This is a genomic window from Pseudomonas sp. B12(2026), from assembly GCF_057767015.1.
In genome coordinates this window covers 1-55,177 of the sequence record NZ_CM173430.1, presented here as the reverse complement: position 1 = coordinate 55,177, position 55,177 = coordinate 1, and the positions used below count along the sequence as shown (strand labels likewise).

At 67.6% G+C, this 55,177-nt stretch carries 49 protein-coding genes and 1 pseudogene (1 of these 50 cut by a window edge); 22 read left to right on the top strand and 28 right to left on the bottom strand.

The window, feature by feature from the left end; all coding sequences use genetic code 11:
* Positions 1–1,067 carry the 3' portion of a tryptophan synthase subunit beta gene (trpB, locus tag AC3B6A_RS00250; protein WP_488400323.1) on the top strand. It extends 142 nt beyond the left edge of the window, so the window shows 1,067 of its 1,209 coding nt (coding positions 143–1,209); the start codon falls outside the window, past its left edge; the stop codon is at positions 1,065–1,067.
* Positions 1,064–1,870, top strand: a complete 807-nt coding sequence (gene trpA, locus AC3B6A_RS00245; protein ID WP_488400321.1) for a tryptophan synthase subunit alpha — start codon at positions 1,064–1,066, stop codon at positions 1,868–1,870. The genes trpB and trpA overlap by 4 nt, the downstream gene beginning before the upstream one ends.
* A 160-nt stretch (positions 1,871–2,030) precedes the next feature.
* On the opposite strand, the gene AC3B6A_RS00240 is transcribed toward trpA, so the two are convergent.
* Complete coding sequence (locus AC3B6A_RS00240; protein WP_488400320.1) at positions 2,031–3,548, bottom strand: YdgA family protein; 1,518 nt, start codon at positions 3,546–3,548, stop codon at positions 2,031–2,033.
* Between the two features lie 190 nt (positions 3,549–3,738).
* Between AC3B6A_RS00240 and gloA2 the strand changes: the two genes are divergently transcribed.
* The gene (gloA2, locus tag AC3B6A_RS00235) at positions 3,739–4,125 is read left to right on the top strand and encodes an SMU1112c/YaeR family gloxylase I-like metalloprotein (RefSeq protein WP_488400319.1); all 387 of its coding nucleotides are present in this window, start codon (positions 3,739–3,741) and stop codon (positions 4,123–4,125) included.
* Between the two features lie 240 nt (positions 4,126–4,365).
* Here the strand turns inward: gloA2 and AC3B6A_RS00230 are convergent, their stop codons facing one another.
* Complete coding sequence (locus AC3B6A_RS00230; protein ID WP_488400318.1) at positions 4,366–5,298, bottom strand: AraC family transcriptional regulator; 933 nt, start codon at positions 5,296–5,298, stop codon at positions 4,366–4,368.
* Between the two features lie 301 nt (positions 5,299–5,599).
* On the opposite strand from AC3B6A_RS00230, the gene AC3B6A_RS00225 reads away from it, so the two are divergent.
* A complete protein-coding gene (locus AC3B6A_RS00225; RefSeq protein WP_488400317.1) occupies positions 5,600–5,917 on the top strand; it encodes an antibiotic biosynthesis monooxygenase family protein in 318 nt (105 codons plus the stop codon).
* A gap of 29 nt (positions 5,918–5,946) precedes the next feature.
* On the opposite strand, the gene AC3B6A_RS00220 is transcribed toward AC3B6A_RS00225, so the two are convergent.
* From AC3B6A_RS00220 to AC3B6A_RS00200, 5 genes are all read right to left on the bottom strand, one after another.
* A complete protein-coding gene (locus AC3B6A_RS00220; protein ID WP_488400316.1) occupies positions 5,947–8,331 on the bottom strand; it encodes a TonB-dependent receptor in 2,385 nt (794 codons plus the stop codon).
* A gap of 252 nt (positions 8,332–8,583) precedes the next feature.
* A complete protein-coding gene (locus AC3B6A_RS00215; RefSeq protein ID WP_488400315.1) occupies positions 8,584–9,522 on the bottom strand; it encodes a FecR family protein in 939 nt (312 codons plus the stop codon).
* Complete coding sequence (locus AC3B6A_RS00210; protein ID WP_488400314.1) at positions 9,519–10,040, bottom strand: RNA polymerase sigma factor; 522 nt, start codon at positions 10,038–10,040, stop codon at positions 9,519–9,521. The genes AC3B6A_RS00215 and AC3B6A_RS00210 overlap by 4 nt, the downstream gene beginning before the upstream one ends.
* 103 nt (positions 10,041–10,143) lie before the next feature.
* A complete protein-coding gene (locus AC3B6A_RS00205) occupies positions 10,144–10,482 on the bottom strand; it encodes a DOPA 4,5-dioxygenase family protein (protein ID WP_488400313.1) in 339 nt (112 codons plus the stop codon).
* On the bottom strand, positions 10,479–11,375 hold the full coding sequence (locus AC3B6A_RS00200; protein WP_488400312.1) for a choline sulfate utilization transcriptional regulator: 897 nt from the start codon (positions 11,373–11,375) through the stop codon (positions 10,479–10,481). Before AC3B6A_RS00200 ends, AC3B6A_RS00205 begins: the two co-directional genes overlap by 4 nt.
* Before the next feature lie 128 nt (positions 11,376–11,503).
* Here AC3B6A_RS00200 and betC point away from each other — a divergent pair, with 128 nt between their 5' ends.
* From betC to AC3B6A_RS00185, 3 genes are read left to right on the top strand one after another with little or no spacing between them, the layout of a single operon-like run.
* Positions 11,504–13,012, top strand: a complete 1,509-nt coding sequence (gene betC, locus AC3B6A_RS00195) for a choline-sulfatase (protein ID WP_488400311.1) — start codon at positions 11,504–11,506, stop codon at positions 13,010–13,012.
* 33 nt (positions 13,013–13,045) lie between these two features.
* The gene (locus tag AC3B6A_RS00190; protein WP_488400310.1) at positions 13,046–13,987 is read left to right on the top strand and encodes a choline ABC transporter substrate-binding protein; all 942 of its coding nucleotides are present in this window, start codon (positions 13,046–13,048) and stop codon (positions 13,985–13,987) included.
* A 7-nt stretch (positions 13,988–13,994) separates the two neighbouring features.
* A complete protein-coding gene (locus AC3B6A_RS00185; protein WP_488400309.1) occupies positions 13,995–15,554 on the top strand; it encodes a SulP family inorganic anion transporter in 1,560 nt (519 codons plus the stop codon).
* 203 nt (positions 15,555–15,757) lie between these two features.
* Here AC3B6A_RS00185 and aroE read toward each other — a convergent pair whose 3' ends face one another.
* Positions 15,758–16,579 (bottom strand): shikimate dehydrogenase, encoded by an 822-nt coding sequence (gene aroE / locus AC3B6A_RS00180; RefSeq protein ID WP_488400308.1) that lies wholly within the window; start codon positions 16,577–16,579, stop codon positions 15,758–15,760.
* Positions 16,580–16,964: 385 nt separating this feature from the next.
* Complete coding sequence (gene hemF, locus AC3B6A_RS00175) at positions 16,965–17,879, bottom strand: oxygen-dependent coproporphyrinogen oxidase (RefSeq protein ID WP_488400307.1); 915 nt, start codon at positions 17,877–17,879, stop codon at positions 16,965–16,967.
* Positions 17,880–18,050: 171 nt separating this feature from the next.
* Between hemF and AC3B6A_RS00170 the strand changes: the two genes are divergently transcribed.
* Positions 18,051–19,028 carry an NADPH:quinone reductase gene (locus tag AC3B6A_RS00170; RefSeq protein ID WP_488400306.1) on the top strand — a complete coding sequence of 326 codons (978 nt, stop codon included), beginning with the start codon at positions 18,051–18,053 and terminating at the stop codon, positions 19,026–19,028.
* Positions 19,029–19,166: 138 nt separating this feature from the next.
* Here the strand turns inward: AC3B6A_RS00170 and tsaC are convergent, their stop codons facing one another.
* The 3 genes from tsaC to AC3B6A_RS00155 all read right to left on the bottom strand — a co-directional run bounded on the left by tsaC (position 19,167) and on the right by AC3B6A_RS00155 (position 22,028).
* Positions 19,167–19,724, bottom strand: a complete 558-nt coding sequence (tsaC, locus tag AC3B6A_RS00165; protein WP_488400305.1) for an L-threonylcarbamoyladenylate synthase type 1 TsaC — start codon at positions 19,722–19,724, stop codon at positions 19,167–19,169.
* A gap of 42 nt (positions 19,725–19,766) precedes the next feature.
* Entirely contained in the window at positions 19,767–20,864 is a 1,098-nt protein-coding gene (dprA, locus tag AC3B6A_RS00160; RefSeq protein WP_488400304.1) for a DNA-processing protein DprA, read from the bottom strand.
* Between the two features lie 138 nt (positions 20,865–21,002).
* Positions 21,003–22,028, bottom strand: coding sequence for a LysM peptidoglycan-binding domain-containing protein (locus AC3B6A_RS00155; protein ID WP_488400303.1), 1,026 nt, complete (start codon positions 22,026–22,028; stop codon positions 21,003–21,005).
* Positions 22,029–22,165: 137 nt separating this feature from the next.
* On the opposite strand from AC3B6A_RS00155, the gene def reads away from it, so the two are divergent.
* The 5 genes from def to AC3B6A_RS00130 all read left to right on the top strand — a co-directional run bounded on the left by def (position 22,166) and on the right by AC3B6A_RS00130 (position 26,745).
* Entirely contained in the window at positions 22,166–22,672 is a 507-nt protein-coding gene (gene def, locus AC3B6A_RS00150; protein ID WP_488400302.1) for a peptide deformylase, read from the top strand.
* A 71-nt stretch (positions 22,673–22,743) separates the two neighbouring features.
* Positions 22,744–23,688 carry a methionyl-tRNA formyltransferase gene (gene fmt, locus AC3B6A_RS00145; protein ID WP_488400301.1) on the top strand — a complete coding sequence of 315 codons (945 nt, stop codon included), beginning with the start codon at positions 22,744–22,746 and terminating at the stop codon, positions 23,686–23,688.
* Complete coding sequence (gene rsmB, locus AC3B6A_RS00140) at positions 23,685–24,995, top strand: 16S rRNA (cytosine(967)-C(5))-methyltransferase RsmB (protein ID WP_488400300.1); 1,311 nt, start codon at positions 23,685–23,687, stop codon at positions 24,993–24,995. The genes fmt and rsmB overlap by 4 nt, the downstream gene beginning before the upstream one ends.
* A gap of 42 nt (positions 24,996–25,037) precedes the next feature.
* Entirely contained in the window at positions 25,038–26,411 is a 1,374-nt protein-coding gene (gene trkA / locus AC3B6A_RS00135) for a Trk system potassium transporter TrkA (RefSeq protein ID WP_488400299.1), read from the top strand.
* Positions 26,412–26,424: 13 nt separating this feature from the next.
* Positions 26,425–26,745, top strand: coding sequence for a tetratricopeptide repeat protein (locus AC3B6A_RS00130; RefSeq protein ID WP_488400298.1), 321 nt, complete (start codon positions 26,425–26,427; stop codon positions 26,743–26,745).
* 359 nt (positions 26,746–27,104) lie between these two features.
* Here AC3B6A_RS00130 and AC3B6A_RS00125 read toward each other — a convergent pair whose 3' ends face one another.
* The 3 genes from AC3B6A_RS00125 to AC3B6A_RS00115 form a co-directional block, all read right to left on the bottom strand.
* Positions 27,105–28,484 (bottom strand): aspartate aminotransferase family protein, encoded by a 1,380-nt coding sequence (locus tag AC3B6A_RS00125; protein WP_488400297.1) that lies wholly within the window; start codon positions 28,482–28,484, stop codon positions 27,105–27,107.
* 18 nt (positions 28,485–28,502) lie between these two features.
* Positions 28,503–29,960, bottom strand: a complete 1,458-nt coding sequence (locus AC3B6A_RS00120) for an NAD-dependent succinate-semialdehyde dehydrogenase (RefSeq protein ID WP_488400296.1) — start codon at positions 29,958–29,960, stop codon at positions 28,503–28,505.
* Between the two features lie 133 nt (positions 29,961–30,093).
* Positions 30,094–30,744 (bottom strand): 7-cyano-7-deazaguanine/7-aminomethyl-7-deazaguanine transporter, encoded by a 651-nt coding sequence (locus tag AC3B6A_RS00115; RefSeq protein ID WP_488400295.1) that lies wholly within the window; start codon positions 30,742–30,744, stop codon positions 30,094–30,096.
* Between the two features lie 532 nt (positions 30,745–31,276).
* Here AC3B6A_RS00115 and AC3B6A_RS00110 point away from each other — a divergent pair.
* Complete coding sequence (locus tag AC3B6A_RS00110; protein ID WP_488400294.1) at positions 31,277–32,221, top strand: IS110 family transposase; 945 nt, start codon at positions 31,277–31,279, stop codon at positions 32,219–32,221.
* Positions 32,222–32,233: 12 nt separating this feature from the next.
* On the opposite strand, the gene AC3B6A_RS00105 is transcribed toward AC3B6A_RS00110, so the two are convergent.
* From AC3B6A_RS00105 to ehuR, 6 genes are all read right to left on the bottom strand, one after another.
* Positions 32,234–32,722: an Lrp/AsnC family transcriptional regulator gene (locus AC3B6A_RS00105; RefSeq protein WP_488400293.1), complete on the bottom strand. Its 489-nt coding sequence runs from the start codon at positions 32,720–32,722 to the stop codon at positions 32,234–32,236.
* A gap of 27 nt (positions 32,723–32,749) precedes the next feature.
* The gene (gene doeB / locus AC3B6A_RS00100; RefSeq protein ID WP_488400292.1) at positions 32,750–33,766 is read right to left on the bottom strand and encodes a N(2)-acetyl-L-2,4-diaminobutanoate deacetylase DoeB; all 1,017 of its coding nucleotides are present in this window, start codon (positions 33,764–33,766) and stop codon (positions 32,750–32,752) included.
* A 4-nt stretch (positions 33,767–33,770) separates the two neighbouring features.
* Positions 33,771–34,961 (bottom strand): ectoine hydrolase DoeA, encoded by a 1,191-nt coding sequence (gene doeA / locus AC3B6A_RS00095; protein ID WP_488400291.1) that lies wholly within the window; start codon positions 34,959–34,961, stop codon positions 33,771–33,773.
* Between the two features lie 187 nt (positions 34,962–35,148).
* Positions 35,149–36,141 (bottom strand): cyclodeaminase, encoded by a 993-nt coding sequence (locus AC3B6A_RS00090; protein WP_488400290.1) that lies wholly within the window; start codon positions 36,139–36,141, stop codon positions 35,149–35,151.
* Positions 36,134–37,108 carry a hydroxyectoine utilization dehydratase EutB gene (eutB, locus tag AC3B6A_RS00085; protein ID WP_488400289.1) on the bottom strand — a complete coding sequence of 325 codons (975 nt, stop codon included), beginning with the start codon at positions 37,106–37,108 and terminating at the stop codon, positions 36,134–36,136. Before eutB ends, AC3B6A_RS00090 begins: the two co-directional genes overlap by 8 nt.
* A gap of 266 nt (positions 37,109–37,374) precedes the next feature.
* Entirely contained in the window at positions 37,375–38,769 is a 1,395-nt protein-coding gene (gene ehuR / locus AC3B6A_RS00080) for a MocR-like ectoine utilization transcription factor EhuR (RefSeq protein WP_488400288.1), read from the bottom strand.
* 388 nt (positions 38,770–39,157) lie between these two features.
* On the opposite strand from ehuR, the gene ehuB reads away from it, so the two are divergent.
* From ehuB to ehuA, 4 genes are all read left to right on the top strand, one after another.
* Positions 39,158–40,012, top strand: a complete 855-nt coding sequence (gene ehuB / locus AC3B6A_RS00075; RefSeq protein WP_488400287.1) for an ectoine/hydroxyectoine ABC transporter substrate-binding protein EhuB — start codon at positions 39,158–39,160, stop codon at positions 40,010–40,012.
* A gap of 77 nt (positions 40,013–40,089) precedes the next feature.
* Complete coding sequence (gene ehuC / locus AC3B6A_RS00070) at positions 40,090–40,746, top strand: ectoine/hydroxyectoine ABC transporter permease subunit EhuC (RefSeq protein ID WP_207884864.1); 657 nt, start codon at positions 40,090–40,092, stop codon at positions 40,744–40,746.
* Positions 40,746–41,402 carry an ectoine/hydroxyectoine ABC transporter permease subunit EhuD gene (ehuD, locus tag AC3B6A_RS00065; protein ID WP_275609462.1) on the top strand — a complete coding sequence of 219 codons (657 nt, stop codon included), beginning with the start codon at positions 40,746–40,748 and terminating at the stop codon, positions 41,400–41,402. The genes ehuC and ehuD overlap by 1 nt, the downstream gene beginning before the upstream one ends.
* A 56-nt stretch (positions 41,403–41,458) precedes the next feature.
* A complete protein-coding gene (gene ehuA, locus AC3B6A_RS00060; protein WP_488403737.1) occupies positions 41,459–42,283 on the top strand; it encodes an ectoine/hydroxyectoine ABC transporter ATP-binding protein EhuA in 825 nt (274 codons plus the stop codon).
* Positions 42,284–42,370: 87 nt separating this feature from the next.
* Here ehuA and AC3B6A_RS00055 read toward each other — a convergent pair whose 3' ends face one another.
* The 3 genes from AC3B6A_RS00055 to AC3B6A_RS00045 form a co-directional block, all read right to left on the bottom strand.
* Complete coding sequence (locus tag AC3B6A_RS00055; protein WP_488400286.1) at positions 42,371–42,637, bottom strand: PilZ domain-containing protein; 267 nt, start codon at positions 42,635–42,637, stop codon at positions 42,371–42,373.
* Positions 42,638–42,743: 106 nt separating this feature from the next.
* A complete protein-coding gene (locus tag AC3B6A_RS00050) occupies positions 42,744–43,631 on the bottom strand; it encodes a lysophospholipid acyltransferase (protein WP_488400285.1) in 888 nt (295 codons plus the stop codon).
* A gap of 111 nt (positions 43,632–43,742) precedes the next feature.
* Positions 43,743–44,297 carry a DNA-3-methyladenine glycosylase I gene (locus tag AC3B6A_RS00045; protein ID WP_488400284.1) on the bottom strand — a complete coding sequence of 185 codons (555 nt, stop codon included), beginning with the start codon at positions 44,295–44,297 and terminating at the stop codon, positions 43,743–43,745.
* Between the two features lie 190 nt (positions 44,298–44,487).
* On the opposite strand from AC3B6A_RS00045, the gene glyQ reads away from it, so the two are divergent.
* The 4 genes from glyQ (at position 44,488) to AC3B6A_RS00025 (ending at position 48,882) form a co-directional block, all read left to right on the top strand.
* Positions 44,488–45,435, top strand: coding sequence for a glycine--tRNA ligase subunit alpha (glyQ, locus tag AC3B6A_RS00040; RefSeq protein WP_276228588.1), 948 nt, complete (start codon positions 44,488–44,490; stop codon positions 45,433–45,435).
* Positions 45,435–47,489, top strand: coding sequence for a glycine--tRNA ligase subunit beta (gene glyS / locus AC3B6A_RS00035; RefSeq protein WP_488400283.1), 2,055 nt, complete (start codon positions 45,435–45,437; stop codon positions 47,487–47,489). The genes glyQ and glyS overlap by 1 nt, the downstream gene beginning before the upstream one ends.
* Positions 47,490–47,571: 82 nt before the next feature.
* Positions 47,572–48,102 carry a D-glycero-beta-D-manno-heptose 1,7-bisphosphate 7-phosphatase gene (gene gmhB, locus AC3B6A_RS00030; RefSeq protein ID WP_488400282.1) on the top strand — a complete coding sequence of 177 codons (531 nt, stop codon included), beginning with the start codon at positions 47,572–47,574 and terminating at the stop codon, positions 48,100–48,102.
* 6 nt (positions 48,103–48,108) lie between these two features.
* Positions 48,109–48,882: a lysophospholipid acyltransferase family protein gene (locus AC3B6A_RS00025; RefSeq protein WP_488403736.1), complete on the top strand. Its 774-nt coding sequence runs from the start codon at positions 48,109–48,111 to the stop codon at positions 48,880–48,882.
* A gap of 74 nt (positions 48,883–48,956) precedes the next feature.
* Here the strand turns inward: AC3B6A_RS00025 and gyrB are convergent, their stop codons facing one another.
* The 4 genes and pseudogenes from gyrB to dnaA form a co-directional block, all read right to left on the bottom strand.
* On the bottom strand, positions 48,957–51,374 hold the full coding sequence (gene gyrB / locus AC3B6A_RS00020) for a DNA topoisomerase (ATP-hydrolyzing) subunit B (protein ID WP_488400281.1): 2,418 nt from the start codon (positions 51,372–51,374) through the stop codon (positions 48,957–48,959).
* Between the two features lie 3 nt (positions 51,375–51,377).
* A pseudogene (recF, locus tag AC3B6A_RS00015) lies at positions 51,378–52,480 on the bottom strand (DNA replication/repair protein RecF).
* A 9-nt stretch (positions 52,481–52,489) separates the two neighbouring features.
* Complete coding sequence (gene dnaN / locus AC3B6A_RS00010) at positions 52,490–53,596, bottom strand: DNA polymerase III subunit beta (RefSeq protein ID WP_488400280.1); 1,107 nt, start codon at positions 53,594–53,596, stop codon at positions 52,490–52,492.
* 30 nt (positions 53,597–53,626) lie between these two features.
* On the bottom strand, positions 53,627–55,177 hold the full coding sequence (gene dnaA / locus AC3B6A_RS00005; RefSeq protein WP_488400279.1) for a chromosomal replication initiator protein DnaA: 1,551 nt from the start codon (positions 55,175–55,177) through the stop codon (positions 53,627–53,629).

Below are 55,177 nucleotides of genomic sequence, written 5' to 3'. Positions count from 1 at the left end.
AGGAACTGGCCTACTTCCAGCGCGACTACGTCGGCCGCCCGAGCCCGCTGTACTTCGCCGAGCGCCTGACCGAGCACTGCGGCGGCGCGAAGATCTACTTGAAGCGCGAAGAGCTGAACCACACCGGCGCGCACAAGATCAACAACTGCATCGGCCAGATCCTCCTGGCCCGGCGCATGGGCAAGCAACGCATCATCGCCGAGACCGGCGCCGGCATGCACGGCGTGGCCACCGCCACCGTGGCTGCGCGCTTCGGCCTGCAGTGCGTGATCTACATGGGCACCACCGACATCGATCGCCAGCAGGCCAACGTGTTCCGCATGAAGCTGCTCGGCGCCGAGGTGATCCCGGTCACCGCCGGCACCGGCACCCTGAAGGATGCGATGAACGAAGCCCTGCGCGACTGGGTGACCAACGTCGACAGCACCTTCTACCTGATCGGCACCGTGGCCGGCCCGCACCCGTACCCGGCGATGGTCCGCGACTTCCAGGCCGTCATCGGCAAGGAAACCCGCGAGCAGCTGGCCGAGAAGGAAGGGCGCCTGCCCGACTCGCTGGTCGCCTGCATCGGCGGCGGCTCCAACGCCATGGGCCTGTTCCACCCGTTCCTCGATGACGCCAGCGTCAAGATCGTCGGCGTCGAAGCCGCCGGCCACGGCATCGAGACCGGCAAGCACGCGGCCAGCCTGAACGGCGGCGTGCCGGGCGTGCTGCACGGCAACCGCACCTTCCTGCTGCAGGACGAGGACGGCCAGATCATCGACGCGCACTCCATCTCCGCCGGCCTGGACTACCCCGGCATCGGCCCGGAACACGCATGGCTGCACGATATCGGCCGCGTCGAATACACCTCGATCACCGACCACGAGGCGCTGCAGGCCTTCCACACCTGCTGCCGCCTGGAAGGCATCATCCCCGCGCTGGAGTCCTCCCACGCGCTGGCCGAAGTCTTCAAGCGCGCGCCGAACCTGCCCAAGGATCACATCATGGTGGTGAACCTGTCCGGTCGTGGCGACAAGGACATGCAGACCGTCATGCACCACATGCAACAGGAGCCGCAAGCATGAGCCGCCTGCAGACCCGCTTCGCCGAACTCAAGCAGCAGAACCGCGCCGCCCTGGTGACCTTCATCACCGCCGGCGACCCGGGCTACTCGACCTCGCTGGACATCCTCAAGGGCCTGCCGGCGGCCGGCGCCGACGTGATCGAGCTGGGCATGCCGTTCACCGACCCGATGGCCGACGGCCCGGCGATCCAGCTGGCCAACATCCGCGCCCTGGGCAACGGCCAGAACCTGGTGAAGACGCTGAAGATGGTCCGCGAATTCCGCCAGGGCGACAGCACCACGCCGCTGGTGCTGATGGGCTACTTCAACCCGATCCACTACTACGGCGTGGCGAAGTTCATCGCCGACGCCAAGGAGGCCGGCGTCGACGGCCTGATCGTCGTCGACCTGCCGCCGGAGCACAACGAAGACCTCTGCGACCCGGCCCAGGCCGCCGGCCTGGACTTCATCCGCCTGACCACCCCGACCACCGACGACCAGCGCCTGCCGACCGTGCTCGATGGCAGCTCGGGCTTCGTCTACTACGTCTCGGTGGCCGGCGTGACCGGCGCGGGAGCTGCGACCCTGGAACACGTCGAACAGGCCGTGGCGCGCCTGCGCCGCCACACCGACCTGCCAGTGGCCATCGGCTTCGGCATCCGCACCCCGGAACACGCGGCGAGCATCGCCCGCCTGGCCGACGGCGTGGTGGTGGGCTCGGCGCTGGTGGACAAGATCGCCAACGCGGAAAGCTCCGCCGACGCGGTGCAGGGCGTGCTCGGCCTGTGCCGCGAACTGGCCGAAGGCGTGCGCAACGCCCGCTGAGGACCGCTTTTCGCGCTTTTCGTAGGAGCGAGCTTGCTCGCGAACAGCGTTATCCGGCTGCTCCGATGCCGGGCAGGTTCGCGAGCAAGCTCGCTCCTACAAAGTCCGCACCCACGAAAAAGCCCGGCATTCGCCGGGCTTTTTTCGTTTCAGGCGAGGCTTATTCCAGCGCTTCCTCCTGCGCGTCTTCCGCTTCGCCTTCCACCGCGGCGTCGCCGCCAGCCAGGCCCAGGCCTTGTGCGGAGCCCATGGCGAAGGCCATGAATTCCGGCACGCTCATGTCCTTGCCGTTGAACTTCACCTGGTCGTTGGCGTAGGCCAGCGAGCTGGTCAGGGTGTTGCCGTCGAGCACGGCCCATTCCGATTGCAGGGCCATGCCGCTGAACAGGTCGACCATGGCGTCGGACTGCTGCTTGAGCGCCACCGGATCGACGCTGCCCGCCGCTTCGCCACCCAGCGAGCCCTGCAGGGCGACGATGTCGCCGATCACCGCCTTGTCCACCTTCAGGTCGGCCTTGAGCGCGGCCAGGACGCTGCGGGCCAGCTCGTCAGGCGTGGCCGCGGCGGCATCGGGCTTGCGCAGGTCGACCGACAGGGAAGCCCTGGCCACGCCATGGCTGGTCTGCAGCGACAGCTCGTCCAGCGACAGCACCGGCGAGCCTTCCAGCAGGGCCAGGCCGAGGCGCTTGAGCTCCTCTTCCTGCTGCGGGGTCAGCTCGGTGCTTTCCAGGCTGTCCAGGGCCATCCTGTTGTAGGACTCCTTGAAGGTCTTGAGCACGCCTTCGTCGAGGTTGCGCAGGCTCAGGTCCAGCTTCACGCCGCCGATTTCCTGGCCCTGCACCACGACCTTGCCGACGCGGTAGGAGAGGCTCTGGTCCAGGCCCTTGCCGCCCTGCTTGAGGACCTCCTCGACCACGGCGTCGCGCAGCTCGACTTGCGGCGCGCCCGGCGACGCGATGTTCAGGCTCTTGATGGTGGCGGAGCTGGGGCCCAGGGCGAAGCCGTTGGCGTTTTCCTTCTTCTCGCCCTGCATGCCCAGGTCGCGCAGCTGCACGCGCGCCGGCTGGCCGCTGGCCTCGTCGGTGAAGTCCAGGTCGACCTCGGCGAGGTTGCCCACGGCGCTCACCTCCTTCCTGTCGCCGGAGACGCTGAAGGTCATCCTGACCGGGGACATGCGCAGCTTGTCGCTGTCCTGGGCGAACTGCAGGGGCGCGGTTTCGACGCTGCCTTCCTGCTTCTGGTCGTAGTGGATGGTCAGCTCGCCGGACAGCGGCGCCTTGCCGCCGGCGGCGGTGAACAGCGCGGCGGTGAGCTCGTTCTGTTCCAGGGTGAAATGGCTCTGCGCCAGGACCGGCGCCAGCTTGCCCGCGGCCAGGCGCGAGGCCGGGAAGGGGCCGTGCTCCAGGCGGTCGGTGAAGACCAGGGTCTGCGGCGGCTCGCCTTCCTTGCCGGCGAAGGTCAGGTTGTAGCGCGCGGTGCTGGAGAACAGGCCACGGCGCATGTCCACCAGGGTCAGGTAGGCGCCCAGGCCGGGGGCTTCCTGCTTGAACAGTTCGTTGGCTTCGGTGATGCCGCGGTTCACTTCCTGCTCGACGCGGGTGCCGGTGTACCAGGCGCCGGCCAGGGCGGCGCCGACGATGGCAAGGGGAATGGCGATGGCCAGGGCGGTCTTTTTCATGCTGAGTCCTTTCAAGTGCGGCCGTACGGAGGACGTCCTGTCGACCGCTTATGGGAGTGGGCGGCGGATGCTAGCAGGCGCGCCGCCATCACTCCAGCCCGTCAGCTGCAACCGTCCCACTGCGCCAGCATTGACCCTCCGCGCGCGGCTGTCAGGATAGAGCGCTCCTCCTTCCCGGGAAGCCCACGCCATGGCCCTGCTGCACAGCCTCCATCACGTCGCCCTGATCTGCTCGGACTACCCGCGCTCGAAGCATTTCTACACGCAGGTGCTGGGCCTGAAGGTGATCGCCGAGACCTACCGCACCGCGCGCGACTCGTGGAAGCTCGACCTGGCGCTGGGCGACACGCAACTGGAGCTGTTCTCCTTCCCCGGCGCACCGCCGCGGCCGTCCTATCCCGAGGCCCAGGGGCTGCGCCATCTGGCGTTCGCGGTGGACGACCTGGAGGCCGCCGTGGCGCACCTGGAGCGGCATGGTGTGACCTGCGAGCCGATCCGCGAGGACGAACTGACCGGCAAGCGCTTCACCTTCTTCGCCGACCCGGACGACCTGCCGCTGGAGCTCTACGAACGCTGAGTCCCGGCTGACGCCTTTGTAGGATGGCGTGGAGCGCAGCGATACCCATCGATTCGGTGCGCCCACAGCATGGGTATCGCTGCGCTCCACCCATCCTACGGGTTAGCGGCCGGCTGAAGCCCCGTAGGAGCGGACCTTGTCCGCGAATCGCTCTCCAACCCCGGCGATAACCGGCAAACGCCATCGCGGACAAGGGCCAGGCGCCCCCGTCTCTCCTACAAAAGCCGCCTCGGCGCCGGATCAGGCCGGCACCGCCGCATCCCCCAGCGCCCCGCGCAGGCTCGCCAGGTCCCGCAGCGGCGGCGCGCCGAACAGGCGGCTGTATTCGCGGCTGAACTGCGACGGGCTCTCGTAGCCCACGCGATGCCCGGCCACCGCCACCTCCAGCCCTTCGGAGAGCATCAGCCGCCGCGCTTCCTGCAGGCGCAGCTGCTTCTGGTACTGCAGCGGGCTCAGCGCGGTCACCTCCTTGAAGCGGTGGTGCAGGGTGGACACGCTCAGGTTCACCTCGCGCGCCAGTTCCTCGATGCGCAAGGACTTGTCGAAGTTGCAGTTGAGCCACTCGATGGCGCGGGTGACGCGGTGGGTCTGGCTGTCGGTCATCGCCAGGTCGTGCAGCAGGTGCCCCTGCGGGCCACGCAGCAGGCGGTAGAGGATTTCGCGGACGAACAGCGGCGCCAGCATCGGGATGTCGCGCGGGGTATCGAGCAGGCGCATCAGCCGCAGCAGGGCGTCGAGCACGCTGCAGTCCACGCGCTGCAGGTAGATGCCCCGGCTGGCCGGGCGCGGCGTGCTGCCGGCGAGGCCCGCCTCGGCGATCAGCCGGGTGAGCTCGCCCGGATCGATGTCCAGGCGGATCGACAGGTAGGGCTTCTCCCGCGAGGCCTCGATCACCTGCCCGGACACCGGCAGGGTCACCGAGACCACCAGCAGGTTGAGCTCGTCGTAACGGTACAGCTCGGTGCCCAGGCGCACGTCCTTGCTGCCCTGGGCGATGACGCACAGGGCAGGGCGGTAGAGGGTCGGCATCCGCCCCGCGGTGGGGCTGTCGCTGCGCGCCACCAGCAGGGAATCGATGGCGGTTTCGAAGACGCCTTCGCCCTGGCAGTGGCGCTGGATGATATCGGCCAGCTCCTGGCGGCCGGCGACGACGGGATCGTAGGACTGGGACATGCGGGACCTCCGGTGGCGGCGCACGCAGCTTACGCCCGCGGCGCGTGCGCGAGTGTGACAGTAAGGCAGCCGCCGGAGGATCAGGCAAGCAATCGGCAGGAATGGACAAGCTGCGCCCGGTTCGACACGCGCACCATCACAGTGCAGGGCAAAAACGCGCGGTTTTCCGGCGATCGACAGGGCCGCGCAGGATCAGGCAAGAAGCCGGCAGCATCCGGATAACGCCGCGCGCGGGCCGGCCCGTAGGCTTCCTGTCAGTGGTCCGAAGGGCCACTTTCTCCTTTAACGCGGAGGACAGGACATGCCCTGGCAAACACCCATCGAACATGAATTGCAGATCCACCCCCGGGCGGGGCACGAGGCGGAACTCGGCGCCTTGATCGACAACCTGGTCGACGGCGCCCGCCGCGCGCCGGGATGCCTGCGCATCCAGCTGCTCGCCCGGGACGACGGCCAGCCGTGGCGGCTGCAGGGCAGCTGGAAGGACGAGGAGGCGCTGCTGGACTTCTTCGCCACGCCCTCGTCGCAGCTGCTCGGCGAAGTGCTCTTGTGCCACTGCCGAAGCCTCGGCGGCGGCATAGTGGAAACCCTCGATCAGGCCACCGGAAAGGTGGCCTGAGCTTTTCAGGTGCCGGGCTTTTCAGGCCCTCAATATTCCAGGCTCCAGCCCAGGCTGAAGGTGCGGCCGCGGCCCTGGTAGTCGTAGAGGTAGGCCGGCCCGTAGGTCGGCGAATAGAACAGCGCCGCGCGCTGGCCCCAGACGGTGCTGTACTGCTTGTCCAGCAGGTTCTGGATACCGGCGCTGAAGGTGCCGAAGCCGGTCTTCTGCTCGCCCATCAGGTCAAAGGTGGTGTAGCCGTCGATCTCGTGGCCGGCGTCGTCCTCCAGGTCGAACGCGTGCTGGGCCTGCAGGCGGGCGCTGCGCTCACCATCGCTCCAGCCGACGAAGGCGGTGGACTTGGACAGCGACACGTAGCGCGCATCACGCTTGATCCAGTCGCCGTCGGCATCCTCTTCCTCCGAGCGCACCAGGTGCAGCGTGGTGCCGCCCTGCCAGCCGTTCTCGAAGTAGCGGGTGACCGCGCCCTCGAAGCCGAAGTCGCGGCTCTTCTGGTCCTGCACGTCGATGGTCAGGGTCGCCTGGTCGGTGGTGATGATCTTGTCCGACCAGATGTAATAGACCGCCGCCTGCGCCTGCCACTGCAGGTCGTTGTAGCGCCAGCCGGTCTCGACCTGGCGGCTCTTGATGCCGGCCAGCGGGTTGTCGTCCACCGACAGGCCGGCCTTGCCGTAGTACTTGGCCGGGTCGGGCAGGTCGAAGCCTTCGCTGTAGTTGCTCCACAGCTGGTGGCCGTTCCTGAAGTCGTAGATCGCACCGAGGTTGAACAGGTTGACCTGGTAGTCGTTGCTGCCGCCGGGCACGCCTTTGAAGTCGTCCACCTCGACGTCCATCTTCTGGTGGCGCGCGCCGCCGGAGAGGGTCAGGTTGTCGCTGGCCTTCCAGTCCAGCTGGCCGTACACCGACAGGCCGTCGACGATGTAGCTGGGGTAGCGCGGCGCGCTGCTGGCGGTTTCCAGGTCCAGGCCGCCGCTCCCGGAGGAGACGCGCTGGTCGAAGACCTTCTGCTCGGCGTTGAAGCGCTCGTGGTCGAAGTCCACGCCGTAGGTGAACTTGAGCGAATCCCACTGCTTGCTGAACAGGCCCTTGAGGCCGCTGACCTCGAAGTTCTGCTGCGAGGCGGCGAAGTACACGCCCCTGGAGCCGGCGGGCTTGCCGCTGTTGTAGTAGGGGAAGGGGTAGAAGTTGTCGTCTTCCTTGCGGTAGTACGCCTGCAGGTAGAAGTCCTGTTCCAGCAGGTTGGCGTGGTGGTAGTTGGCGTTGAGCAGCACGCGGCGGGTGCGCGGCTCGAGGTCGGTGTCCAGGCCGCTGCGGATCTGCGCGTCTTCCAGGTCCGACGGCGCCTGGTACTTCAGGTTGGGAAAATAGATGCCGGTGCTGCCGTCGTTGCCCGAGTCGTAGTACTGCGCCAGCAGGTCGAGGCTCTGCTCGTCGGTGAACTGCGCGGTGAGGTTGCCCAGCACGTCGACGGTGCGGTTGTACTGCAGGTCGGTCTGGGTGTTGTCGATGAAGATCTGGTTGCCGGCGCCGTCATAGAAGGCTTCGTTCTTCTCCGCCGAAACGCCCAGGCGGCCGACCAGGCTGTCGTTGCCGCCGCTGATCGACTGCGCGGCGCGGGTCGACAGGTCGTCGCTGTTGTTGAAGCCGCTGCTGGCGCCCAGTTGCGTCTCGAAGCGCGCATCGCCGGCGGCGCCCTTCCTGGTGATGATGTTGATGATGCCGCCGGTGGCGCCGCCGCCGTAGATGGCGTTGGCGCCGGAGAGCACTTCGATGCGTTCGACGTTGAACGGCGAGATGCTGTCGAACTGGCGCGACAGGCCGCGCGAGCTGTTCTGGCTGACGCCGTCGATCATCACCAGCACGTTGCGCCCGCGCATGTTCTGGCCGTAGTTGGTGCGGCCTTCCGGCGCCAGGTCGAGGCCGGGGACCAGCTTGCCCACGGCTTCCTTGAGGCTGACGCCGGTGTCCAGCTGTTCGCGCAGCTGGGTCTGGTCGACGACCCAGACGGTGCCGGGAATCGAGCTGATCTCGGTGGGCGTGCGCGCCGCCACGCTGATCTGCATCGGCGCCAGGCTGAGGGCGGCGGAATCGTCCGTCTCGCGCTTGAGCAGCACGGTGCGCGCGTCGGTGAAGCGCCAGCTCACGCCGCTGCCGGAGAGCAGCCGGTTGAGCGCTTCTTCGGCACTGTAGGTGCCATCCAGCCCTTCGCTCTGCAGGCCCTGGATGTCCTCGGAGTTGAACAGCAGGTGCAGCCCGGCCCGGTCGGCGAACTGGGTCAGCGCGCTGTCCAGGCTGCGCGGGGCGATGTGCAGCTCGACGGCGGCGGAGCCGGCCGCGTGGGCCAGGGGAGCGCCGGCGCCGAGCAGGGAAGCCAGCAACAGCGCGCGGTGCAGCGGGGCAGGACGGTAATGCATGCGGGAGAAATCCGTTCTTGTGTGGGCAGGGTCGCGTATTGAGAATTTTTCGCGTTCCTGCCTACGACGAAACGGCCGGGCAAACCTTGCAGTGGCAAATGCAAAAAATTTTCATTTTCCTGCCTCGCCGCGCCGAAGTCCTTGCCGCCAGTGAGGTCGTAGGATGGCGTGGAGCGCAGCGATACCCATCGATGCCGGCGCGTACACAGCATGGGTATCGCAAGCTCCACCCATCCTACGAAGAGTCTCCGGTCAGGCTTTGGGCGCGGGGCGGATCAGCACCAGCCAGGGCAGGTGCGTCACCGTTACCGGCTGCAGGCGCTCCAGGGTCTTGAGCAGGGCGCCGGGGTCCTGCAGGTCGAACACCCCGCTGACCTTGTGCTGGCGCAACGCGCTGTCGGTCAGCACGATGCGGCCGGGCAGGTAGCGCTCCAGCTCGTCGAGCACCTCGCCCAGCGGGCGCTGGTTGAAGATCAGCTTGCCGCGCTGCCAGGCGCTGGCGCTGGACAGGTCCAGCGGCTGCACCGGCCCGGGCGCGGCGCTGTCGCGGTAGCGCAGGCGCTCGCCGGCGGACAGCCGCACCGGCGCGCTGCCGGCGCTGTTCACCTGGACCACGCCTTCGCTCACGTCCACGCGCACCTGCGGCCCGCGGCTGTCCACGTCGAAGCGCGTGCCCACGGCGCGCACCTCGCCGCTCCCGGCTTCGACGATGAAGGGCCGCGCCGCATCCTTGGCCACCTCGAACAACGCCTCGCCACCGTGCAGGCGCAGGCGCCGCTGCTGCGGACCGAAGTCCACGGACAACGCGCTGTCGCTGTTCAGCCAGACACGGCTGCCGTCGGCCAGTTCCAGCATCCGCCGCTCGCCGGTACGGGTGGCGTAGTCGGCATACAGCCCGGCCAGCGGCTCGGGCAGGGCAATGGCCACCGCGATGGCGGCAACGCACGCCGCGGCGGCCAGCGCCAGCCACCGACGGGGGCGGCGCACGCGCTGGCGATGGCGTTCGGCGACCTGCGTTTCCGGCAGTGCGCCCCACAACACCTCGGCCTCGCGGGCGGCGCGTTCGTGCGCCGGGCTCTGTCCGCGCCAGCGCAGGAACGCCATGCGCTCGACGGCCCCGGCGCTGCCCGAATGCAGCTGCACCAGGCGCTCGATGGCCTCGTCGGAAAGGTACCTGTCCACGCGGCTCATGGCGCATCCCCCTGGCGCTGCAGGCAATCGCGGCAGTGGCGCATGGCCTGGACGATGTACTTGCCCACCATGCTCTCGGACACGCCCAGGCGCCGGGCGATCTGCGCGTGGGTGAGGCCGTCGAGGCGGTTCAGCAGCAGCGCCGCGCGCGCGTTGGGCGGCAACTGGTCGAGGGCGGCATCGAGGCGTTCCAGCGCCTCATGGGCGAGCAGGCGGTGCTCCAGCCCGGACGCGGGGTCGCTCAGGTCGTCGGCCACCGTTTCGTCGACGTGCAGCTCGGCCAGCCGGCCCTCGCGGCGCAGGTTGTCGATGGCGATGTTGCCGGCGACGCGGAACAGGTAGGCGCGCGGGTCCTGCACCTCGGCCTCGGCGGGGTGGTCCGCCAGGCGCAGCCAGGTGTCCTGGGCGACGTCGGCGGCGCGCTGGTGGTCCCCCAGCCTGCGGGCGAGGAAGCGCATCAGGTCCGCGTAGTGCGCCTGGAAGCTCTGCAGCAGGGAGGAGGAGGCGAAGCGCCGCATGATGGCCGAAATACCCCGGAAAACCGGCCAACGTCTGTCAGGCCGGTGCGAAGGGTCGGCAGCATACACCGAATCGAGAATTATTATCGAATGCAAAAATGTGTCAGCTGGTGAACTGCGACAGGTCCAGCGGCCGCACCTCGCCCAGCCACAGGCCGTAGTCGCGGTGGTCGCGCAGGTCGTCGCCGGTGTTGGGGTGGACGAAGATCACCAGCCCGTCGCGGTTCAGCGCCAGCCAGGGCACCAGGGTGCCGAAGGTGTCGGCGGCGAAGGCCAGCTGGCAGCTCCAGTCCGGGTGCGGGCCGACCGGGCGCTCGTGCACGCGGCCCATCTTCGCGCCGAAGCGGCGCGCCGCCTCCTCGCACAGCGCGCGGGCGCGCGCGAGGCTGCCGGCGTCGAAATAGACGTGGGCGTGGAAGTCCTTGATCGGGGTGTCGTTCATCGGTCCTGCTCCAGTTCCGCCTGCAGCCAGTCGACGAAGCGCTGCACCAGGCGCATGCGCCGCTTGCGCTCGGGCAGCACGGCGTAATAGCCGAAGCGCGATTGCAGCGATCCGGCGATGGGCCGGCACAGTAACCCCTGCTCCAGCAGCTCGTCGACCAGATGCCGCCAGCCGATGGCCACGCCCTGCCCGGCGATGGCCGCCTGCACCAGCAGGGTGTAGTTGTCGAAGCGTAGCCCGGCGGGGGCCGGCGCACCGTCGATGCCCAGCGCGCGGTAGACGCCGGCCCAGTCGAACCAGCGGCTGTGCGCCTCGGGCTTGAGGTGCAGCAGCGGCAGTTCGGTGAGCGCCTGGGGCGGCAGCGGCAGCTCGCGGCCTTCCAGCAGCCGCGGGCTGCACACCGGGAAGACTTCCTCGCTGAACAGGCGCAGCGCCTCGCCGTGCTTGAAGCGCCCGTCGCCGAAGGCGATGGCGACGTCGATATCGCTGCGCAAGGCGATGGGACTGCGGTCGCTGCTGATCAGGCCGACGTCCAGCTCCGGGTGCGCCTGGCGGAAGCGCGGCAGGCGCGGCATCAGCCAGTAGGCAGCGAAGGCGAAGTCGGTGGCGACCTGCAGCACTTCGTGGGGATTCTTCGCGGTGACCGCGGCGATACCGGCGTCGATGCTCTCCAAACCAGCCTGAACGTGCTGCTGCAGGACCTGTCCACTCTCGGTGAGGGCGATGCCGCGGTGGATGCGGTCGAACAGGCGCACCGCGAGGAGCTTCTCCAGGCGCTTGATCTGCTGGCTGACCGCCGGCTGGGTGGTGCCCAGCTCGCCGGCGGCGGCGGTGAAGCTGAGCAGCCGGGCGGCGGATTCGAACACGCGCAGCAGCTCCAGCGGCACGTTCATGCCCGGCCCTCACATAAGCATTGGTTATCCGAAGCATGTTCCGGCATGCGCTTTACCCCATATTCCGCAGGAAACAGACTCAGTCCGACAGCATCCCATAACAGCGCCAACAGGATAAGCCCAACGCCATGAAGCGCCCGAATATCCTCTTCATCATGGCCGACCAGATGGCCGCGCCGCTCCTGCCCTTCTACGACGAAAAGTCGCCGATCAAGCTGCCCAACCTCTCGCGCCTCGCCGGCGAAGGCGTGGTGTTCGACTCGGCCTACTGCAACAGCCCGCTCTGCGCGCCCTCGCGCTTCACCCTGGTCAGCGGCCAGCTGCCGACGAAAATCGGCGCCTGGGACAACGCCGCCGATTTCGCCGCCGACGTCCCCACCTACGCGCACTACCTGCGCCGCCTGGGCTACCGCACCGCGCTGTCGGGCAAGATGCACTTCTGCGGCCCGGACCAGCTGCACGGCTACGAGGAACGCCTGACCAGCGACATCTACCCCGCCGACTACGGCTGGGCGGTGAACTGGGACGCGCCGGACGTGCGCCCGAGCTGGTACCACAACATGTCCTCGGTGCTGCAGGCCGGCCCCTGCGTGCGCACCAACCAGCTCGACTTCGACGAGGAGGTGGTGTTCAAGGCGCGCCAGTACCTCTACGACCACGTGCGCGAACACGCCGGGCAGCCGTTCTGCCTGACCGTATCGATGACCCACCCGCACGATCCCTACACCATCCCGCGCGAATACTGGGACCTGTACCGCGACGAGGACATCCCGCTGCCCTCGGTGCGGATCGCCCAGGACGAGCAGGACCCGCACTCCCGGCGCCTGCTCAAGGTGATCGACCTGTGGGACCAGGAGATGCCCGAGGAGAAGGTGCGCGCCGCCCGCCGCGCCTACTTCGGCGCGTGCAGCTACGTCGACGCGCAGATCGGCGCGCTGCTGCGCACCCTGGAGGATTGCGGCCTGAGCGAAGACACCCTGATCGTGTTCTCCGGCGACCACGGCGACATGCTTGGCGAGCGCGGCCTCTGGTACAAGATGCACTGGTTCGAGATGGCCGCCCGCGTGCCGCTGCTGGTGCATGCGCCCAGGCGCTTCGCCGCGCGCCGGGTCGGCCAGGCGGTGTCCACCGTGGACCTGCTGCCCACGCTCGTGGAGCTGGCTGGCGGGCAGGTCGAACCCGGCGTCGACCTCGACGGCCGCTCGCTGCTGCCGCACCTGCAGGGCGACGGCGGGCACGACGAAGTGATCGGCGAATACACCGCCGAAGGCACCGTCAGCCCGCTGATGATGATCCGTCGCGGCGACTTCAAGTTCATCTACTCCGAGCAGGACCCGTGCCTGCTCTTCGACCTGGCCAACGATCCGCGCGAGCTGGAAAACCTCGCAGGCTCCCCGGCCCACGCCGAGCGGCTTCGCGCACTGCTCGGCGAGGCCCGGGCGCGCTGGGATATCCCCGCCATCACCGAGCGGGTGCTGGCCAGCCAGCGCCGCCGCCGGCTGGTGGCCGACGCGCTGACCCGCGGCACGCTGAAAAGCTGGGACCACCAACCGCTGGTCGACGCCAGCCAGCAGTACATGCGCAACCACATCGACCTCGACGATCTGGAGCGCCGCGCCCGCTATCCGCAACCGTAACGACAACCACAACAAGCCGAAGGGGATGGGAGCATGAAAAAGCTATTCACCGTACGAAGAGCACCCGCGTTATTGCTGGCCGGCGCGCTGGCGCTGGGCGGCCCGCTGGCATGGGCCGAAGATGAAGCCTGCGGTACGGTGAAGCTGGCCGATCCGGGCTGGACCGACATCGCCGTGACCAACGGCGTGGCCGCCTTCCTCCTCGAAGGCCTGGGCTACACCGTGAAGATCGACACGCTCTCGGTGCCGATCACCTACGGTGGCCTGCGCGACGGCCAGGTGGACGCCTTCCTCGGCAACTGGATGCCGGCACAGCAGGGCTTCCATGACCAATTCATCGCCAGCAAGCAGGTCACCCAGCTGGCGAAGAACCTGCAGGGCACCGAGTTCACCCTGGCCGTGCCGACCTATGTGTGGGACGCCGGGGTGAAGACCTTCGCCGACCTCGACAAGCACGCCGAGCAGTTCAACGCGAAGGTCTACGGCATCGGCTCCGGCGCGCCGGCCAACCAGTCGATCCAGAAGATGATCGACGGCGACGAATTCGGCCTGGGCGACTGGAAGCTGGTGGAATCCAGCGAACAGGCGATGCTCGCCGAGGTCGGCCGCGCGGTGAAGCGCGGGCGCTGGGTGGTGTTCCTCGGCTGGACGCCGCACCCGATGAACGTCAAGTACGACATGAAGTACCTCAGCGGCGGCGAGAAGTATTTCGGCAGCACCGGCAGCGTGTTCACCGTGACCCGCAACGGCTACGCCGAGCAGTGCCCGAACAGCGGCAGGCTGCTGGCCAACCTGTCCTTCGACCTGAAGATGGAAAACGCCATCATGGCCGAGGTGCTGGAGAAGAACGCGAAGAACCCCGACGCGGTGAAGGCCTGGATCAAGGCCAATCCGCAGCGCCTCGACACCTGGCTGCAAGGCGTGAAGACCCGCGACGGCGGCGATGCCCTGGCCGCCGTGAAGGCGAAACTGTAGGCCGTCGATGGAGCGTCTGATCCGCCTGCTGCCGTTCCTCGCCTGGCTGCCCCGGGTCAGCGGGCGCGACCTGCGCCGCGACCTGGGCGTGGGCCTTTCCGGCGCGGTGCTGGCGCTGCCGCAGTCCATGGCCTACGCGCTGATCGCCGGGCTGCCGGCGGAATACGGGCTGTACGCGGCGATGCTGCCGGTGCTGGTCGCCTGCCTGTGGGGTTCGTCGAAGCACATGGTCGGCGGGCCGACGGCGGCGATCTCGGTGGTGCTGTTCACCGCCATCGCGCCGCTGGCGCCGCCGGGCAGCGCGCCGTTCATCCAGTACGCGCTGCTGCTGACCTTCCTCGCCGGGCTGTTCCAGTGGCTGCTGGGCATGCTGCGCTTCGGCGTGCTGGTGAACTTCGTCTCGCACTCGGTGCTGCTCGGCTTCACCTGCGGCGCCGCGCTGGTGATCGTGATCGGCCAGCTGCCCTACCTGCTCGGCATCGCCGCGGGCGGGCAGGGCACGGCGCTGACCAGCGCCGCCGCGCTGTGGGGAAAGCTGCCGCAGTGCCATTGGCCTTCGTTGCTGGTCGGCTTGTTCAGCCTCGCGCTGAGCCTGATGGTGAAGCGCCTGTGGCGGCGCGGGCCGACGTTGCTGGCCGGGTTGCTCGGCGCCAGCGCGCTGGTCTGGGCGATGCCGGCGACGTTCGCCGGGGTCGCCAGGGTCGCGGCTTTTCGCAGCGCGCTGCCGCCGCTCAGCCCGTTGTCGTTCGATCTCTCCGCCATCGCCCAGCTTCTTCCGGCCGCCGTCGCCTGCGGCATGCTGGGGCTGGTCACCAGCCTGTCCATCGCCCGCGCGCTCGCCGCGCGTTCGCACCAGCCGCTGGACGCCAACCAGGAAGTGCGCGCCCAGGGGCTGTCCAACCTGATCGGGCCGTGGCTGTCCGGCACGCTGTCCGCCGGCTCCTTCACCCGTTCCGGGCTGAACCAGGACGCCGGCGCGCGCACGCCGCTGGCCGGGGTGTTCTCGGCGCTGTGGGTGGCGCTGCTGGCGCTGGCCGGCGCCGGGCTGATCGCCCACATTCCACTGCCGGCGATGGCCGCCGGCATCCTGCTGATCTGCTGGAACCTGGTCGACCGCCCGGCCCTGCGCGCGCTGTGGCAGGGCAGCCGCGCGGAATCCGTCGTCATGCTCCTGACCCTCGCCGCCACGCTGCTGCTGCCGCTGCAGAACGCCATCTACGCCGGCGTGCTGGCCTCGCTGTTCTTCTACCTCAAGCGCACATCGCAGCCGCGCGTGCAGCAGTGGCAGAAGGAGGGCGAGGACGTGCTGCGCATCGAAGGCTCGATCTTCTTCGGCGCCTGCGACTACCTGCAGAAGCTGATGCAGCGCAGCCGTGGCGAACGCCTGGTGCTGGATGCGCACCACGTCAACTTCATCGACTTCGCCGGCGCGCAGATGCTCCAGCAGGAAGCCCGCCGCCTCGCCGGCGAAGGCCGCAGCCTGGTGCTGCGCAACGCGCGGCCACGGGTGCGCGCGGAGCTGGAGAAACAGATGGGGAAGGGTGGGGTGTTGCTGGTGGAGGAGTAGGTGCGGACCATCGCTTAGCTCCATCAGGACCGGCGTATGCCATTGTAGGAGCGGACCTTGTCCGCGAAGTGGTCCGCTTTCCGCCGGGTCGGTCGGGGCGCGCCGGTCGGGATTTCGCGGACAAGGTCCGCTCCTACAGTCAGCGCTCCGGGGAAACCCCGTGCCCTTCCACAATGGTCGCCAGCACGCACCGCGCCCAAAAATCAGCCCTTCAGCTGCCGCCGCAACTCATCCAGCACCGGCGCCGAATCCGGGCGGACGCCGCGCCACAGCAGGAAGGCTTCCGCCGCCTGCTCCACCAGCATGCCCAGCCCGTCGATGCAGCGCGCCGCGCCGTGCTCGGCGGCCCAGCGGTTGAAGGCGGTGACGTCCTTGCCGTACATCATGTCGTAGCAGACGGTGTGCCCCGGCTTGATCAGCGCCGGGTCGACGGGCGGCAGCTCGCCGGCCAGGGAGGCCGAGGTGCCATTGACGATCAGGTCGAAGGGCTCGCCGCGCAGGTCGAAGCCGCCGCCGCTCACCGGGCCCAGGTCCTTGAATTCTTCCGCCAGCTGTTCGGCCTTCGCCGCCGTGCGGTTGGCGATGACGATGCAAGCCGGCTGCTGCCCGAGGAAGGGTTCGAGGATGCCGCGCACCGCGCCGCCGGCGCCCAGCACCAGGATGCGCGCGCCGCGCAGGGCGACGCCGTGGTTCACCGTCAGGTCGCGGGTCAGCCCGGCGCCGTCGGTGTTGTCGCCCAGCAGGCCGCCGCCGGCGAGCTTCTTCAGGGTGTTCACCGCACCGGCCCGGCGCGCGCGCTCGCTCAGCTCGGCGGCCAGGCGATAGGCGTCTTCCTTGAACGGCACGGTGACGTTGGCGCCCAGGCCATCGGCGAAGAACTCGCGGGCGCTGCCGGCGAAATCCTCCAGCGGCGCCAGCCGCGCCTCATAGGTCAGCGCCTGGCCGGTCTGCTCGGCGAACAGGCGGTGGATCAGCGGCGACTTGCTGTGGCCGATGGGGTTGCCGAAGACGCAGTAGCGGTCCATGGGGAATCCTGGGCGTGAAGAACGGGAAGGCGGAGAGAGTGCAGGTTTTTCCGCCGGTGTGCCAAGCCTGCTGGAACAGGTCGGCACGCGCGGGATTGCTTTTCGTAGGAGCGGAGCTTCTCCGCGATCACCGCGACAGCGGTGCCATGCCCGGCCACCGGCCTGCCGGCCGGATCGCGGATAAGATCCGCTCCTACAGGTCCGGAACGCCGTCAGGCTTGCGCCAGCCAGTCCCGGTCCCTGCAGGAGCAGGGAGGCACATGCGCAACTGCTTTTCGTAGGAGCGGAGCTTCTCCGCGATCACCGCGATAGCGGTGCAATCTTCAACCACCGGCCTGCCGGCCGGATCGCGGATAAGATCCGCTCCTACAGGTCCGGAACGCCGTCAGGCCTGCGCCAGCCAGTCCCGGTCCTTGAGGAAATACTCGGTCAGCCGCGCCTCTTCGCTGCCCGGCTCGGGTTTCCAGTCATAACCCCAGCGCACCTGCGGCGGCAGCGACATGAGGATCGACTCGGTGCGCCCACCCGACTGCAGGCCGAACAGCGTGCCGCGGTCGTAGACCAGGTTGAACTCGACGTAGCGGCCGCGGCGGAACGCCTGGAACTCGCGCTGCTGCTCGGTGTACGGGGTGGCCTTGCGCTTGCGCACGATGGGCAGGTAGGCGTCGATATAGGCATCGCCGATGGCGCGCAGGAAGGCGAAGCTGGTGTCGAAGTCCCACTGGTTCAGGTCGTCGAAGAACAGGCCGCCGATGCCGCGCGGTTCGTTGCGGTGCTTGATGTGGAAGTAGCGGTCGCACCATTCCTTGTAGCGCGGGTAGACGTCCGCGCCGAAGGGCGCGCAGGCGTCGCGGGCGACCTGGTGCCAGAACACGCAGTCTTCCTCGACGGCGTAGTAGGGGGTCAGGTCGAAGCCGCCGCCGAACCACCAGACCGGCTCCTCGCCTTCCTTCTCGGCGATGAAGAAGCGCACGTTGGCGTGGGAGGTCGGCACGTGGGGGTTGGTCGGGTGGATCACCAGCGACACGCCCAGCGCCTGGAAGCCACGTCCGGCCAGCTCCGGGCGGTGCGCGCTGGCGCTCGGCGGCAGGCCGGCGCCGAAGACGTGGGAGAAGTTCACGCCGCCCTTCTCGATCACCGCGCCGTCGCCGATCACCCGGGTGCGACCGCCGCCGCCGGCCGGACGCTCCCAGGCGTCCTCGATGAAGCGAGCGCTGCCGTCCTCGGCTTCGAGTGCGGCGCAGATGCGGTCTTGCAGGTCGAGCAGGTAGGCCTTCACGGCCTCGATGCGGTCGGTCACGGGAATCACCTTGGAGCGGGAAAGCCACGCGTGGCGCGGGCTGGAGCGGGATGTGGGGCGCAAGCATACCACCCCGGTCGGCAAAGCTGGTCTTGACGGCCGTCAAGCGGCCGGCTTGGATGGAAGTCTTTTCCCAGCGAGGCGCGGCCTCGCGCATTGCAGGAGAGCGACATGGCCAAGCGTGTTCAATTCGCCAAGACCGGCGGCCCGGAAGTCCTGGAGTTCGTCGATTACACCCCCGCCGAACCCGGCCCCAACGAAGTGCGCGTGCGCAACCGCGCCATCGGCCTGAACTTCATCGACACCTACTTCCGCAGCGGCCTGTACCCCGCGCCGGCGATGCCGTCCGGCCTCGGCACCGAGGGCGCCGGCGAGGTGGAGGCGGTGGGCAGCGCGGTGACCGGCGTGAAGGTCGGCGACCGCGTCGGCTACGCCACCGGCCCGCTGGGCGCCTACAGCGAGCTGCACGTGCTGCCGGCGGCCAACGTGGTGAAGCTGCCGGACTCGATCAGCTTCGAACAGGCCGCCGCGGTGATGCTCAAGGGCCTCACCGTGCAGTACCTGCTGCGCCAGACCTACAACGTGCAGCCCGGCCAGACCATCCTCTGGCACGCGGCGGCCGGCGGCGTCGGGCTGATCGCCTGCCAGTGGGCCAAGGCCATCGGCGCGCACCTGATCGGCACCGTCGGTTCCGCCGCCAAGGCCGAGCTGGCGAAGGCCCACGGCGCCTGGGCGACCATCGACTACAGCCAGGAGAACGTGGTGGAGCGCGTGCTGGCGCTGACCGAGGGACATAAGTGCCCGGTGGTCTACGACTCGGTGGGCAAGGACACCTGGCTGACCTCACTGGACTGCACCGCCCAGCGCGGCCTGGTGGTGAGCTTCGGCAACGCCTCCGGCGCGGTGGACGGGGTGAACCTGGGCATCCTGGCGCAGAAGGGCTCGCTCTACGTCACCCGCCCGACCCTGTTCGGCTACGCCAATACGCCGGAGCGCCTGCAGGCCATGGCCGACGACCTGTTCGGCATGATCACCAGCGGCAAGGTCAAGGTGGAGATCAACCAGCGCTTCGCCCTGGCCGACGCGGCCAAGGCGCAGACCGAGCTGGCCGCGCGGCGCACCACCGGCTCGACGATTTTGCTGCCGTAAGAAGCGTTCCAAGGGCGTGGGCGCGCGCCCGATCGCTTTCGTAGGAGCGGAGCTTCTCCGCGATCACCGCGATAGCGGTGTCGTCATCCAGCGCCGGCCTGCCGGCCGGTTTCGCGGATAGGATCCGCTCCTACGGGGTCACGAAGGTCTGACGATCTCGCCGCTGCGCAGATCGCGGATCAGGCTCGGATTGCGGCGCCCGCCCAGAGCGCCGCCGAGCACGCCATCCAGCTCGTCATGGAAATACTGCTCGACGCGCAGGCGGCTGCGCGCGGCCGGGCGCCCGGCGGGATTGGCGGAGGTGGAGATCAGCGGGCCGGTGAGGCTGCACAGTTCGCGCACCAGCGGATGGTCGGTGACGCGCAGGGCGACGCTGTCGAACTCGCCGGTCACCCATTCGGGCAGGCGATCCTGGTGCGGCACCAGCCAGGTGTTCGGCCCCGGCCAGCTGGCGGCCAGCTTGTTCTGCCAGGTCTGCGGCAGGTCGGCGAGGAGGAAGTCGAACTGGTGGATATCGTCGGCCACCAGGATCAGGCCCTTTTCCACCGGCCGCGCCTTGATCGCCAGCAGGCGGTACACCGCATCGGCGTTCCACGGGTCGCAGCCCAGGCCCCAGACGGCTTCGGTCGGGTAGGCGATCACGCCGCCATCGCGCACGACCTGGGCCATGCGCCGGGTACGCCAGTTGCTGTACATCGGGAACTCCTCGGACACTCGAATGCGCGGCAGTTTACGTGCTCAGGGGACGCGATGCATCCAGACGCCGGCCTCGCAGGCCACCCGTCCGTCCAGCTCCAGTTCGGTCAGCGCCACCAGCACCGCGGGCAGGTCCATGCCGCTGCCCAGCGCCAGTTGCTCGCTGCTCTGCGGCGCGGCGCGCAGCAGGTCGAGGAGGGGATGCGCGGCTTCCCGCTCCGGCGGGGTTGCCGGCGGGGCGATCGGCCGGGTCCAGCCACGCAGTCCGTCGAGGATGTGCTCGATGCTTTCCACCAGCGTGGCGCCCTGGCGGATCAGCTCGTGGCAGCCGCGCGCGCCGGGGTGGTGGATCGAACCGGGAATCGCGTAGACCTCGCGGCCCTGCTCCGCGGCGAGGCGGGCGGTGATCAGCGAGCCGCTGGAAGGGCTCGCCTCCACCACCAGCACGCCCAGCGACAGGCCGCTGATGATGCGGTTGCGCCGGGGAAAGTTGGCCGCCTGCGGCGGGCAGTGCAGCGGCAGCTCCGAGACCAGGGCGCCGCCCTGGTCGACGATGCGTTGCGCCAGCCCCAGGTGGCGGCGGGGGTAGAGGTGCTCAAGGCCGGTGCCGAGCACCGCCACGGTAGCGCCGGCCGCCTCCAGCGCGCCTTCGTGGGCGGCGCCGTCGATGCCCAGCGCCAGCCCGCTGGTAATCACGAAGCCGCCGCCCGCCAGGCTGCGGGCGAAGGCCCGTGCGGTGTCCAGCCCCGGCTTGCTGGCCCGGCGGCTGCCGACGATGGCCAGCTGCGGCCGCTCCAGCAACGCCACGTCGCCCGCCACGAACAGCAGTGGCGGCGCATCCGTCAGCTCGGCCAGCAGGGCGGGGTAGGCGGGATCGTCCCAGGCCAGCAGATGGTGGGCGGGGTCCTCCAGCCAATGCAGCGCGGCGGCGGCCTGCTCGCGGATGCCGGCGTCCCGGCGGCGCTCGGCGGATTCCTGCGGCAGGCCGAGCGAGCGCCAGGCGGCGGCGGGCGCGCTCAGGGCGGCGGAGGCCGAACCGAAGGCCGACAGCAGACGGCGGAAGCGCCTGGGGCCGAGCTCGGGCAGTGAGTGCAGGCGCAGGCGCGCCTCGGATTCGGCGGGAGAGACATCGGCGGGCACGTCGGCGGTCCTTTGCGGCGAACGGGAAGGGTTCGCCCGACTGTGCCGCCCGCGGAGCGCCGCCGCTGTCGGACCCTTCCGAAACGCGCCCATAAAAAACCCCGCCGAGGCGGGGTTTTCTTCGAGCCAGGGGCGAACTCAGGGGTTCTGTACCCGGTCGCTCACTTCCAGCGAGCGGCTGGCGGTCAGCACCAGGCCATAGCTCAGGCGGTCGTAGGTGCGGAAGATCATCACCAGGCCGGAGCGCTCGTCGGGGATCTTCACCAGTTCGTCGGTCACGCGGTCACGCACGGTTTCGCCCAGCTTGTAGATCGCCAGCACGTTGCCTTCGGCCAGGCCGTCGCGGGCGCCCTTGTCGATGGTCACCACGTCGAACTTGCCGATCTGGGTCACACCGCGCGGTACGTCGATGATCGAGCCCTTGATCTGGCTGGACGGCTCGCTGGGCATGAAGGTCGAGGTGACGGCGCGTTCCTCGGTGGGGAACAGGCGGTCGCCGGGGCGCACTTCCTGGGTGGTGCGGGTCAGCTGGAGGGTGGCGACGTCGCCTTCCTGCGCGGTGACGTTGGCGCCGCCGACGTCCATGGCATCGATGCCGAGCACCTCGTTGGTGGTCGTATCGGTGTAGACCTTGCCCTGGCGGAAGATGCCGTAGCTGCCCTCTTCGGTCAGCGAACCGCCGCGGGCGTAGGCGCGGTCACCGGCGCCGCTGATCACGCGCTCGGCGTCGCCGGCGACCACGTAGGGCGCGTTGCTGAAGTCTTCGGCGCTGTTGACGATGCGGTTGGACAGCAGGAAGGCGTTGATCTTGTCCAGCGGAATGGTCGGGATCGCTTCGGCGATCGGGGTGCTGCGCACCCGCGGCGACAGCTTGATGGTGCCGCGCGATTCGCCGCGGTTGAGCACCAGGCGCGGCTGGCCGTCGATGTACGTAAGACTCAGCACGTCACCCGGGTAGATCAGGTGCGGGTTCTGGATCTGCGGATTCACCTGCCAGATTTCCGGCCACTTCCACGGCTTGCTGAGGAACTTGCCGGAGATGTCCCAGAGGGTATCGCCCTTCACTACGGTATAGCGGTCCGGATGGCCTTCCTTGAGCTGTACAGCAGCCTGTGCCACCCCGCCTGCGGCCAGCAGCAGCAGGGCGAGTAGTGTTTTCCTCATGCGGTGAATCCCTTTATTATGTGACACATGAAACGCCTGGAAGCCGCCCCTACCGCGCTTTCCAGCCGTTTTTCGATGCTGCTCAGCATATTAGCAGTCGATTTTGACTTTATTCCACAAGTGCATCACAAACGTATATGGCCATTCTGAACATTCTCGAATTCCCCGATCCGCGCCTGCGCACGATCGCCAAGCCGGTCGCGGAGGTCGACGATGGCATCCGCCAGCTGATCGACGACATGTTCGAGACCATGTACGAGGCCCCCGGCATCGGCCTGGCCGCCACTCAGGTGAACGTGCACCTGCGGATCATCGTGATGGACCTGTCCGAGGACAAGTCCGAGCCGCGCGTGTTCATCAACCCTGAGCTGGAAGAGCTGACCGAGGAAAAAGGCCCCTACCAGGAAGGCTGCCTGTCGGTTCCCGGCTTCTACGAGAACGTGGACCGCCCGCTGCGCGTGCGCATCCGCTCGCTGGACCGCGACGGCAAGGCCTTCGAGGAAATCGCCGAGGACCTGCTCGCCGTGTGCATCCAGCACGAGTGCGATCACCTGAACGGCAAGCTGTTCGTCGACTACCTGTCCAACCTCAAGCGCGACCGCATTCGCAAGAAGCTGGAAAAACAGCACCGGCAACACGCGTGACCCATCCCCAAAGGCTTGCCCCGGCAAGCCCCCTCCCAGCTCTTTCATAGAGAGCTTTCAGTGAGCCCGATATGAGTCAGAGACTGCGCATCGTCTTCGCCGGCACCCCGGAATTCGCCGCCGAGCACCTCAAGGCCCTGCTGGACGGCCCCCACCAGCTGGTGGCCGTCTACACCCAGCCGGACCGCCCGGCCGGCCGCGGCCAGAAGCTGATGCCCAGCCCGGTCAAGCAGCTCGCCGTGGAGCACGGCCTGCCGGTACTGCAGCCGCCGACCCTGCGCGATGCGGCCGCCCAGGCAGAACTGGCCGCGCTCAAGCCGGACCTGATGGTGGTGGTGGCCTACGGCCTGATCCTGCCGCAGGTGGTGCTCGACATCCCGCGCCTGGGCTGCATCAACAGCCACGCCTCGCTGCTGCCGCGCTGGCGCGGCGCCGCGCCGATCCAGCGCGCGGTGGAAGCCGGCGACGCCGAGAGCGGCGTGACCGTGATGCGGATGGAAGCCGGCCTGGACACCGGGCCGATGCTGCTCAAGGTCGCCACGCCGATCTCCGCCGAGGACACCGGCGGCAGTCTGCACGACCGCCTGGCCGAGCTGGGCCCGAAGGCCGTGGTCGAGGCCATCGCCGGCCTCGCCGCCGGCACGCTGGACGGCGAGGTGCAGGACGACGCCCTGGCCACCTACGCGCACAAGCTGAACAAGGAAGAGGCACGCATCGACTGGTCGCGCCCGGCCGACGAGCTGGAGCGCCGCATCCGCGCCTTCACGCCCTGGCCTGTCTGCCACACCAGCCTCGGCGACGCCGCGCTGAAGGTCCTCGGCGCCAGGCCGGCGCAGGGCACGGGCGAGCCGGGGCGGATTCTCGACGCCAGCCGAGACGGCCTGCTGGTCGCCTGCGGCGAAGGCGCGCTGCTGCTGACCCGCCTGCAGCTGCCCGGCGGCAAGCCGCTGGCCTTCGCCGACCTGTTCAACAGCCGCCGCGAGCAGTTCGCCACCGGCCAGGTGCTGGGCGCATGAGCACCAACCCCCGCCTGGCGGCGGCCCGCGCCCTGGCCGCCGTGCTCGCCGGCCGCGCCTCGCTGGGCAGCTCGCTGCCGACCCAGCTGGAAAACGTCGAGCCGCGCGACCGTGGCCTGGTGCAGGAACTGGCCTTCGGCAGCGCCCGCTGGCAGCCGCGGCTGTCGGCGCTGGCCGCGCGCCTGCTGCAGAAGCCGTTCAAGGCCGGCGACCGCGATGTCGAGGCGCTGCTGCTGGTCGGCCTGTACCAGCTGCTCTACACCCGCATTCCGCCGCACGCGGCCATCGGCGAGACCGTCGGCTGCGCGGACAAGCTGAAGAAGCCCTGGGCCAAGGGCCTGCTCAACGCCGTGCTGCGCCGCGCCCAGCGCGAAGGCGAGACGCTGCTGGCCGAGGTCGACCGCGACCCGGCGGCGCGCCTGGCGCACCCGCGCTGGCTGCAGAAGGCACTCAAGCAAGCCTGGCCGGAACAGTTCGAAGCGATCTGCGCCGCCAACAACGCCCATCCGCCGATGACCCTGCGGGTGAACCGCCGCCACGGCAGCCGCGACGCCTACCTGGAAGAGCTGCGCCGCGTCGGTTTCGAGGCCAATCCCTGCGAATTCAGCCGTGACGGCATCCAGCTCCTGCAACCGTGCGACGTGCGCGAGCTGCCGGGCTTCGCCGAGGGCCGCATCAGCGTGCAGGACGAGGCAGCGCAGCTGGCCGCCGACCTGCTGGAACTGGCGCCCGGCCAACGCGTGCTGGACGCCTGCTGCGCCCCCGGCGGCAAGACCTGCCACCTGATGGAGGCCGAAGCCGCGCTGGCCGGCGTGGTCGCCGTGGACCTGGAAGAAAGCCGCCTGGTGCGCGTGCGCGAGAACCTCGAACGCCGGCAGCTGAACGCCGAGCTGATCGCCGCCGACGCCCGCGACACCGCCACATGGTGGGACGGCAAGGCCTTCCAGCGCATCCTGCTCGACGCGCCGTGCTCGGCCACCGGGGTGATCCGCCGCCACCCGGACATCAAGCTGACCCGCACCGCCGACGATATCGCCGCGCTGGCGCAGCTGCAGGGCGAACTGCTCGACGCGCTGTGGGCGACCCTGGAAGTGGGCGGCGTGCTGGTCTACGCGACCTGCTCGGTGATGCCGCAGGAGAACAGCGGGCAGATCGCCGCGTTCCTCGCCCGCACCCCCGGCGCCCGCGAGCTGGACCTGCCCGGTCCCTGGGGCGTCAAGCAGCCCCACGGCCGCCAGCTGCTGCCGCAGCAGGGCGGGCACGACGGCTTCTACTATGCCAAGCTGATCAAGATTTCGGCGAAGTAACACGCGCCGGCCCACGGATAGAAACGGAAAGCACGCCGCGTCATGAAGATCATCATCCTCGGTGCCGGCCAGGTGGGCGGCACTCTGGCCGAGCACCTCGCCAGCGAAGCCAACGACATCACCGTGGTCGACACCGACGGCGAACGCCTGCGCGACCTCAACGACCGCCTGGACATCCGCACCGTCCACGGCAAGGCCTCGTTCCCCACCGTGCTGCGCCAGGCCGGCGCCGACGACGCCGACATGCTGGTGGCGGTGACCAACAGCGACGAGGTGAACATGGTCGCCTGCCAGGTCGCCTACACCCTGTTCAACACCCCGACGCGCATCGCCCGCGTGCGCGAGGCGGCCTACCTGACCCGCGCCGGGCTGTTCGACAACGAGGCGATCCCGGTCGACGTGCTGATCAGCCCCGAGCAAGTGGTGACCAACTACATCAAGCGCCTGGTGGAATACCCCGGTTCGCTGCAGGTGATCGACTTCGCCGGGGGCAAGGCGCAGCTGGTGGGCATCCGCGCCTACTACGGCGGCCCGCTGGTGGGCCAGGAGCTGCGCCAGCTGCGCGAGCACATGCCCAACGCCGATACCCGGGTGGCGGCGATCTACCGGCGCAACCGGCCGATCATCCCCCAGGGCGACACGGTGATCGAGGCCGACGACGAGGTGTTCTTCATCGCCGCCAAGGCCCACATCCGCGCGGTGATGGGCGAGATGCGCCGGCTGGAGGACAGCTACAAGCGGATCATCATCGCCGGCGGCGGCAACATCGGCGAACGCCTGGCCGAGGCCATCGAGAGCCGCTACCAGGTGAAGATCATCGAGATGAACCCGGCCCGCTGCCGGCACCTCTCCGACCACCTGGACAGCAGCATCGTGCTGCAGGGCAGTGCCTCCGACCGCGACCTGCTGCTGGAGGAGAACATCGGCGACACCGACCTGTTCCTCGCCCTGACCAACGATGACGAGGCGAACATCATGTCCTCGCTGCTGGCCAAGCGCCTGGGCGCGCGCAAGGTGATGACGCTGATCAACAACCCCGCCTACGTCGACCTGGTGCAGGGCGGCGAGATCGACATCGCCATCAGCCCGCAGCTGGCCACCATCGGCACCCTGCTGACCCACGTGCGCCGCGGCGACATCGAGAGCGTGCACTCGCTGCGCCGCGGCGCCGCCGAGGCCATCGAGGTGGTCGCCCACGGCGACGCCAAGTCGAGCAAGGTGATCGGCCGCCGGATCAGCGAGGTGAACCTGCCGCCGGGCACCACCATCGGCGCGGTGATCCGCGACGACGACGTGCTGATCGCCCACGGCGAGACGCAGATCGAAGCCGGCGACCACGTGATCCTCTTCGTGGTCGACAAGAAACGCATCCGCGACGTCGAGCGGCTGTTCCAGGCCGGTCTGACGTTCTTCTGAGACAGGAGGGCAAGTGATGCTCGAAGGCCTGGAAAAGATGCTCGCCAAGGGCGTGGACAACCCGCTGCTGCGCTTCGGCCTGGGCAAGGGCTACCTGGATGCCGGTGACGCCGCGAAGGCCGCCGAACACCTGCGCCGCTGCGTGGAGCAGGACCCGAAGTATTCCGCCGCCTGGAAGCTGCTGGGCAAGGCGCTGCAGGCCGCCGGCGACCTCGACGGCGCCCGCGCCGCCTGGACCGACGGCCTGACCGCCGCGCAGGCCCACGGCGACAAGCAGGCGGAGAAGGAGATGACGGTGTTCCTGCGCAGGCTGGACAAGGCAAAGGGCGCGTAAGCGCCCTTTTTATTGCCAGTAATCCTGAGCGAAGGGTTTCGTAGGAGCGGACTCCGTCCGCGATGCTTTTGGTTGCCGGCCGGCCGGCCGGATCGCGGATAAGATCCGCTCCTACGAAGAGCGGTCCGTGCGTTACAGGACTTCTGCCGCTTTATTGCCGGTAATCCGGGGCGGAGGGTTTCGTAGGAGCGGACTCCGTCCGCGATGCATTCGGTTGCCGGCCTGCTGGCCGGATCGCGGATGAATCCGCTCCTACGAGAGAGCGCCGACCCTGTAGGAGCGAGCTTGCTCGCGAACGGCATAACACCGGAACCGCCGGGAAATCCGTTCGCGAGCAAGCTCGCTCCTACGAAGAGCAGTTACAGGACTTCCGCCGCCACCGCATCCACTGCCGCCTTGGCGATGCCGACGATCTCGTCCGCCTCGGCGCGGGTCAGCACCAGCGGCGGGGCGAAGCCGAGGATGTCGCCGTGGGGCATGGCGCGGGCGATCATGCCGCGCTCCAGGCAGGCCGCCGAGACCTTCGGGCCGACCTTCAGCGCCGGGTCGAAAGGCGTGCGTGCCTCGCGGTCGGCCATGAACTCCAGCGCCGCCAGCATGCCGTCGCCGCGCACCTCGCCCACCAGCGGGTGGCCTTCGAAGGTCTGGCGCAGCTGCTGGTTGAGGTAGCCGCCGACCTCCGCCGCGTTGGCGGTGATGTTTTCCCGTTCGAGGATGTCCAGGTTGGCCAGTGCCGCCGCCGCGCAGATCGGGTGGCCGGAGTAGGTCCAGCCGTGGCCCATGGCGCCCTCGCGGGTGGAGGCGCTGTCGATCACGTCCCATACCTTTTCGCCGACGATCACCGCGGACAGCGGCGCGTAGGCGCTGGTCAGGCCCTTGGCGGTGGTGATCAGGTCCGGGCGCATGCCGTAGCGCTGGCTGCCCATCCTGTCGCCGACGCGGCCGAAGGCGCAGACCACTTCGTCGGCGATCAGCAGCACGTCGTACTTGGCCAGCACCGCCTGGATCGCCTCCCAGTAGCCCTTGGGCGGGACGATGATGCCGCCGGTGCCCATCACCGGCTCGCCGATGAAGGCGGCGACGGTGTCCGGGCCCTCGGCGAGGATCAGGTTTTCCAGCTCCTGGGCGCAGTGGCGGACGAAGCCCGCCTCGTCCATGCCCGCCGGGGCCTTGTAGAAGTGCGGGCAGAGGGTGTGCTTCACGCCCTCCACCGGCAGGTCGAAATGCTGGTGGAAGCTGGCCAGGCCGGTGAGGCTGCCGGTGACGATGCCCGAGCCGTGGTAGCCACGCTGGCGGGAGATGATCTTTTTCTTCTGCGGGCGGCCGAGCACGTTGTTGTAGTAGCGCACCAGCTTGACCTGGGTCTCGTTGGCGTCGGAGCCGGAGAGGCCGTAGTAGACCTTTTTCATGCCCGCCGGCGCCCAGTCGCGGACGATCCGCGCGGACAGCTCGATGATCGCCTCGGAGGCGTGGCCGACGTAGGTGTGGTAGTAGGCCAGCTGCTTGGCCTGTTCATGGATCGCGTCGGCCACCTCGGTGCGGCCGTAGCCGATGTTCACGCAGTACAGGCCGGCGAAGGCGTCGAGCAGCTCGCGGCCCTGGTGGTCGCGGATGCGCACGCCGGACGCGCCGGTGATGATCCGCCCCGGCAGCGCGCCGCTGGCGTGGTCGTGGGCGTGGGTGGACGGGTGCATGAAGTGCGCGCGGTCCTGCTCGAAGAGTTTGGCGTAGTCGCTCATGTCGGATTCCTCGCTGGCTCAGATTTGCCCGTGGTGCAGGCAGAAGTACTTGGTTTCGACGAAGGGCTCGAAGCCCTCGCTGCCGCCCTCGCGGCCCAGGCCCGAAGCCTTCATGCCGCCGAAGGGGATGGGGTGGCCGGTGAACTTGGCGCCGTTGACCGCGACCATGGCGAACTCCAGGCGCCGCATCAGCGGCCAGATGTGGTCCAGGCGCTGCCCGCACAGATAGGCGGCCAGGCCGTATTCGGTGTCGTTGGCGAGCCGGACGGCCTGGTCCAGGTCGTCATAGGCGCTCACCCCGGCGATCGGCGCGAAGTTCTCCTCGCGCCAGATGCGCATCTGCGGGGTGACGTCGGCCAGCAAGGTGGGCTGGTGGAACCAGCCGCCGAGGGCATGCGGTTCGCCGCCGGCGAGCAGGCGCGCGCCCTGGGCGATGGCGTCCTGCACGCGCTCGCAGGTGACGTCGAAGGCGCCCTGGTGCATCAGCGGGCCGATCTGGCTGCGCGAGTCGCTGGCCGGGCCGACGCGCAACTCGCGCACGGCGCGGGCGAAGCGCTGCAGGAAGGGTTCGTAGAGTTCGCGGGCGACCAGGATGCGGTTGGCCGCGCAGCAGTCCTGCCCGGAGGTCTGGAACTTGGCGTCGATGGCGAACTTCACCGCCTGCTCCAGATCGGCGTCGGGCAGCACGATGAAGGGCGCGTTGCCGCCCAGCTCCAGGGCGACCTTCTTCACGTCCTGCGCGGCGGCCTGCAGCACCAGTTTGCCCACGCGGGTCGAGCCGGTGAAGCTCACGGCGCGCACGCGGTGGTCGCCGACCAGGGTTTCCATGGCCATCTGCGGCTCGCCCAGCACCACGTTGAACACGCCGGCGGGGAACCCGGCTTCCTCGGCCAGCTGGGCCAGGGCGAAGGCGGAGTAGGGCGTTTCGTGGGCCGGCTTGACGATCACCGTGCAGCCGGCGGCCAGTGCGGCGGCGGCCTTGCGGGTGATCATCGCCGAGGGGAAGTTCCACGGCGTCAGCAGCGCGGCGACGCCGACCGGTTCGACCACCGTGCCCAGGTGCGCGCCGGGGATGTGGCTGGGGATGTTGCGGCCGTTCAGGCGGCGCGCTTCCTCGGCGAACCAGGGGATGAAGCTGGTGGCGTAGTCGATCTCGCCGAGGGATTCGGCCAGCGGCTTGCCCTGTTCCAGGCTGAGGATCTGCGCGAGATCCTCGCGGTGCTGGCGGATCAGTTCGGCCCAGCGCCGCAGCAGGGCGCCACGCTCATCCAGCGTGCGGGCGCGCCAGGCCGGGAAGGCGGCGGCGGCGGCATCCACCGCGCCGACGATCTGCTCGCGGTCAAGCAGCGGCACGTGGCCGATGGCTTCGCGGGTGGCGGGGTTTTCCACGGCGATGCTGGCGCCGCTGGCGCTGTGCAGCCAGTGGCCGTTCACATAGCAGAGGGACTTGAACAGCAGGGGATGGGCAAAGGACATGGCGGCGTCTCCCGGGCGATTTGCATGAGTCCATGCTAGGGGCCGGGGGCGCGCGGTTTTTTCCTAAGCGGGGGATGGCGGCGGCAAATCTTTTCGCAGTTTTGCCGCCGCTGTTGGGCTTTTTCGGGTGGCCTTAGGCTGCGGCGGTCTGCTGGCGCAAATTACGGGTGATGGCGCTGAGCAGCATGCCGTAGAGCGGTACGAAGAGCATCAGCATCACCGCCAGCTTCACCCCGTAGTCGACCCAGGCGATCTCCACCCAGTGCTCGGCCATGAAGGCGTTGTCGCTGTGCCAGAAGGCGATGGAGAAGAAGGTGAAGGTGTCCAGCAGGTTGCCGAACAGGGTCGAGACCACCGGGGCGATCCACCACTGGCGCAGGCGGCGCAGGCGGTCGAAGACCTGGATGTCGAGGATCTGCCCGAACACGTAGGCGAGGAAGCTGGCCACGGAGATCCGCGCGACGAAGGTGTTGAACTCGCCCAGGGCGGCGAAGCCGCGGAAGGCGCCTTCCTGGAAGATCACCGAGACGACGTAGGACGCCAGCAGCGCCGGCACCATCACCCGCGCGATGACCCGCCGCGCCGGGCTCTTGCCGAGCAGGCGGACGGTGAGGTCGGTGGCCAGGAAGATGAACGGGAAACTGAACGCGCCCCAGGTGGTGTGCCAGCCGAACAGGGTCATGGGCAGCTGCACCAGGTAGTTGCTGGCGATGATGATCAGGATGTGGAACGCGACCAGGCCGGCCAATGCGCCGCGCCTTGCCGCCGGAATGTACGCCGACATGCTTGGGCCTTTTTCGTCGATGGGGTGAGGGAACCCATGCCCGGCACCGTGCCGAGCGGCGCGCATTCTATCCGATCCGGACCTGTAAGTCAGATTTTATTGGACGTTTTTTGTTCAGCTGCGAGCGCACGCTTGTGTAGGAGCGGACCTTGTCCGCGAATCGCACGGCACCGGCCTGTCGGCCGGATCGCGGACAAGATCCGCTCCTACGAGGGGGACAGGTACGGGACTGTAGGACCGAGGGGGACGCCTAGTCGCTGCTCGCGAACAAAGTCCCCGGCGGCATCGGTGCCGGGCGGGTTCGCGAGCAAGCTCGCTTGTATGGCGTAGGGTAGGAACCTGTCGGGGGTGGAGGGACCAAGCTCGCTTCTGCAAACCAGACGGTAGGAGACTTCTCCCACCCACGTGCTCACGCCAAGCGCCGATAAGGAATCCATCGGAAACTGAGTAGCAGCTCAGACCGACAATACCGGCAAGCCTGCGCTGATGTGAGCCCCGACAGGTTGTTCCATCTTCCCCGTCGGAGTACGCCATGACAAGCCAGGTCCCCGTTATCGGCATCGATGTTGGCAAGGACTCGCTGAGTCTCTGCCATGCCCATTCAGGCGAAGTCAGCGAGTTGCCCAACGAGGTCCGCGCGATCAAGGCTTGGCTCAAGGAGCTGCCCGCCGGCTGCGCCATCGCCATCGAAGCCACTGGCACCTATCACGTGGCGGCAGCGACCCTGGCGTATGCCAAGGGGCACCGGGTCTACCTCATCAACGGCTATCGCTTGAGCAACTACCGCAAGGGGATAGGCGGTCGTAACAAGGATGATCGCAGCGATGCCCAACTCCTGGCCCGCTATTTGGCTCACGAGCACGCGCAGCTTGAGCCCTGGCAGCCGCCCAGCAAGACCTACACCCGCCTGCAGACCCTGCTGCACCGCCGCAGCCTCCTGGTTCGCAGCGCGACGGCCCTGCGGCAGGGCTTTGCCCAGGATGGCGAGCTCAAGAGAGTACTCAAACCGGTCCTGCAGCGCATGGCGGTGCTGGAGCTGCGTCTGGAGAAGCTCATTCAGGCTGCCCTGCACGACGCCGGCCTGGGCGAGCAGAGCCAACGCTGCCAGGCCATCGAGGGTATTGGCCCATTGACCGCGGCGGCCCTGAACATGGCCTTTCTGCGCGGCAGCTTTCGCAACGGTGATGCATTCATCGCGTTTCTGGGACTGGATGTGCGGGTCAAGGAGTCGGGCCGCTATTGCGGCCAGCGCAAGCTGACCAAGCAAGGGAGCCCCGAAGTGCGGCGCCTGCTGCACAACGCCGCGATGTCCGCTGCCCGGACCCACCGCTGGCGCGATCTCTACCAGAGCTACCTGGCGCGGGGACTGAAGAAAACCCAGGCGCTGACCATCCTTGCACGCAAGCTGGCGAGAATCTCCTTTGCCCTGATGACCACCCAACAGCCGTACCGACCTGCGAGTGATACGGCGGGGTAGACATAGAATCTCCTACGCAGAGCCGGGCTCCAGCGCCTCGGCGGGAATCGCCGCATCCTGCGTCTTGATCACCTTGGTGACGATGTAGGTGAAATACCGCTCGATGCCCAGGTCCTCCAGCAGCAGCTGGTCGATGAAGCGCTGGTAGTGGTCGATGTCGCGGGCCTGGAGCATCGCGATGTAGTCCACCCCGCCGCCGGTGGCGTAGCAGAAGCCCACCTCCGGCGCCTGCTGCAGGCGCTGCTCGAAGCGCCGCATGTCCTGCGCGGTGTGGCGCGCCAGGGTGATTTCCACCAGCACCTGCTGCTGCTTGAACAGCGCCGGCCAGTCGATCTGCGCGCGGTAGCCCTTGATCAGCCCGGACTCCTCCAGCTTGCGCACGCGCTCCCAGGCCGGGCTGACCGAGAGGTTGATCGCCTCGGCCAGGCTCGACTTGGTGATGCGCCCGTCGCCGGCGAGGATGCGCAGGATCTTCAGGTCATAGCGGTCGAGCTTGATCATCGGCTTCTCCCGCGCCGCGCGCGGCGCTCAGTCCACCACCTCGGCCACCACCACGAGGGTGTCGCCGCTCTGCACCAGGCCGGGGAAGTGCCGCGCGGCGACGACGCCGCCGCGCTTGGCGCAGTACTCCACCGGCGCGGCGCCGGTGCGCAGCACGTCGTGTACCCGCGCCAGCACCTCGCCGCGTTCGACCCGCTCGCCCAGGTCGCGGCACATTTCCAGCAGCCCGCTGTGTTCGCTGGCGACGAAACAATCGCCGTCGGGCATGTCGAGCAGCACCGACTCCGCCGGCTCGACCTCGCCGCGCAGGATGCCGGTCTGCACCAGCACGTTGCGCACGCCGCGCCGGGCGATGGCCACGCTGCGCGCGCTGCTGCTGCCGCCGCCGCCCAGTTCGGTGGTGACGAACAGCTTGCCCTGCTCCTCGGCGGCGGTGTCGTACATGCCCACCGCGTCCAGCTCCAGCATGCGCATGGAGTAGGGCGCGGCGAAGGCGCGCATCAGCGCCTCGCTGGCCTGCTGCTGGGCCTTGTCCGGCAGCACGTGGCAGGCGGCGAAGGGCAGGAAGTCGAGGGTGCGGCCGCCGGAGTGGATATCCAGCACCACGTCCGCCAGCGGCAGCAGGGTGCGCTGGAAGTAGTCGGCGATCTTCTGCGTCACCGTGCCGTCCGGACGGCCGGGGAAGCTGCGGTTGAGGTTGCCGGCGTCGATCGGCGAGGTGCGCTTGCCGGCGAGGAACGCCGGGGTGTTCATGAACGGCACGATGATCACCCGGCCGCGCACTTCTTCGGCGCGCAGCTCCTGGGCCAGGCGGCTGAGCGCCACCGGGCCTTCGTATTCGTCGCCGTGGTTGCCGCCGGTGAGCAGCGCGGTGGGGCCGTCGCCGTTCTTCACCACGCACACCGGGATCATCACCGCGCCCCAGGCCGAGTCGTCCCGCGAGTAGGGCAGCTTGAGGTGACCGTGCTGCACGCCGTCGCGCTGGAAGTCGACGCTGGCGGAAACCGGGCTTTCACGTAATGGATTGTCTCGAAGCTGTGTCATCGGCTCACTCCTTCACGAACAGCTGGCGCGGGTAGTCGCAGAGGGTCTCCACGCCGCGCTCGGTGATGAGGATGCTTTCGGTGATCTCCAGGCCCCAGTCGTCCATCCACAGGCCGGGCATGAAGTGGAAGGTCATGCCCGGTTCGAGCACGCTGTTGTCGCTCGGGCGCAGGCTCATGGTGCGTTCGCCCCAGTCCGGCGGGTAGCTGATGCCGATGGGGTAGCCGCAGCGGCTGTCCTTGTGGATGCCGAACTTCTCCAGCACGCCGAAGAAGGCGCGGGCGATGTCGCCGGTGGTGTTGCCGGGCCTGGCCGCATCCAGGCCGGCGGCGATGCCTTCGACCACGGCCTTTTCCGCGTCGAGGAAATGCTGCGGCGGCTTGCCGAGGAACACGGTGCGCGACAGCGGGCAGTGGTAGCGCTTGTAGCAGCCGGCGATCTCGAAGAAGGTGCCGGCGCCGCGCTCGAAGGGCGTGTCGTCCCAGGTCAGGTGCGGCGCGCTGGCGTCGGCGCCGGTGGGCAGCAGCGGGACGATGGCCGGGTAGTCGCCGCCGTGGCCGTCGGCGCCGAGGATGCCGGTGCTGTAGATCTCGGCGACCAGCTCGTTCTTGCGCATGCCCGGTTCGATGCGTTCGACGATGTGCGCGTGCATCCTCTCGACGATGCGCGCGGCAACGCGCATGTAGTCGATCTCGCGCGGCGATTTCACCGCGCGCTGCCAGTTCACCAGGGCGGTGGCGTCGACGAATTTCGCGTTCGCCAGGTTGGCCTGCAGCGAGCGGAAGGCGGCGGCGCTGAAGTAGTAGTTGTCCATCTCCACGCCGATGGTCTTGCCCGCCCAGCCGCGCGCGGCGATGACCTCGCGGGACAGGTAGTCCATCGGGTGGCGCTCGGTGGACTGCACGTAGTGGTCGGGGTAGCCGACGATGTTGTCCGCCTGCATGAACACGGTGCGCCGCGCGCCGTTGGCGTCCTGGCCGCGGCCGAACCAGACCGGCTCGCCGTCCAGCGCCAGCAGCACGCACTGGTGCACGTAGAAGGACCAGCCGTCGTAGCCGGTGAGCCAGGCCATGTTCGACGGATCGGTGACCAGCAGCAGCTCGATGCCGCGCTCAAGCATGCTGGCGCGGACCTTGGCGATCCGCTGGGCATATTCCTCCCGGCTGAAGGGGAGGTTGACGACGATTTCGGACATGCGGAAATCCTCTTTCTGGGTGTCTGGTTCTGGACCGCGAATACCTTCGGTGTCCCCGTAGGATGGGTGGAGCTTGCGATACCCATCAGCGCTGCCTGCATGGCCATCGATGGGTATCGCTTCGCTCCACGCCATCCTACGAGCGGTGTTTTCCCGCACCGTTGGAGGCCGGAGACGGTGCGCTCCTTCAGCTGTGGAAGGTGAATCCCTTGCCCATCCGCTGCGCGCGCTGGAAGGCCAGCCCGGCGATGGCGGTGTCCTGCGCGCCGGTGCCGGTGAGGTCGCAGAGGGTGATGTCCTCGGCCCGGCGGCGGCCCTCGCGCTGCCCGGCGATGACCTGGCCGAGCTCGGCGAAGTCGGCATCGATGGGAACGTTGCCGGCCTCCACCGCGTGGTGCAGTTCGCCCAGCACCAGGGTCTGGCTGAGGCGGTCGGCGACGTAGCGGTCCACCGCGGCCAGGGCGTCGGCGGCGATCTCGTTCTTGTGCTCGGCGTCCGAGCCCATGGCGGTGATGTGCAGGCCGGGGCGCAGGTGCTTCTTCTGGATCAGCGGCTCGCGGCTGGGCGTGGTGGTGATGGCGATGTCGGCGCCTTCCAGCGCTTCGTCGATGCTGGCGCAGGCGGTCACCGGGATGCCCAGGCCGGTGCTCAGCTCATCCGCGCACTGCCGGGCCTTGTCGATGTCCCGCGCCCAGACGCTGGCGGCTTCGATGGGCCGCACCAGGCACAGCGCCTTGAGCTGCAGGCGCGCCTGTTCGCCGGCGCCGATCAGCGCGACCTGGCGCGAATCCTCGCGGGCCAGCCACTTGGCCGCCACCGCGCCGGCGCAGGCGGTGCGCACGGCGGTGAGGTAGCCGTTGTCCAGCAGCAGCGCGTCGAGCAGGCCGGTGCGCGAGGAGAACAGCATCATCATGCCGTTGAGGCTGGGCAGGCCGAGCTTGGGGTTGTCGAAGAACCCCGGGCTGACCTTGATGGCGAAGCGCGGCAGGCCGGGCAGGTAGGCGGTCTTCACGTCCACTTCGCCGTTGTGCTCGGGCACGTCCAGGCGAAGGATCGGCGGCATCGCCACCGGCGCGGTGGCGAGCAGGCGGAAGGCGTGCTCGACGGCGTCGAGGCTTTCCCGATCGAGCGCCACGCAGGCGCGCAGGTCGGCTTCGCTGAGCAGGGTGACGTCAGCCATGGGCGGTTTCCTCGAGGATTTGCTGGTGTTGTTCGATGGCGATGTTGCGGCCGCTGACGACCACCACCACCGGGCCGACCGGGGCGATCAGGCCGTCCAGCAGCGCGGCGATGCCGACCGCGGCGGCGCCTTCCACCACCTGCCGCTCCTCGCGGTAGGCGTGGCGGATGCCGGCGGCGATGGAGTCTTCGTCGAGCAGATGCACCTGGTCGCAGTAGTCGCGGGCCAGGGCGAAGGTGTAGCGGTTGTCCAGGCCGATGCCGCCGCCGAGGGAGTCGGCCAGGGTCGGCAGCTCCTCGACTTCCACCGGGTGGCCGGCGGCGAGGCTGGCGGCCATGGCGCCGCCGCGGCGCATGCTGATGCCGTGGACGCGGATGTCCCGGTCGGCGTGCTTGAGCGCCAGCGCCACGCCGCCGAACAGGCCGCCGCCGGAGAGCGGCACCAGCACCTGGCGCACGTCCGGCAGCTGTTCGAGGATTTCCAGGCCGAGGGTGCCCTGGCCGGCGATGATCTGCGGGTGGTCGAAGGGCGGCAGCAGCGCCGCGCCCTGCTCGCGGGCGATGCGTTCGGCCTCGGCCTGGGCGTCGTCCTGGCTGTTGCCGACGATGCGCACTTCGGCGCCGAGTTCGCGGATCGCCCGGACCTTGTTCGCCGGCACCAACTGCGACAGGCAGATGGTCGCCGGCACGCCGAGCACGCGGGCGGCATGGGCCAGCGCGCGGCCGTGATTGCCGGTGGAGGCGGCGACCACGCCCTTGGCCTTCTGCTCGTCACCGAGCTGGGCAATCGCGTTGCTCGCGCCGCGCAGCTTGAAGCTGCCGGTGATCTGCTGCGATTCGAGCTTGAGGTACACCGGCGCGCCGAGCAGGTTGGACAGGCTGGGCGAATGTTCCATCGGCGTGGTCCGCACCAGGCCCTGGATGCGCTGGCGTGCGCGGTACAGCTCGACGAGGGGAATCGGGTCCATCTCGGCCTCCGGGTATGCAGTTGAGGCCGAGTGTAGGGGCGGGAAATTGTCGCGATGAATGTACTAGGACGATGTTGTTTGCAGGGGGGACTCTGTCCCCGATGCTCCTGCGCGGCGAAATCGCGGACAAGGTCCGCTCCTACAGGGGTTATGGATCGCGCGGGATTCCTGTAGGAGCGAGCTTGCTCGCGAACCGCATGGCACCGGAGCTGCCGGGAAATCTGTTCGCGAGCAAGCTCGCTCCTACAAGAGATGGGTGCGCGGGGTCAGAAATCGTGGATCTTCGGGTACTGCCCGAACAGTTCGCGCATGTCTTCCAGGGCGCTGGCCATGCGCTCGTCGCTGCATTCCGCGCCCATGCACAGGCGCACCGCGCGCGGTCGCGGGGTGCCGCGGACCATGAAGGGGTCGGGCGGGGTCACGGCGATGTGCCGGTGGCGCAGTTCGCGCACCAGGCTGTCCAGCTCCCAGTGCTCGGGGATGCCGATCCAGGCGCTGAGGGAGTGCGGGTCGCAGCCCAGCAGGTGATCCCCCAGCCATTCCCGCACCAGCCCCTGGCGCTTCTCCAGCACGCGGCGCTGCAGGGCGATCAGCGCCTGGGTCGTGCCGTTGTGGACCCAGCGCGCCGCCACTTCCGCCAGCAGCGGGGTGGCCATCCAGCTGTTCACCCGCAGGATGCTTTCGGTGCGCAGCGCCAGCCGCCGGGGCATGGCCAGGTAGCCGATGCGCAGGCCGGTGAGCACGCTCTTGGTGAAGCTGGTGCAGTAGAAGGACAGGTCCGGCAGGTAGTGGCTGAGCGGCGGCGGGCGCTGCTCGCCGAGCAGCGGGCCGTAGACGTCGTCCTCGATCACGTGCACGCCGTAGCGCTGGGCGATGGCGGCGATCTCGCGGCGGCGCGAGTCGGGCATCAGGCTGGAGGTCGGGTTGTTCAGGTTCGGCGTGCACACCAGGGCGGTGATGCGTTCGTTGGCGCAGAGGTCCTCGAAGTGTTCCGGGTCGATGCCTTCGCGGTCGATCTCCACGCCCTTGAGGGTGAAGCCGAGCACCTGGGAATTGCCGATCACGCCGTGGTCGGTGAGCTGCTCGCAGAGCACCACGTCATCCGGTCCGGCGAGGGAGGCGAGGGCGAGGAAGATGCCGTGGGCGGCGCCGTTGGTGATCAGCACGTCGTCGCGCTCGCGCCGCAGGCCCTGCTGGGCCAGCCATTGCACGCCGGCGTCGCGGTGCGCGTCGAAGCCGGCCACCGGGCGGCAGGCGCGCATCCACGGCTGGTCGCTTTCCTGCGCCAGGACGCGGCAGGTGTCCTGCCACAGGCGGTCGTGTTCGCGGGTGTGGACGATGCTGGCGATGGAGAAATCCACCAGGGCGCGCTCGGGGTGGTCGACCATGTAGTGCGCCATGCCTTCGGTCATCCGCCGCGAGACGAAGCTGCCACGCCCCACCTCGCAGCGCACCAGGCCCTGGCGTTCCAGTTCCTTGTAGGCGTTGGTCACCGTCTGCACGCTGATGCCCAGGCCGTCGGCGACCTGGCGCTGCGGCGGCAGGCGCTGGCCGTCGCTCAGGCGGCCCTGCTCGATGTCGCCGGCAATGGCCTGGACCAGGGTCTTGTATTTGGATTCGCCGCCCCGCAGGTCGGCCAGGGCGCGACGCCAGGCTTCCATCGTCAGGGCTCCGTCAGCTCAGGCGTCTAGAGTGACCGACCCGTACACCCGCGGCAATTGTCCTAGTGCAATGTTGGGGCGCAACCCCCTTTTGTATGCTCGGGTGCAGGACACCGGGCCGCATTGTCAGGCCCGCGCAGAAAAAACCAGCGGATGCGTTCGTCGCGACGGTGGCTTTTTCCCGCCGCGGGGCTGTCGATCGGTAAGAGCCGCAAGGCGCCCGGGCTTAGTCTGGCGTCGTTGCCCCATCACCTCGCCTGGCGAGTGAACTTCGGAAGGCCCCTGCGGGGGCCCTGCCAACAAGAACAATAGTCGTACGACATTGCTACCTGCCATCCAGCGCCGCGCGCCGAACGCGCACGGCAAGAGAAGATCAGGAGATCCGAAGATGAGTACCGCCCCTGTTTCACTGCACCGCCTGAGCCTCGCCTGTACCCTTGTCGCCTGCGCGCTGGCCAGTGCCGGCAGCTACGCCGAGACCACCCTGGAACGCATCCAGAGCACCGGCACCGTGCGCATCGGCTACGCCAACGAAGCGCCGTTCGCCTATACCGAGACCTCCGGCAAGGTCACCGGCGAATCCCCGGAAATCGCCACGCAGATCTTCACCAAGATGGGCGTGAAGAAGATCGAGCCGGTGCTCACCGAGTGGGGCGCGCTGATCCCCGGTCTGCGCGCCGGCCGCTTCGACGTGATCGCCGCCGGCATGTACATCACCCCGCCGCGCTGCCAGCAGGTGATCTTCACCGACCCGCACTACCAGATTCCCGATTCACTGCTGGTGAAGAAGGGCAACCCGAAGAACCTGCACAGCTACGCTGACGTGAAGAACAATCCGGACGTGAAGCTGGCGATCATGTCCGGCACCGCCGAGCTGGGCTACGCCCGCGCCGAGGGCGTGGCGGAAGAGCAGATCGTCCAGGTGCCCGACACCACCGCGCAGCTGCAGGCCGTGCGCGCCGGCCGCGCCGACGCCAGCGTCGGCACCGCGCTGACCATGAAGGGCCTGGCGGCCAAGGGCGGCGATGCGGTGCAGGCCATCGCCGACTTCAAGGACGACCCCGCGCACACCGGCTACGGCGCCCTGGCCTTCCGCCCGGACGACACGGACCTGCGCGACGCGGTGAACCAGCAGCTCAAGCCGTGGCTGGGCAGCGCCGAGCACCTGCAGACAGTCAAGCCGTTCGGTTTCGACAAGTCCAACGTCACCGACAAGACCGCCGCCGAGCTCTGCAAACAGTGACCGGGCAGGGCGCGTCGCTGGCATAGGCCGCGCCCGCCTGGCCGTTCCGTCGAACCTGTCGTTACGGGATGCGCATCATGGGTGAATTGCTTCCTCTGCTGCTGGAGGGCGCCTGGGTCACCATCCAGGTGACCGTCTTCGGCTCCCTGCTGGCGGTCGTCGCCGCCGTCATCGCCGCGCTCGGCCGGCTCTCGCCGTGGCCGGCGGTACGCTGGCTGGCGATCAGCTACATCGAGCTGTTCCGCGGCACCTCGCTGCTGGTGCAGCTGTTCTGGCTGTACTTCGTGCTGCCGCTGCCACCGTTCAACCTGGAGATGAGCGCCTACAGCGTGGCGATCATCGGCCTGGGCCTGCACATCGGCGCCTATGGGGCGGAGGTGATGCGCGGCGCCATCGGCTCGGTGCCCAAGGGGCAGTACGAGGCGGCGCTGGCGCTGAACATGACGCCGTTCACGCGCTTCCGCCGGATCATCCTGCCGCAGGCGCTGCTGTGCGCGATTCCGCCGGGCACCAACCTGCTGATCGAGCTGCTGAAGAACACCTCGCTGGTATCGCTGATCACGCTTTCCGACCTGACCTTCCGCGCCCGCCAGCTGGACCAGGCGACCTTCGAGACGCTGAAGATCTTCGTCCTCACCCTGGTGCTGTATTTCGTCATGGCCCAGATCATCGTCTTCCTCATGCGGCGCCTGGAGCGCTGGCTGGGGCACGGCCGAATCCGCGGAGGCCTGTGATGAAACTCTTCGACTGGGACTTCGCCTGGCAGATCCTGCCGCAGCTGCTGCACGCCTCGCTGCGCACCATCGCCATCACCCTGGTGGGCTTCGCGCTGGCGGTGGTGTTCGGCCTGCTGTTCGCCATCGCCCGGCGCAGCCGGCACTTCTGGCTGTCGTGGCCGGCGGCCTGGCTGATCGAATTCATCCGCAGCACGCCGCTGCTGATCCAGGTGTACTTCCTGTTCTACGTGCTGCCGACCTACGGGCTGAACATGACCGCGCTGGTGGCCGGCACGCTCGGCATCGCCCTGCACTATGCCTGCTACACCGCCGAGGTGTACCGCGCGGGCCTGGAGGCGGTGCCGCGCGGGCAGTGGGAGGCGGTGACCGCGCTGAACTTCTCGCCGTTCAAGGCCTACCGCGAGGTGATCCTGCCCCAGGCCATCCGCCCGGTGCTGCCGGCGCTGGGCAACTACCTGATCGCCATGTTCAAGGACACCCCGGTGCTCTCCGCGATCACCGTGGTGGAAATCATGCAGCAGGCGAAGAACATCGGTTCCGACAGCTTCCGCTACCTGGAGCCGATCACCCTGGTCGGGGTGTTCTTCCTGCTCATCAGCATCAGCCTGGCCGGCGTGGTCCGCCAGGTGGAAAAACGCACGGCGCTGCCATGACCGATTCCTCTGGAGGTAATCCGATGTCCGTCCACTCCATTCAGCCTCTCGAGGCCATGACTCCCCGCCCGGCGGGCCAGCAGGCGCCGACCGAACGGGCCGCGACCGCCCAGCCGATGGTGAGCTTCCGCAACGTGTGCAAGAGCTACGGCAGCTTCAGCGTGCTCAGGGACCTCAACCTGGAAGTCGGCGCCAACGAGAAGGTCGCCATCATCGGCCCCAGCGGCTCGGGCAAGTCGACCCTGCTGCGCGCGCTGATGACCCTGGAAACCATCGACAGCGGCGTGATCTCGGTGGACGGCGAACCGCTGACCCACCTGATGCGCAACGACAGCCTGGTGCGCGCGCCGGAAAGCCACGTGCGCCGGGTGCGCAGCAAGATCGGCATGGTCTTCCAGTGCTTCAACCTGTTCCCACACATGAGCGCGCTGCGCAACGTGATGGAGGCGCCGGTGCAGGTGCTCGGCCTGCGCCGCGACGAGGCCCGCGAGCGCGCGGTGGAGCTGCTGGAGATGGTCGGCCTGGGCGACAAGCTCGACCACTATCCCTCGCAGCTGTCCGGCGGCCAGCAGCAGCGCGTGGCCATCGCCCGGGCGCTGGCGATGCGGCCGAAGGTGATGCTGTTCGACGAGGTGACCTCGGCGCTGGACCCGGAGCTGTGCGGCGAGGTGCTCAACGTGGTGCGCCGGCTGGGCACCGAGCACAACCTGACCATGCTGATGGTCACCCACCAGATGGGCTTCGCCCGCGAGTTCGCCGACCGCGTGTGCTTCTTCCACCAGGGCAACATCCTCGAACAGGGCAGCCCGCAGCAGCTGTTCGGCCACCCGCAGCACGAGCGGACGCGGGCCTTCCTCAGTGCGGTGAACGAGGCGAACTGAGCCGGCTTGGGCTGTTGCTCGCGAACAGTCCCCGCTGTGAGGGGTTGGTTCGCGAGCAAGCTCGCTCCTACAGTCCTGGTTTTCGAATCAGGCGTCGGCGAGGAAGCGCAGGCCGGCGCCTTCGCCGTCGGTGCGCATCACTTCCATCTCCAGGACCGGCGCATCAAAGGGCATGTCCTGCACCTGCCCGGTGACCCGGGTGCCACTGGGCAGCTCGGCCAGCACCGCATGACGGACGTAGACGCCGCCGTCGGACAGGTCGCGGGTATGGCCGAACACCTCGCCGAAGCTGGAATGGCTGATCTTGATCCGGCACTTCATCGAGGTACGCGGGTGTTGCCGTTGGTTGGCCATGGGTGGCATCCGTCCTGAATGTCAGCCCACTAATGGGCCTGAAAGCGGGTGTCCAGGTCAAGACAGCAATTGCCGCAGCCAGGGACTGGCCGCGGCACCGGCGCGCTCAGTACCACTTCGCCTCGCCCTGCGGGCGTTTCTTGAAGCGCTTCATGGTCCACATGTACTGGCTCGGGTAGGCGCGCACGTACTTGGCCAGCTCACGGCTCAGGGCGGCGACCGAGACTTCCATGTCCTTGTCGTACATGTCCGCCGGCGCGGCTTCGAGGATCACCTTGTAGCCGCGGCCGTCGGGCAGGCGCACCGCGTGGAAGAACACGCCGCGCGCCTTGCCGCGCGAGAGCAGGGAGGGCACGAACTTGCTGGTCAGCGCGGTGGTGCCCAGGTAGGGCACGAACAGGCCCGAGCCCAGGTCCGGTTCCGGGTCGCAGGGGATGCCGACGCAGCCGCCGTTCTTCACTTCCTTGATCACGCTCTTGATGCCTTCGGGGGTCGACGGCGCGACGCGGTTGCCCAGTTGCACGCGCTGCTTCTTCAGCAGCTCGTCCACCGCCTTGAGCTTGGGCGGGCGGTAGAAAATGATCGGCTTGGCGTAGGAGCAGTAGAAGTGGTTGAGCACTTCCCAGTTGCCCAGGTGGCTGGTGATGCCGACCAGGCCGTCGCCGGAGGCCAGCGCTTCTTCCAGCACGTCCATGCCTTCCACTTCGACGATGTACTGCAGCGACTTCTGCGGCGACCACATCCAGGCGCAGGCGCTTTCGGTGAGCGTGCGGCCGGTATCCATCAGGCTCCGGGCCAGCAGCTTCTCCAGCTCGGCCGGCGGCAGCTCGGGGAAGCAGTGCGCCAGGTTGGTCCGCGCCACCTCGCGGGAGCGGTTGGGAAGCTTCCACATCAGCCAGCCGATGCCCGCGCCCAGGGCCCCCACCGCGCGCCACGGCAGCATGGCGAACAACCGCAGGAAGCCCACCACCAGTGCGCCCTTGAATTTCTCCACGGGAAACTCCTTCATTCAGAGGCGCACATTCTAACCAGCGGCGCACAGCGAAGGGGAAGGGCGCACGCCAATGGCGTGGCGCAGGACGCACAGCCTTCGCGGTCGTACGCCCTAGGCGCGGCTCAGCTCGGCGTAGCGGTCGCAGTCGGTGGTGTGGTCCATGACCATGCCGGTGGCCTGCATGAAGGCGTAGCAGATGGTCGGGCCGACGAAGTTGAAGCCGGCCTTGCGCAGCGCCTTGCTCATGGCTTCGGCCTCGGGCGTCACCGCCGGCACCTCGCCACGACCGCTGAAGTGGTTGACCCTGGGCTCGCCGCCGACGAAGGACCAGAGGAAGCCCACCGGGTCGGGCAGCTCCAGCCAGGCCCGGGCGTTCTGCCGCGCGGCCTTGAGCTTGGCGAGGTTGCGGATGATGCCCGGGTCCTGCATGCGCTCCTCGATTTCCTCGTCGGTCATCCGCGCCAGGCGTTCGGGATCGAAGCCGAACAGTACCTCGCGGTAGCGCTCGCGCTTCTTCAGCACGGTGATCCACGACAGCCCGGCCTGGGCGCCCTCGAGGACCAGCATCTCGAACAGCGCCCGCGCATCGCGCTGCGGCACGCCCCATTCGGCATCGTGGTAGGCGATGTACAGCGGGTCGTCGTTACACCAGAAACAGCGGGGCATGGCGGTCGGCCTCGAAGGGAAAGGCTGAACTATAGACAATGCACTGTACATGGATACAGCCCCGGGTCGATTTTTCCAGCGGCTCGGCCAAGTCTCGACGGCCGCCCGAAAATCGCCGCGAAGCCCAAGCCGCAAGCGGCTTGGGGTATACTGCCGGGTTTTAGTCGCATACCCAGCACAGGTGAAATTCGTGAGCCAGACTACGCCCGCCGTGCCCACCTTCCAGGATCTGATCCTCGCCCTGCAAAAATACTGGGCCGATCAGGGCTGCGTGGTGCTGCAGCCCTATGACATGGAAGTTGGCGCCGGCACCTTCCACACCGCCACCTTCCTCCGCGCCGTCGGCCCGGAAACCTGGAACGCGGCCTACGTGCAGCCCAGCCGCCGCCCCACCGACGGCCGCTACGGCGAGAACCCCAACCGCCTGCAGCACTACTACCAGTTCCAGGTGGTCCTCAAGCCCAACCCGGAAAACTTCCAGGAACTGTATCTCGGCTCGCTGAAGGCCATCGGCATCGACCCGCTGGTGCACGACATCCGCTTCGTCGAGGACAACTGGGAATCGCCGACCCTCGGCGCCTGGGGCCTGGGCTGGGAAATCTGGCTGAACGGCATGGAAGTCACCCAGTTCACCTACTTCCAGCAGGTCGGCGGCATCGAGTGCTACCCGGTCACCGGTGAAATCACCTACGGCCTGGAGCGCCTGGCCATGTACATCCAGGGCGTCGACTCGGTGTACGACCTGGTCTGGGCCGACGGTCCGTTCGGCAAGGTCACCTACGGCGACGTGTTCCACCAGAACGAGGTGGAGCAGTCGACCTACAACTTCGAGCACGCCAACGTCGAGAAGCTGTTCGAGCTGTTCGACTTCTACGAGAGCGAAGCCAACCGCCTGATCGAGCTGCAGCTGCCGCTGCCGACCTACGAGATGGTCCTCAAGGCCTCGCACACCTTCAACCTGCTGGACGCCCGCCGCGCCATCTCGGTGACCGAGCGTCAGCGCTACATCCTGCGCGTGCGCACCCTGGCCCGCGCCGTGGCGCAGAGCTACCTGCAGGCCCGCGCCCGCCTCGGCTTCCCGATGGCCACCGCCGAACTGCGTGACGAAGTACTGGCCAAGCTGAAGGAGGCCGAATAATGAGCGCGAAGGATTTCCTCGTCGAACTGGGCACCGAAGAGCTGCCGCCCAAGGCCCTGAAGAGCCTCGGTGAAGCCTTCCTGGCCGGCATCGAGAAGGGCCTCAAGGCCGCCGGCCTGAACTACGCCGCGGCGCGCTTCTACGCCGCTCCGCGCCGCCTGGCCGTGCAGATCGACCAGCTCGCCGTGCAGCAGCCCGACCGTACCGTGAACCTCGACGGCCCGCCGCTGCAGGCCGCCTTCGACGCCAGCGGCAACCCGACCCAGGCCGCCCTGGGCTTCGCCAAGAAGTGCGGCGTGGACCTTGCGCAGATCGACAAGAGCGGGCCGAAGCTGAAGTTCAGCCAGACCATCGCCGGGCAGCCGGCCGTGAGCCTGCTGCCGGGCATCGTCGAAGCCTCGCTGAACGAGCTGCCGATTCCCAAGCGCATGCGCTGGGCCGCCCGCCGCGAGGAGTTCGTGCGTCCGACCCAGTGGCTGGTGATGCTGCTCGGCGACGCCGTCGTCGACTGCGAGATCCTCACCCGCAAGGCCGGTCGCGAATCCCGCGGCCACCGCTTCCACAACCCGGACAACGTGCGCATCTCCAGCCCGGCCAACTACCTGGAAGACCTGCGCAGCGCCCATGTGCTGGCCGACTTCGCCGAGCGCCGCGAGATCATCTCCAGGCGCGTCGCCGAACTGGCTGCCGAGCAGAAGGGCACCGCCGTGGTTCCGGCCGACCTGCTGGACGAAGTGACCGCGCTGGTCGAGTGGCCGGTGCCGCTGGTGTGCTCCTTCGAGGAGCGCTTCCTCGCCGTGCCGCAGGAAGCCCTGATCTCCACCATGCAGGACAACCAGAAGTACTTCTGCCTGCTGGATGCCGACGGCAAGCTGCTGCCGCGCTTCATCACCGTGGCCAACGTCGAGAGCAAGGCGCCGGAGCATATCGTCTCCGGTAACGAGAAGGTCGTGCGTCCGCGCCTGACCGACGCCGAGTTCTTCTTCAAGCAGGACCAGAAGCAGCCGCTGGAGGCCTTCAACGCCCGCCTGAAGAACGTGGTGTTCCAGGCCCAGCTCGGCACCGTCTACGAGAAGGCCGAACGCGTCTCCTCCCTGGCCGCCTACATCGCCGAGCGCATCGGCGGTGACGCGACCAACGCCGCCCGCGCCGGCATCCTCTCCAAGTGCGACCTGGCCACCGAGATGGTCGGCGAGTTTCCGGAGATGCAGGGCATCGCCGGTTACTACTACGCAACCGCCGGCGGTGAAGCCAAGGACGTTGCCCTGGCGCTGAACGAGCAGTACATGCCGCGCGGCGCCGGCGCCGAGCTGCCGGGCACCCTGACCGGTGCCGCGGTGGCCGTGGCCGACAAGCTGGACACCCTGGTCGGCATCTTCGGCATCGGCATGCTGCCCACCGGCAGCAAGGACCCGTACGCCCTGCGCCGTGCCGCCCTGGGCGTGCTGCGCATCCTCATCGAGAAGCAACTGGACCTCGACCTCGCCGACGCCATCGGCGTGGCCGTGGCCCAGTACGGCGACAAGGTGAAGGCGCTCGGCCTGTCCGAGCAGGTGCAGGACTTCGTCTTCGATCGCCTGCGCGCCCGCTACGAGGACGAAGGCGTGGACGTGGCCGTGTACCAGGCCGTGCGTGCGCTCAAGCCGACCGCGCCGCTGGACTTCGACCAGCGCGTGCAGGCCGTGCAGGCCTTCCGTCAGCTGACCGAAGCCGAGGCCCTGGCCGCCGCCAACAAGCGCGTGTCGAACATCCTCGCCAAGGCCGAAGGCGAGGTACCTGCCGCCGTCAACGCCGGCCTGTTCGCCGAGACCGCCGAGAAGGCCCTTGGCAGCGCCGTGGCGGCCGCCGAAGACGAAGTGGCTCCGCTGGCCGCGGCTCGCGATTATCGCGCCGCCCTGGCCCGTCTGGCGGCCTTGCGCGCGCCGGTCGATGCCTTCTTCGAGGAAGTGCTGGTCAACGCGGACGACAACGCCGTGAAGGCCAACCGCTACGCACTGCTGGCCAGGCTGCGCGGGCTGTTCCTCGGCGTCGCCGACATCTCGCTGCTGGGTTGATGCCCGCCTGAAAGCCGGGAGTTCGCAACGGTTCGCCGTGACGGACTCCCGGCTTTTTCATTTCCGACTTATCGAAACGCCCATGAAGCTACTGATCCTCGACCGCGACGGCGTCATCAACCAGGACTCCGACGACTACATCAAATCCCTCGACGAGTGGATCCCGATCCCCAGCGCCATCGCCGCCATCGCCCGGCTGAGCATGGCTGGCTGGACCGTCGCGGTGGCCACCAACCAGTCGGGTATCGCCCGGGGCTATTACGACCTGGCGACGCTGGAGAACATGCACCGGCGCCTGCGCGAGCTGGTGGCGGAGCAGGGCGGTGAACTCGGGATCATCGTCTATTGCCCCCACGGCCCCGACGAAGGCTGCGACTGCCGCAAGCCGAAACCCGGTATGCTGCTGCAGATCGCCCGGCACTACGGCGTGGATCTTCACGGCATCTGGTTCGTGGGTGACAGCCGGGGTGACCTGGACGCGGCGCTGGCCGTCGATTGTCAGCCCGTGTTGGTGAAGACCGGCAAGGGCGAGCGCACCCTGGGCAAAGCCTTGCCCGAAAACACTTTGGTATTCGACGATCTCGCAGCGGTCGCTGCCCATCTACTTTCCTGAGGATTCATCACGGTGCAGGCCATCAGAACCGTTCTCTTCTACCTGCTGCTGTCGTTCAGCGCCTTCGTCTGGGGCACCCTCAGCCTGCTCATCGCGCCGTTCCTGCCATTCCGCGCACGCTACCGCTTCATCGCCCAGGCCTGGTGCAAGTTCGCCGTCTGGCTGGCCACCTGGATGGTTGGCGTGCGCTATGAGCTCAAGGGCGTGGAGAACATCCCGGCGCAGCCCTGCGTGATCCTGGCCAAGCACCAGAGCACCTGGGAAACCTTCTTCCTTACCGGCTACTTCGCGCCCCTGAGCCAGGTGCTCAAGCGCGAGCTGCTGTTCGTTCCCTTCTTCGGCTGGGCGATGGCGCTGCTCAAGCCCATCGCCATTGACCGCAGCCAGCCCAAGGTGGCGCTCAAGCAGATGGCCAAGCAGGGCGACGAGCGCCTGAAGCAGGGCGCCTGGGTGCTGATCTTCCCGGAAGGTACCCGCGTTCCCACCGGCCAGATCGGCAAGTTCTCCCGCGGCGGCGCTGCGCTGGCGGCGAACGCCAATCTGCCGGTGCTGCCCATCGCACACAACGCCGGGCACTGCTGGCCGAAGAACGGCTGGGCGAAATTCCCCGGCACCATCCAGGTGGTGATCGGTCCGGTCATGTACGCCGAAGGCGAGGGCCCGCGCGCCATCACCGAGCTCAACCAGCGCGCCGAGAACTGGGTCGTGCAGACCCTGCGCGACATCGGCGAGCTACCGCCGGAGGCCACGCCTCAGGCCGTCGCCGAAGCCGCCTCCTGAGGCTGCTTCCGGATAGAAGCCGGACAAAAGAAAAGGGCCCCTAGGGGCCCTTTCTTTTTGCCTGCGCTTTGGGCTCAGACGTCCAGGTTGGACACCGCCAGGGCATTGCTTTCGATGAAGTCGCGGCGTGGCTCCACCGCATCACCCATCAGGGTGTTGAACAGCTGGTCGGCAGCGATGGCGTCCTCGATGGTCACCTTGAGCATGCGGCGCACGTTCGGGTCCATGGTGGTTTCCCACAGCTGATCCGGGTTCATCTCGCCGAGCCCCTTGTATCGCTGGATGCTGTGGCGCTTGGTGCCTTCAGCCATCAGCCAGTCCAGGGCTTCCTTGAAGCTTGCGACGACCTTCTTGCGCTCGCCCTTCTGCACATAGGCGCCTTCTTCCATCAGGCTGTTCAGCTTGGCGCCCAGCTCGGTCACCGAGCGGTAGTCGTTGCTGGCAAAGAAGTCGCGGTTGAAGGTGACGTAGCTCGACAGGCCGTGGGCGACCATCTCGACTTCCGGCAGCCACAGGTGACGCTCGCGGTCTTCGCGCAGGCTGACCTTGTAGACCAGGCCGGACTTCTCCGAGGCCTTCAGGCGCGCCTGGTACTGCTCCAGCCAGGCCTGCATGACAGCCTCGTCGCCCAGCTTGTCGGCTTCCAGACGCGGCAGGTAGACGAAGTGCTCGGTCAGGTCCTGCGGGTACAGACGGGACAGGCGAGCGAGGGTGCGCATCACGCCGCGGTACTCGTTGACCAGCTTCTCCAGCGCTTCGCCGGACAGGCCCGGGGCGCTTTCGTTGACGTGCACGCTGGCGTCCTCGAGGGCCGACTGGGTCATGTATTCCTCCATGGCCACGTCGTCCTTGATGTACTGCTCCTGCTTGCCTTTCTTCACCTTGTACAGCGGCGGCTGGGCGATATAGATGTAGCCACGCTCGACCAACTCGGGCAGCTGGCGGAAGAAGAAGGTCAGCAGCAGGGTACGGATGTGCGAACCGTCGACGTCAGCATCGGTCATGATGATGATGTTGTGGTAGCGCAGCTTGTCGATGTTGTACTCCTCGCGACCGATACCGCAGCCCAGCGCGGTGATCAGGGTGCCGACCTCCTGGGAGGACAGCATCTTGTCGAAACGAGCCTTCTCGACGTTGAGGATCTTGCCCTTGAGCGGGAGGATCGCCTGGGTCTTGCGGTTGCGGCCCTGCTTGGCCGAGCCGCCCGCGGAGTCACCCTCCACGATGTACAGTTCGGAGAGAGCGGGGTCTTTCTCCTGGCAGTCGGCGAGCTTGCCCGGCAGGCCGGCGATGTCCAGCGCGCCCTTGCGGCGGGTCATCTCGCGGGCCTTGCGTGCGGCCTCACGAGCGCGGGCGGCGTCGATCATCTTGCCGACCACAGCCTTGGCTTCGTTCGGGTTCTCCAGCAGGAAGTCGGCGAAGTACTTGCCCATCTCCTGTTCCACGGCGGTCTTCACCTCCGAGGAAACCAGCTTGTCCTTGGTCTGCGAGCTGAACTTCGGATCCGGCACCTTCACCGAAATGATCGCGGTCAGACCTTCACGGGCGTCGTCGCCAGTGGTGGCGATCTTGTACTTCTTCGCCAGGCCTTCCTGCTCGATGTAGTTGTTCAGGTGGCGGGTTAGGGCGGAGCGGAAGCCCGCCAGGTGGGTACCGCCGTCACGCTGCGGAATGTTGTTGGTGAAGCAGAGGATGTTCTCGTTGAAGCTGTCGTTCCACTGCAGGGCGATCTCCACGCCCACGCCGTCTTCTTCACGCTGGCAGTTGAAGTGGAAGACCTGGTTCACCGCGGTCTTGTTGGTGTTCAGGTATTCGACGAAAGCACGCAGACCGCCCTCGTACTTGAACAGCTCTTCCTTGCCGGTGCGCTCGTCGCGCAGGACGATGCCCACGCCGGAGTTCAGGAAAGACAGCTCGCGGATCCGCTTGGCCAGGATGTCCCAGCTGAAGTGGATATTGTGGAAGGTGTCGGCTGAAGGCTTGAAGTGCACTTCGGTGCCAGTGCCCTCGGTGTCGCCCACTGGGCGCAGCGGGAACTGCGGGACGCCATGGTGGTAAATCTGCTCCCAGACCTTGCCTTCGCGGCGAATGGTCAGACGCAGCTCGTTGGAGAGGGCGTTCACTACGGAAACACCCACGCCGTGCAGGCCGCCGGAAACTTTGTAGCTGTTGTCGTCGAACTTACCGCCAGCGTGCAGCACGGTCATGATGACCTCGGCTGCGGAGACCCCTTCTTCCTTATGGATATCCACCGGAATGCCGCGGCCGTTGTCACGGACGGTGATGGACTCATCGGTGTGAATGGTGATGCTGATCTCGCTGCAGTAGCCAGCCAGCGCTTCGTCGATCGAGTTGTCCACCACCTCGAAGACCATGTGGTGCAGGCCGGTGCCGTCGTCGGTATCACCGATGTACATGCCCGGACGCTTGCGTACGGCGTCCAGCCCCTTCAGCACCTTGATGCTGGAAGAGTCGTAGGTGTTCTCGCTCATTCTTCACTCCCGATGGTAGTGTCCTGAGAGACTCGTCCATGTTCCACGTGGAACATCGACACCGGCGTTTCCGTTCGCCAGCCGTCTTTCAATAAGTGCGGGTCGACGCAGGTGATGAATACCTGGCAACCCAGATCTTCGAGAAGCCGGCACAACGACAACCGGTGCTTCTCATCCAATTCAGAGGGGAGATCATCCACCAGGTAAACGCATTGCCCGCGCTTGGCCTGATTGATCAGGTGCCCCTGGGCGATCCGCAACGCGCAGACCACCAATTTCTGTTGGCCACGGGATAGAATCTCCGCGGCATTATGCCCCCCGAGGCGAATTCTCAGATCCGCCCGCTGTGGTCCCGCCTGGGTGTGTCCCATCTGCTGATCACGAAGCAGGCTGGCAGACAACACTTCGCTCAGGTCCCGCTCCTTGTCCCAACCTCGGTAATAGCTGAGCGTCAGCTCATCCAGCTGGATAAGCTCTGCCAGCGTCTTCTCGAACTGAGGTTTGAGAGCGTGGATATAGGACCGTCGATAGGCGTCGATTTCGTCACTCGCCGCACACAATTCGCGGTCCCACGCGGCCTGCGAAGCACCGTCCAGTTTACCATGTCGGAGCCACGAGTTCCGCTGCCGCAGGGCCTTCTGCAGCCGTTGCCAGGCGACCATGAAGCGTTGTTCCACGTGGAACACTCCCCAATCGAGGAACTGCCGGCGAACCTTGGGCGAACCTTCCAGCAGGCGAAAACTATCCGGGTTGATCAGTTGCAGCGGCAAGGTTTCGGCAAGCTGCGCGGCACTGCGCGCGTTCTGTCCATCGATACGTATCTGGAACTCGCCCTGGCGGTCCCGCGAGACACCCAGGCTGCTATCAAAGCCATTCCCCAGACGCACCTGTCCGAATACCGTGCAGGCGGGTTCGTCGTACTGGATAACCGGTTGCAGGCGGAGGCTGCGGAAGGAGCGGGCGAGGCCGAGCAGGTGGATCGATTCCAGCAGGCTGGTTTTACCGCTGCCGTTTTCGCCGTAGAGGATGTTGATGCGGGGGGAGGGGGAGAAGGTCACCGGGTGCAGGTTGCGCACCGCGGTGACCGAAATGCGGGTCAGGGACATCGATACGCGTCAGAGGCGCATCGGCATGACGACATACGCCGAGTCGTCGTTGTCCGCTTCCTGCAGCAACGCACTGCTGTTGGCGTCGGAGAGGATCATGCGTACCTGCTCGGTACCCATCACACCCAGGACGTCCAGCAGATAGCTGACGTTGAAGCCGATTTCCAGGCTGCCGCCGTTGTAGTCGACCTGCACTTCCTCTTCCGCCTCTTCCTGCTCCGGGTTGTTCGCCTGGATCTTCAGCAAGCCATTGGAGAGTTGCAGACGAATGCCGCGGTACTTCTCGTTGGACAGAATCGCTGTGCGGCTGAAAGCTTCGCGCAGCACCTGGCGGTCACCGATCACCAGCTTGTCACCACCCTTCGGCAGTACACGCTCGTAATCCGGGAACTTGCCGTCGACCAGCTTGGAGGTGAAGGTGAATTCTCCGGTGGTCGCGCGGATGTGGTGCTGGCCGAGGACGATGGATACTTCGCCGTCCTGTTCGGTCAGCAGGCGGGCCAGTTCGAGGATACCCTTGCGCGGCACGATCACCTGGTGGCGGTCCTGCGCATCCGGCACCGCGTTGCCCAGGGAGCACATGGCCAGGCGGTGGCCATCGGTGGCCACGGCACGCAGGGTGCCACCGCCGACTTCCAGCAGCATGCCATTGAGGTAATAGCGAACGTCCTGCTGAGCCATGGCGAAGCTGGTGCGGTCGATCAGTCGACGCAGCTTGCTCTGCACCAGGCTGAAGGTCAGCGAGCCCGGGCCTTCTTCCACGGTGGGGAAGTCGTTCGCCGGCAGGGTGGAGAGGGTGAAGCGGCTGCGCCCCGCCTTCACCAGCAGCTTCTGCTCGTCGACGCGGATGTCGATCAGCGCATCGCTCGGCAGGCTCTTGCAGATGTCCATCAGCTTGCGTGCGGGAACGGTGATTTCGCCCGGCTCGGCCACGTCTTCCAGAGCGACACGGCCAACCAGTTCGACTTCAAGGTCAGTACCGGTCAGCGACAGCTGCTGCCCTTCGACAACCAGCAGGACATTGGAAAGAACCGGCAGCGTCTGGCGGCGCTCCACAACGCCAGCGACCAGTTGCAGGGGTTTCAACAGAGCTTCGCGTTGAATGGTGAAATGCATGGTCTAGTCCCTTGCCTCGTGGGGGCTGCGTCAGGTGGTCAGTGTACGCAGCAGGTTCTTGTAGTCCTCGCGGATATCCGCGTCGGATTCCTTGAGCTGAGCGATCTTACGACAGGCGTGCAGCACCGTGGTGTGATCCCGACCGCCGAAGGCCACGCCGATTTCCGGCAGGCTGTGGTTGGTCAGTTCCTTGGACAGTGCCATGGCGACCTGTCGCGGACGTGCTACCGAGCGCGAACGGCGCTTGGACAGCAGGTCGGCGATCTTGATCTTGTAGTACTCGGCGACGGTGCGCTGGATGTTGTCGATGCTGACCAGCTTGTCCTGCAGGGCCAGCAGGTCCTTAAGCGACTCGCGGATCAGTTCGATGGTGATCGGTCGCCCCATGAAGTGGGAATGGGCGATCACGCGCTTGAGCGCACCTTCCAGCTCACGCACGTTGGAGCGGATACGCTGGGCGATGAAGAATGCCGCGTCGTGCGGCAGCTCGACCTTGGCCTGTTCCGCCTTCTTCATCAGGATCGCCACGCGGGTTTCCAGTTCCGGCGGCTCGACGGCCACCGTCAGGCCCCAGCCGAAACGCGACTTCAGGCGCTCTTCCAGGCCCTCGATCTCCTTCGGATAGCGGTCGCTGGTCAGGATGACCTGCTGGCCGCCTTCAAGAAGGGCGTTGAAGGTGTGGAAGAACTCTTCCTGGGAACGCTCCTTGCGGGCAAAGAACTGGATGTCGTCGATCAGCAGCGCATCCACCGAACGGTAGAAACGCTTGAATTCGTTGATGGCGTTCAGCTGCAGCGCCTTGACCATGTCCGCAACGAAACGCTCCGAATGCAGATACACGACCTTGGCATTGGGGTTCTTCTTCAGCAGGTGGTTACCCACAGCGTGCATCAGGTGGGTCTTGCCCAGACCGACACCGCCATAAAGGAAGAGTGGGTTGTAACCATGCTTGAGATTATCGGCCACCTGCCAGGCTGCCGCCCGCGCCAACTGGTTCGACTTGCCCTCGACGAAGTTCTCGAAGGTGAAGGTACGGTTGAGGTAGCTGGTGTGCTTGAGCGCGCCTTCCACCTGCACATTCCGCTCGGTGCGCACCGATGCCGTTGGCATTGCCGCTGCCAGAGGATCGATGCCGGGGCCGGACTCATCCAGGTCAGGTAGCGGCTGCGGCTGAGCGACAGCCTGCGCCGGCACCGGCTGCGGTTCCGGAATGGCCGGAGCGACAGGCGCAGGGGCAACGGGAATCGGAGCTGGCGCAACCACCACGGCGGGTGCGGGAGAAGGCTGTACGCTGACATGACTCTGCGGAACCAGCGCCGCGCGCGGAGTACGGCTACGACGACTGCCGATCAGCAGCGACAGCGCCGGAATCTGGCCGTTGCCACGCTCGCTGAGCAGTTCGAGCATACGCCCCATGTACTTCTCGTTGACCCAATCGAGCACGAAGCGATTGGGCGCGTAGACGCGCAGCTCCTCACCCTCGACCTCGACCTGCAGAGGCCGGATCCAGGTATTGAATTGCTGGGACGGCAACTCGTCGCGCAGAAGCTCCACGCACTGCTGCCAAAGTTCCACAGACAC

What these genes read in the sequence shown, in the direction of transcription:
- trpA (WP_488400321.1), top strand. Translation starts at nt 1,064, where the DNA reads ATGAGCCGCCTGCAGACCCGCTTCGCCGAACTCAAGCAGCAGAACCGC.
- AC3B6A_RS00240 (WP_488400320.1), bottom strand. Translation starts at nt 3,548, where the DNA reads ATGAAAAAGACCGCCCTGGCCATCGCCATTCCCCTTGCCATCGTCGGC.
- gloA2 (WP_488400319.1), top strand. Translation starts at nt 3,739, where the DNA reads ATGGCCCTGCTGCACAGCCTCCATCACGTCGCCCTGATCTGCTCGGAC.
- AC3B6A_RS00230 (WP_488400318.1), bottom strand. Translation starts at nt 5,298, where the DNA reads ATGTCCCAGTCCTACGATCCCGTCGTCGCCGGCCGCCAGGAGCTGGCC.
- AC3B6A_RS00225 (WP_488400317.1), top strand. Translation starts at nt 5,600, where the DNA reads ATGCCCTGGCAAACACCCATCGAACATGAATTGCAGATCCACCCCCGG.
- AC3B6A_RS00220 (WP_488400316.1), bottom strand. Translation starts at nt 8,331, where the DNA reads ATGCATTACCGTCCTGCCCCGCTGCACCGCGCGCTGTTGCTGGCTTCC.
- AC3B6A_RS00215 (WP_488400315.1), bottom strand. Translation starts at nt 9,522, where the DNA reads ATGAGCCGCGTGGACAGGTACCTTTCCGACGAGGCCATCGAGCGCCTG.
- AC3B6A_RS00210 (WP_488400314.1), bottom strand. Translation starts at nt 10,040, where the DNA reads ATGCGGCGCTTCGCCTCCTCCTCCCTGCTGCAGAGCTTCCAGGCGCAC.
- AC3B6A_RS00205 (WP_488400313.1), bottom strand. Translation starts at nt 10,482, where the DNA reads ATGAACGACACCCCGATCAAGGACTTCCACGCCCACGTCTATTTCGAC.
- AC3B6A_RS00200 (WP_488400312.1), bottom strand. Translation starts at nt 11,375, where the DNA reads ATGAACGTGCCGCTGGAGCTGCTGCGCGTGTTCGAATCCGCCGCCCGG.
- betC (WP_488400311.1), top strand. Translation starts at nt 11,504, where the DNA reads ATGAAGCGCCCGAATATCCTCTTCATCATGGCCGACCAGATGGCCGCG.
- AC3B6A_RS00190 (WP_488400310.1), top strand. Translation starts at nt 13,046, where the DNA reads ATGAAAAAGCTATTCACCGTACGAAGAGCACCCGCGTTATTGCTGGCC.
- AC3B6A_RS00185 (WP_488400309.1), top strand. Translation starts at nt 13,995, where the DNA reads ATGGAGCGTCTGATCCGCCTGCTGCCGTTCCTCGCCTGGCTGCCCCGG.
- aroE (WP_488400308.1), bottom strand. Translation starts at nt 16,579, where the DNA reads ATGGACCGCTACTGCGTCTTCGGCAACCCCATCGGCCACAGCAAGTCG.
- AC3B6A_RS00170 (WP_488400306.1), top strand. Translation starts at nt 18,051, where the DNA reads ATGGCCAAGCGTGTTCAATTCGCCAAGACCGGCGGCCCGGAAGTCCTG.
- tsaC (WP_488400305.1), bottom strand. Translation starts at nt 19,724, where the DNA reads ATGTACAGCAACTGGCGTACCCGGCGCATGGCCCAGGTCGTGCGCGAT.
- AC3B6A_RS00155 (WP_488400303.1), bottom strand. Translation starts at nt 22,028, where the DNA reads ATGAGGAAAACACTACTCGCCCTGCTGCTGCTGGCCGCAGGCGGGGTG.
- def (WP_488400302.1), top strand. Translation starts at nt 22,166, where the DNA reads ATGGCCATTCTGAACATTCTCGAATTCCCCGATCCGCGCCTGCGCACG.
- fmt (WP_488400301.1), top strand. Translation starts at nt 22,744, where the DNA reads ATGAGTCAGAGACTGCGCATCGTCTTCGCCGGCACCCCGGAATTCGCC.
- rsmB (WP_488400300.1), top strand. Translation starts at nt 23,685, where the DNA reads ATGAGCACCAACCCCCGCCTGGCGGCGGCCCGCGCCCTGGCCGCCGTG.
- trkA (WP_488400299.1), top strand. Translation starts at nt 25,038, where the DNA reads ATGAAGATCATCATCCTCGGTGCCGGCCAGGTGGGCGGCACTCTGGCC.
- AC3B6A_RS00125 (WP_488400297.1), bottom strand. Translation starts at nt 28,484, where the DNA reads ATGAGCGACTACGCCAAACTCTTCGAGCAGGACCGCGCGCACTTCATG.
- AC3B6A_RS00120 (WP_488400296.1), bottom strand. Translation starts at nt 29,960, where the DNA reads ATGTCCTTTGCCCATCCCCTGCTGTTCAAGTCCCTCTGCTATGTGAAC.
- AC3B6A_RS00115 (WP_488400295.1), bottom strand. Translation starts at nt 30,744, where the DNA reads ATGTCGGCGTACATTCCGGCGGCAAGGCGCGGCGCATTGGCCGGCCTG.
- AC3B6A_RS00110 (WP_488400294.1), top strand. Translation starts at nt 31,277, where the DNA reads ATGACAAGCCAGGTCCCCGTTATCGGCATCGATGTTGGCAAGGACTCG.
- AC3B6A_RS00105 (WP_488400293.1), bottom strand. Translation starts at nt 32,722, where the DNA reads ATGATCAAGCTCGACCGCTATGACCTGAAGATCCTGCGCATCCTCGCC.
- doeB (WP_488400292.1), bottom strand. Translation starts at nt 33,766, where the DNA reads ATGACACAGCTTCGAGACAATCCATTACGTGAAAGCCCGGTTTCCGCC.
- doeA (WP_488400291.1), bottom strand. Translation starts at nt 34,961, where the DNA reads ATGTCCGAAATCGTCGTCAACCTCCCCTTCAGCCGGGAGGAATATGCC.
- AC3B6A_RS00090 (WP_488400290.1), bottom strand. Translation starts at nt 36,141, where the DNA reads ATGGCTGACGTCACCCTGCTCAGCGAAGCCGACCTGCGCGCCTGCGTG.
- eutB (WP_488400289.1), bottom strand. Translation starts at nt 37,108, where the DNA reads ATGGACCCGATTCCCCTCGTCGAGCTGTACCGCGCACGCCAGCGCATC.
- ehuR (WP_488400288.1), bottom strand. Translation starts at nt 38,769, where the DNA reads ATGGAAGCCTGGCGTCGCGCCCTGGCCGACCTGCGGGGCGGCGAATCC.
- ehuB (WP_488400287.1), top strand. Translation starts at nt 39,158, where the DNA reads ATGAGTACCGCCCCTGTTTCACTGCACCGCCTGAGCCTCGCCTGTACC.
- ehuC (WP_207884864.1), top strand. Translation starts at nt 40,090, where the DNA reads ATGGGTGAATTGCTTCCTCTGCTGCTGGAGGGCGCCTGGGTCACCATC.
- ehuD (WP_275609462.1), top strand. Translation starts at nt 40,746, where the DNA reads ATGAAACTCTTCGACTGGGACTTCGCCTGGCAGATCCTGCCGCAGCTG.
- ehuA (WP_488403737.1), top strand. Translation starts at nt 41,459, where the DNA reads ATGACTCCCCGCCCGGCGGGCCAGCAGGCGCCGACCGAACGGGCCGCG.
- AC3B6A_RS00055 (WP_488400286.1), bottom strand. Translation starts at nt 42,637, where the DNA reads ATGGCCAACCAACGGCAACACCCGCGTACCTCGATGAAGTGCCGGATC.
- AC3B6A_RS00045 (WP_488400284.1), bottom strand. Translation starts at nt 44,297, where the DNA reads ATGCCCCGCTGTTTCTGGTGTAACGACGACCCGCTGTACATCGCCTAC.
- glyS (WP_488400283.1), top strand. Translation starts at nt 45,435, where the DNA reads ATGAGCGCGAAGGATTTCCTCGTCGAACTGGGCACCGAAGAGCTGCCG.
- gmhB (WP_488400282.1), top strand. Translation starts at nt 47,572, where the DNA reads ATGAAGCTACTGATCCTCGACCGCGACGGCGTCATCAACCAGGACTCC.
- gyrB (WP_488400281.1), bottom strand. Translation starts at nt 51,374, where the DNA reads ATGAGCGAGAACACCTACGACTCTTCCAGCATCAAGGTGCTGAAGGGG.
- dnaN (WP_488400280.1), bottom strand. Translation starts at nt 53,596, where the DNA reads ATGCATTTCACCATTCAACGCGAAGCTCTGTTGAAACCCCTGCAACTG.